A 57,671-nucleotide genomic window follows, 5' to 3' on the forward strand; every position below is an offset into this window, starting at 1 on the left:
TTCAGCCAATGTGTTGCATTGACCGGTTGAATCCGCCGCCCATACCCGACATCCGACATGCCACGGGTGGATGATGCAGCTCTGCCCAATTGGCGCCCATATTTGTCCAGAGTCTGTCCGACCATCACGACAGAGCCAAACTTACTCACCTAGCAGGTGCAGGTGGCGCTCCTATCAACATGGGCAGCGGATGTGGTTGACGCACTCTCGCCGTTCACTTAGGATACATGTATCCAATGTATCGAGGCATTCATTTGCTAGGAACTTCCAATGAAAAATGGTGAACATGAATTTACGGCGACCGTTCGTTGGTCTGGCAACAGGGGTCAGGGAACCCACACTTACCGTGGCTACGATCGCACTTGGGACATTGCTACGGACTCCAAGGTGATCGTGCATTGCTCAAACGACCCACTCCTCGGGGGTGATCCGACTAAACACAATCCAGAAGATCTCTTGCTGGCATCGCTTTCGTCATGCCACATGCTGTGGTACCTGCATCTCGCGAGCAGTGCGGGGATCGTCATTCACGGTTACTGTGACAACCCGATTGGAGTCGGCGAAACGTTGTCGAATGGAGCAGGTAGGTTTTTGCGCGCGACTTTGAGACCCAGCATTGTGGTTTCAAAAGGGAGTGATTTGAAGCTTGCTACCGAACTACACCATGAAGTTCACAAGTACTGCTTCATTGCTCGCTCTGTGAATTTCCCAGTGACCTATGAGGCCTCGTTCGAGGAGATTGAAAAATGATAAGTCGTACCTCCCATGATCGCGGCGCAAGCTTTAGACATGCGGCAAGCATCAATGTGTTGCGAGTTGTCTAAATCATGGCCACTACAGCGTCCGATATTGCCAATCGCATTCGCGTTGATCTAAACGCAGGTGCCTGGGCGCCAGGAGAAGCCTTGAGACAGGAGGAACTTGCCGACCGCTACGGTGCCAGTCGCATGCCTGTTAGAGAAGCCTTACTGCTGCTTGATGCTGAAGGGCTCGTTAGCATGCAGCCAAACAGAGGAGCTATCGTTGTCAAGCTGGACGAGCACGACGTGGCCGAGATATTCGACCTCAGGCGACAGGTCGAGACCTACCTTCTGACGCATGCTATCCCACGTCACGACGCAAAGAGCCTAGCGCGAGTTGAGGCGATTCAGCTTGAACTTGAAGCTGAAGACAGTCGTTCCGGATGGCTTGAAGGCGACAAGCAATTTCACGCCAGACTCTACGAACCGGCCGCAAGACCGCGAGCACTTGCTATTGCATCGACGCTGCGTGCTCAAGTAGAACGCTTTGGATTGCATACGCTGACTCCCCAGTCGCGAAGAATGGAATGGGCCAAAGAGCACCGCGACCTGATAGCAGCAGCTCACAGTAAGAACGTCGCTGCCTGCATTGAAGCTCTTATTGAGCACCTAAACCAAACGCAAGACGCAGTCCAAAGTCAAATACGAAACGCGACCTAGATGGCGACATGAGTAGAACTTAGAGCGTCAGACGAGACTCTGCTGCGGGGTTGTAAAGAAAATGGGGTCAAGTTCGTTCAAATGAACCAGAGCCAGCCATTTCCAATCCCTTATACGTGTTCGCCCGGAAAGTTTGGTCAACCGAAGGTCACCAAAGACGGTTCACTCAAATGTCGGCACGGTGGCTCAGTTCCGGACCGGCGCCAACAGGTAGCAGCAGTCGGTGTTTCAAATGCCGAAAAGCGGGCGCACGAAGCCTTGAGTGAGGAGTCAGGTGCTGCAGCGACCTCACTCGGACTTGGCCAGCTTCACCAGCTTGCGCCGCAGCAGGCGCTCATTCTCCATTTGCGCCTCGTAATCCGCGCGCACGCCGCGCCACAGCGCAATCGCCAGCAACACCAGCACCAAGGTGAAGGGCAGGGCGAAGACGATGGTGGCGGTTTGCAGCGCGCTGACGCCGCCCACGCTGATGAGGCTGGCGGCGATGGCGGCCACCAACAAGCCCCACATCAGCTTGCTGGCAGCATGCGGCTTGTCCTTGCCGCCGCTGCTCATCACGCTCAAGACCAAGGTGGCCGAGTCCCCCGAGGTGATGAAAAATACCACCACCAGCACGGTCGCGGCCAAGCTCATCAAGCCGCCCAGCGGCAAGGCGTCGAACATGCTGAACAGCGCGGTGGAAACGTCGGCCTGCACGGCTGCGCCGATCGGAACTCCCTCGAAAATCTGCAGATGCAGGGCGGTGCCGCCGAAGACCGAGAACCACAGGCAGGCTGCCAAGGTCGGCGCCAGCATGGTGCCCAGGATGAATTCCTTGATGCTGCGGCCGCGCGAGACTCGCGCGATGAACACGCCCACAAAGGGCGACCAAGATATCCACCAAGCCCAGTAGAAGACCGTCCAATCGCTGACCCAGCTGCTGTCGCGGAAGGGCGTCATGCGCAAGCTCATGCGCACAAACTCGCTGAAATAGCCGCCCAGATTATTAGTGAAGGCGTCAATGATGGCGACGCTGGGGCCAAGCACGAAGACCGTCAGCGCCAGTGCTGCTGCTAACACCAAGTTCCCACTGGATAGCCACTTCACGCCCCGGCCCAAGCCGCTCAGTGCCGAGGCCAGGAACAAAACGGTGGTCACCGCGATGATGATCAGCTGCACATGGAGCCCAATCGGCAGGCCAAAGAGCCGGGCCAAGCCCGCATTGATTTGCAAGGCGCCAACGCCCAGTGAGGCGGCCACGCCGAAAGCCGTCGCCACCACAGCCAGCACATTGATCACCGGCCCCAGGGCCTTGGCCCAGGCCCAGGGCAGCTCATCGGTGACCGAACTGATCAGCGCGGGCCGGCCGCGCCGGAATTGGAAGAAGCCGATGGCCAGACCCACCACGCTGTAGACGGCCCAGGGGTGCAGGCCCCAATGAAAAAAGCTGTAACGCATGGCGGCGTTGGCGGCCTCGGCGCTCTCGGGCGTAATGCCGGGCGGCGGTTTCAGAAAGTGCGAGACCGGCTCGGCAACTCCGTAAAACACCAGGCCTATGCCCATGCCGGCGGAGAACAACATGGCGAACCAGGCGGCGCGAGAAAATTCAGGCTTGTCGTCGTCGCCACCGAGCCGCAGCTGCCCGTAGCGGCCGAAGGCCAGGGTCAAGCAGCACAAGACCAGGCCCAGCACCACCCACAAATACAGCCAGCCGAAATTGCGTGTTAGCTGTTTGAGGGCGCCGTTAAAGAAAGCCCCCATCTCGGCCTGCGCGAGCAGGCCCCAGGCGACAACCAGTCCGATGATGAAAATTGAGATCCAACGTTGCATGGCGGTTTCTAGCGGTGGGCGCTTGCGTGTTTCACGGGCAGGCTGACGTTCTTGGGCCCGGAGCGGGCCGGGGTCTCAAGCTTGCAATGTAATTTGAAGACATGAATGTTCTTGCCACTGCATTTGAGTTCGGCTGAATATAGAACAGCTTTGAAATGCGGAAAACCCGACCGCAGAACGCGGGTTGGGCTTGAATGCAGGCGTTTCAACATTCCTTCTGCCGCCCGGGCTCCGGGGGGCCTGGGCGCGAAGACCTCTCGGTCAGGCGCGGCGGCGGCGCGCCGCGCCCAGGGCCAGCATGGCAATACCGGTCAACGCGTAGCTGGCCGGCTCGGGAATAGCGTTGCCGAGGGCTTGGACATTGATGTCGCTGGCCTTATCCCAGGTGTTGGCTTGGTTTGAAGTCCAGGAGCCACCAACGGTCAAGCCGCCGTCAGTAACTCGGTCCATGGCCGGGGCGGGTCAGTGAATGCTAAGAGGCCGACACCGTGAGTACGGCACTCAGCCACAAATGACGACAGCCACTGCATTGTTGATTTAGAGGTCGGCATTCTGGATGCCCGGTATGGGCACTGAGTTGATAGGCAGTGAGTGCCCTCGAAATGCCCCGGCCTGCACAAGGCCGACAGTTCGAACATGCGCCGCATAGTTGGCGTTCGGTTCGCCGGCCGTTTTGCTCAACGGCGGCTTACTGGCGGTGGCTCGACCCACCGCTGCCGACCAGTTTCAGTTTTCGATTTCGATTTCGACCCTGTTTCGCCCAAGTTTCTTGGCCCTGTAAAGCGCAGCATCTGCACGGGCGATCAGCCCATCGACGTCACTCGCGCCGTTAAAGGTAGACACTCCGAAACTCGCTGTCTTGTTGAGAACGACCGGAAAAACGAAGGCGGCAATAGCGCAGCGGAGTTTTTCGGCGAGCACGCAAGCACCCTCAAGCGGTGTGTTTCGACAAACTATCAAAAACTCTTCCCCGCCCCAGCGACCGACGAGGTCTACATCGCGCGATTGCGTTTTCAGAATATTCGCAATCCCCACAAGGACTTGATCACCCACCTGATGCCCATGGGTATCGTTCACTGCTTTGAAATGGTCGACATCGAGCAAGATGATCGATGTCGGCGCCTGCGTGCGTTCACCGAGGCGCGCCTGCTCCGCGAGCGCTTGGTCAAGTCGCAAGCGATTGAAAAGGCCTGTGAGCTTGTCTGAAACAGAAAGTGTCGCCAAGAGCTTGTTCTGTTCCATCAACAGAGCCTGTGTTTCGGCATTGGCCAGGGCAATGGCCCCATAGGCGCACAGGGAGCGGAAGATGGCGACCTCACGCTCGGCATAAGCCTTGGCTTTACTTGACTGGATGGTCATGACGCCCAGCAAGCGCTCGCCCACCAACAAGGGTGCAAACATCAAACTCAAAGTGGCCAGGGTGCCGGGCACCAACACTTCATGATCCCCCGCAATGTCGGCAATTACCTCCTGCCGCTCGCGCGCGCAGCGCGCGGCTTTGCTGATTGGGTCATCAAGTCGGGTGAGGTGCTGGGGCAGGGCTTGGCCGTCCTCGACACCAAACACCATCTTCAGCGCCTGGCCATCATCCTCAAGCCGGTAGATCACGAAGGCCGAGGCCTCCAGCAGCGTGTGCACATGCGTGTCCAGTGCGCTGAAGATCACCTCAGTGTTCAAATTTCCGGTGATGTCGCGGCCTACCGCCCCCAGTTTCTCCAGCGTGGCATTGGTTCGCTCCAAGGTGTTTGCCCGCTCCGCGTGGGCCAGCGCGAGTTGGCGCTGGTGCTCACCCTCAGCCCGGGCCTTTTCGATTTCGTGACTGACCTGCAGGGCGCTGGCGCGGTTACTGGCCTCGGTGCTGTGAATTTTTTCGCGCGCCTGGATGGCTTGCAACGCCATTTCATAGGCTTTGACATGGTTGCCGACCTTGGCGTATTCGCGCGCCATCGTCTCCAACAATTCGCTGGGCACGGTGTAATTCTCTACATTGGCAGCCGCATCGAGTGCCTGGTGCAGGTAATACAGCGGCGCATTGGCGGCGTGCATACCGATCGGAGTCGGCAATTCATGGCTTGTGTGAATATCGGCCAAGACTTGAAGGGCGCCAATCTTCCAGCCGGGATTCAACTTGGCCGCCGCCAGAGCGGCATTGGCTTGCTCCAAAGCCTTTTGTGGCTGCTTGAGCTGCAAAAGGGCACGGGCCTGGCCGCGCAGGGCAAGAGTCAGCAATTCTTCGGCACCCAAGGCCTGGGCGCGCTGCTCCAACAACTGAAAGGTGGACAGCGCGTCGCTGTAGTGCTGGAGGTCCATCTCCACTTTGCCCAGAATGGACAGCGCAACTGCATAGTGCTGGGAAGTGGTTGCATTCGCCATTAGCGCGATCGCCTCACGTAGCAACTCCTGGGCGACTTCATAGCGCCGCAATAGACGCAAGGTCTCGGCGGTTTGCATCAGTGCCATCCCGATGATGCTGGGCCAAGCACTGCGCCGCGCCAGTTCCAGTCCGCGCTGCATCCATTCAAGCGCGGCTTGATGGTCATTGAGGTTACTGAATTTGCCACCAGCGTTGGTTGCGGCAACGATAGCGCGCCGAATTTGTCCGCTTCCAAGTGCCAGCGTGTGGCATAGCCCGTAGTGCCGGATGGCCTCGACATATTCGCCGTCATGCCCGCCAGGAGCCCCAAAAAAGAATTCTGTTTGGGAAGCTGCTGCCGGGTGCATGGTGGCGCGTTGCGCAGCAAGGTGGCCGCCCCACTTTTTCCTGGCAGCGGCACCATCGCGGAACGCAGCGTCGGTTGCGAGCACCGCCTGAGCAAAGGTGCGTCGCACCGGATCACCGTCATTGGCGGAAGCGATCATCGCCTCCCATTCGGCATCCCGGCATGCAGTGTTGCCTTGGCTCTGCGCAATATAGGCTCGCAAGCCATGTGCATCGGCGCACCCGATGGCATCAGCGCAGGCGGTGAACTCCTGCAAGGCGTTCTCAGCCAAAACAACACCTGCATCCAACTCGTCGAACAACCACTTCGCCTCGCCGCGAATCAACATCAGCCGCGCTTGTATTGCGCGCCGCTTGCCGTCAGTCAGAGCAATACAACTGGCCGAGGCTAAACCAGCCTCAGCTTCATCGCTTAGCGCCAACGCACGCTTGGTGTCTCGTTGGCGCATTTGCCATGCCACAGCCACCAGTGCGTCCACGCGCTGCAGTCCCGTGGCCGACAACAGTTCCGCCTCCAGCTGCGCCACAGCCTCATCGGTCGCGAAGAGCTCAAGGGCGGTGCTCATGCCTTCAACTTTCGCAGCAAAAGCTTGTCTATAACCAAGGGGCAAACTATTGGATGCATGACCTCGCCTCGGAAGGATGTGACTCATCTTAGCGGCAGCAGCCGAAGGATTTGGACATCGAATTCGGGGCAATTGGCTGTTGGGATTGCATGCCGGCATGACTCAGTTCCGCCTATTCGAAGATTCGAGCAGCAGACATTTGGCCGCGTTTTACATGGGCAGGGTGAGCTGCCGGCCTGGATGGCCGTAGCTCACCCGAGACAGGACGTTGGCCTAGCCAACACTAGGGCGGGTTAGTGACGGCTTTTGGCCGGCACCGGGTGTCCGGCTCTCCACCACGATTGACTGCAGCCGCTGCTTTAGTGGCGACCGTCAACCCTGGAGTTGAACTTCGGCTTTGGGCACTGAATTGCCACGCGGTCTGTGCCCTCGAAATGTCCGGGCCTGCCCCAGGCCGACAGTTTGAACAGATGCCGCAAAGCTGACTTTCGGTTCGCCGACCGTTTTAGTCAACGTCGGCTTACGGGCGATGATGTGGCCTCCCGGTCCCGGCCAGTTCTTGTCATTCGGATTCGCACTGGCGGCGGCGGCAGGGTGAGGCCCCAACTGAGCTCTACACTACGCGCGAGTCTTGGCGACAGTTTGGCGATCTTGTGGAGGTCTATGAAAACTCATGTCCCGCAGATGAACAATCGAAAGCTTCCATGCTTATCGACCCATTAGCCTCCAAAGGGCCGCTGCGGGAGCGCGCTGAGCTCATCTATGAGGAGACGGCCGCCCGGTCTCTGCATGACCTCCAGGCCTCATCACCTGAACTGGCAATGCAGGCACTGCAAGAGTTGGGGGTACACCAGATCGAGTTGGAGTTACAAAATGAGGAATTGCGCCGGACTCAGGTCCAACTGTTCGTTTCCAACCAGCGGTATATCGGTCTCTACGATCTAGCTCCAGTCGGGTACTGCACCCTGAGCGAGGCTGGCTCCATATTGCAGGCGAACTTGACTTCGGGCACGCTCCTTGGCATGGCCAGGGACGCGATGGTCGATGTTCCACTTTCAAGGTTCATCTTCCGTGAAGATCAGGATATTTACTACCTGACGAGCCGAAAGCTAATGCGTGAGCGTCGGCCGCAATGCTGCGAGCTGCGGATGGTGAGGGTTGACGGGGCGCAAATCTGGGTTAATTTGGCGATCAAAGTCGAAGAGGACGAAGCCGCTCAAATCACATTTCTTGTCGCACTCAGCGATATCACCGAGCGCAAGCAGGCGGCGATCGCCAAGGCCGCCTCAGAGCGAGCCCTAGAGGCCAAGGAAGCCAATCAACGAATAGAGGGGTTGTCGCTCAAGGTGGCAATTGATGCCGCAGAAGCGAAGAAGCATGCCGGGCAGCTGGCAGATGAGCTGGAGGTGAATCGCGCCCTGATGACTTCAATAATTGATGAGTCACTTTCCCTCATCTACGCCACAGACCTGGAAGGGCGTTTCCTGATCGTCAACCGGGCATTTGAGAATCGGTTTGGGCGGTGTCGTTTAGAACTCTTGGGTAGGACAAGGGCTGACGCCCTTTCAGGAATCATGCCGGCCGAGGTTGCCGCTGAGCACTTCCGCAACGACCAGTTGGTCGTCGCCAAAGAGCACTCCTATGAGGTGGAGGAGACGAACGAAGAGCCGGACGGTACGCACTTCTACATCTCCCAAAAACATCCGCTTCGCGATCCCGGTGGCCGCATCTTTGGCGTCGCCGGAATTTCTACCGATCTGACGGGACGCAAGAATTTGGAGCTTGCCTTGCAAGGCTTGGTCAAGGACAAAGAATCGCTGCTTAAAGAAGTCCACCACCGGGTCAAGAACAACCTGCAAGTTATCTCAAGCTTGCTGAGTCTAGAAGCCCGTCGCAGCAAGTCAGCTACTACAGAAGCCGTGATCGATGACATGAAAAATCGTATCTTCGCTATGGCACAGCTGCACGAATCCTTGTACCGCTCTGGCACCTTTGCATCGGTGGACTTGGGCGCCTATCTTGGACAACTGGCCAAGCATTCATTCAGAGCCCTATCTGAGCACAATGGGTTGGTGCAGCTAAAGCTCAACATGGGTTCGGTGACAGTAGGAATGGATCAAGCTGGCTCAGCTGGATTGCTGCTCAACGAGTTGATCTCCAATTGTCTGAAACATGGGTTCCCCGAAGGATCATCTGGGGAAATTGGCGTGGAGCTGCAGCCATTCACGGACGCAGAGCTACTGTCTGATAACCGATGGTGTCTGCGTGTATCCGACACCGGGGTGGGATTCCCCTCCAACCTTGATGAGAAGCGGGCCGCCTCGCTTGGCCTGCAATTGGCCGGTGATCTTGGTCAACAGCTCGGCGGCACGCTAACAATTGGTTCGCCAGCCGGCGGCGGAACTCAATTCAGCATCGTGTTCACCGCCATGGAGCCCAAGGCATTGGTGATGCCATAACTACCGAATCCCGGATTCTTTCGACTTTATGGGGTCTACGTTTGGCCGGGAACGTGAGGCCACAACATCGCCAGTAAACCGCCGCTGACCATAACGGTCGGCGAACCAAACGTCAGCTATGCGGCACATGTTCGAACTGTCGGCCTTGTGCAGGCCGGGGCATTTCGAGGACCCTAACTGCTTGGCAACTCAGTGCCCTGAGTAGACGTTGGCCACGCTCCGCTTCAAGTCAGAGGCTACAAGCTCAACGAGTAGCTGCGTGAAATGGTTTCTTAGGGAGGTCTGACCATTGGCCCCGATCAGGTGCAGGCAATAGCGCGCCGGCAACTTCATTGGTGGCATGGGAGCAATAGGCTCCTACAAGGCCGAAAACACCTTGACCGCAGCCACCAAGCGCTGCGCCTGCACGCCCATGCTGATGGCAGAGGCACTGCTTTGCTCCACCATGGCGGCGTTTTGCTGTGTCATCTCGTCGAGCTGCGCGACCGCCAGCCCAACCTGCGAAATGCCCAGCGACTGCTCCTTGGAGGCTTGGGTAATTTCTGCCACCAGATCATTCACGCACCTCACCTGCCCCACAACATCGCCCATCGTGCGCCCGGCGTCTGTCACCAGGCGCGAGCCGTTCTCCACATTCTTGACCGACTCGTCAATCAGCGCCTTGATCTCCTTGGCTGCGGCGGCAGAGCGCCCTGCCAAGCTGCGCACTTCACTGGCGACCACGGCAAAACCACGCCCCTGCTCACCGGCGCGCGCCGCCTCCACCGCCGCATTCAAGGCCAGAATATTGGTCTGAAAAGCAATGCCGTCAATCACGCTGATGATGTCGGCAATCTTGCGGCTGGAGTTGGCAATCAATGTCATGGTGGATTCCACCTCGGCCATGGCCGCGCCGCCCTTGGCTGCCACTTCCGTGGCAGCGTGGGTCAACTTTGCGGCCTGCTGGGAAGTGTCTGAATTGAGGCGCACCGAAGCGGTTTGCTGTTCCATGGCGGCGGCAGTCTGCTCCAGGCTGGATGCAGTTTGCTCGGTGCGACTGGCCAGGTCATTGGTGGCGCTGGTGATTTCTTGGCTGGCCACTTCCACACCGCTTGCCTGCTCAAACACGTCGGCCACCAGTGACTGCAAATTCAACCCGGCCTGGTTGATGGCGCGGGCGATCAATCCGATCTCGTCACAACGATTGAGATTGAGGTCTTGACCCGCTTCACCGCTGGCGACTTGCTGTGCCACGCCGAGGATTTTGCCAAGCGGTGAAGACAGCTGGGCTTCGATAAACCCGTTGGCCAGCAAAAGGCTGGCAGCCACCGCTGCGCCGATGCTAGCCAGGGCCACCCCACCCACAGCAGAGAAAGACAGCGCCACCCCGGTGACCAGTGCCACAGCGAGCAGAGGCAGTCTCACGCGCCAGGCAGTGGGCAGTAGCTGCAAGGCGCTGGACGACCTCTAAATCAACGATGCAGCGGCTGCAGTCACTGGCCGCTTTGGGCCGGACTCACTGTGCCGGCCATACAGCGGTCACTTACCCGCAGCAGATTTTGCGGCGGTGATTTCGAGTCTCGAATGTGCAGCGGTCATTTGCGCAAGAAATCTGGCAAATTGCGCAGCTGTAGGCTAGGCACCCCCGAAGCGGGGGATGTAGACGGCGCCGAATCCCCGTATAAACCCGACCTCGCATTCGTACTCAAGCTAACTTTCCTAAAAAAACCATGAGAAATCGTTTCGCTGCCACGCTGATCCTCGCTAGCTTTCCCATGCTTGCATACGCCGATGCGTCGTTGAGCTTCAGCCTCGGCGTTGAGAGCAGCAGCACACAAGAATTCAAATACCTCAGTAGCTCGGACCTGCCGGTCAGCTTCAATAGCGGCCTGCAGACCATTTCAGTCGGCAATGCCAAGGCCTCGCTGCAGGCCTGGGCCAACCCGAGCACCGGTATGTTCAAGTCCATCGTCAGCGCTGAGGTCGGCCCCGGGCTGGCCCCGATCAACACCGCCAACGCCTATGCGAGTTTCAATCTTGGCGACACCCTGCGCTTCACCGGGCCCGGCGACAAGGTGCAGGTCAGTTTTTCGCTGTCGCACGACACCGTGATCAGCGGCATGGACGCGCAGCAGTTCAGCGCCTACGAGCAGATCGACCACATCATCCGCGCCGGCTCGCGCAACAGCCTGTCGCTCAACTACTCGGTAGCCAATCCAAACTATGACCCGGCTGCGACCTGCATCGATTACGGCAGCGACGGAATGTATTGCCCACCCGAGACGCAACAGACGCTGCATATCAGCGAGTACAAAGGCGGGGAAACCGGCGGCCAGTTTGAGTACCAGAGAAATTATTGGACGGGTGTGCGCCAAGTTGTGCGCTTTGGTGAGGGCGACGGCCATTACACCGCCACCCATACCTACACCTTTGAGCTGCCTACCAATGTCGACATCAGCTTGGGCTATAGCGCCTCCAACAACGCGGAGTGTTACCACATGGCCAATTGCAGCCTGCTGAGTGATGCCTCGCATTCGGAGTATTTCGGCATCAGCGTGCAGGGCGGTAGCTTCACTTCGGCGAGCCAGTACCAATACCTCGGCTTGGCCGCGGCGGTGCCGGAGCCCGAAAGCGCCTTGATGTTGTTGGCCGGTCTGCTGGGTCTGGCTGCTTGGCGCCGCAGCCAAGTCCGCGCCGACTGAATGATGGCTTGGGCGAAGTGGAGGTAGAAGAAACGGCGCCTAAGGCGCCGTTGTTCCTTAGCGGGCCTTCGTTGGGTCGCGTATGAAACTAGCTCCATACGATTTGACATGGATCGAGGAAGCGGATTTCGGGCACTCAGGATTTTGACGTCGAGACCAGCGAGATGCAGAAGGCGGTTACAGCTCTCCGGCGAGTTCGGTTGGAAAACTATTCACGCAGGAGCTTTCGCCACGACAACAAGCTCGTCGGCCGACGGTCGCCGTTGCCGGCCTTTCCGGCCGAGTGCGCCTATCCCAGTCAGCCCCACTAGCCAAAAGGCCCAAGTGGACGGTTCGGGTACCGCGCTGGCCAACAACAGGCCGGAACGGCTTGTCCAAGTGACGCCCGTTGGCACGTCGATGGTCACCAGCTTAGCAGTGTGCGAAGCGTCGAGCGAGTCGCCCGCGTCCATTGACTTGTACGTCTTGAGAAGCATGTCGAATGAGAAGTAAATGTCGTAGCCTGTTGGCGTGATGGTGGTGAATTGCGGGTACTGGGTGATCAACGTTTTCAGATAGCTGGGTTTGAGGTCGGCTACCAATGTGACCGTCCCGCCATTGCTGAGCCGGGTGTCCGTGCCGATGTAGATGTTGTCAAACGCACCTATGCCGCTGCCGTTACGGACCCCGATGCTGGCCTGGCCCAGGGTCTTGTTTGTGATCGTGGGCCCGGCGTTCGGGTCATGGAGCCAGCCGGCATGCACATCCATCTTCAATAGGATGGAACTGGGCAGCAGGTTGCCGTAAGGGATATGGAAGCTCAGAGTGTCGTGCAGGGTCGACAGTGCACCCGAAGTGGCCCAGCTGCCATCAGACAATGGGAGCGACCCGTTGGCGCTGATGCTCAGACTGGCCGATGCCATGTCGGCACTAGCAGTGGACGTGGCGGTACGAAGCATCTGACCGTTTCGCAGATCCTGTATCCCGCCGACTGCAGTGCCGCCGGACGTGAGCGGGTCATAAATGCCGCCTCCGCTTCCGGTCACCGCGCTGTAATAGGAGCTGAACGTCCTCGCGCCGGCGCCCGAGCTGCCGTACACCTCTGATTTGTCGACCGGAATCCAGTCGGCGCGGGCAGCGTTGCAGGCGGCACCGATCAGCGCTGCGGCAATCCAGAATCGTTTGGCATTCATCAACACTCCCTGAGGGTGGTTTGCAGTTTGTACTGCGGATCACGGCGGGCCGCTCCCAAGACCGTCGCCACTCCAAGAGAACGGAATGAGGGTCGGCGTAGTCGGGCGCGTTCGCAGTCGAGCTTAAGTTTGCCGACGAGCCGCTGCTTCGTCGACCCGGTGCTGTACCGCCTTCTCGGTACAAGGCTTCGACCTAGGGGGGCGCTGGCCGGCGCCGATGCTGTCGATTGCCGAAATTGAATCTTCCTGGGCGATTCGCAGCTGCCATGGGCCCTCACTCATCGTCGAAGAACCAAACGTCAGCTAAGCGGCGCTTGTTCGAACTTTCGGCCTAGCGCAGGCCGGGACATTTCGAGGGCACCGGCTGCTCGGCAACTCCGTGCCCAGTGCACTCGCCCACTTAAGCTTCTTGAAATCGGATCCTCAGCAGTAAGCAGCCGTTGCAAAGCGTCAGCCTTCAGGACGTCCGAGTCCTTTCGATCAAAGTGTATCGACTCGACAAGACTTTTTGTCGCGCCGCCACCAAGGTTCAACAGGTGGGTGCAGTTCATGTTCGTGGCCAGGTCAGAATGGCCGAGCAAGTCCTGAACTGTTGGGATGCCCGAGGCCAAATGACGCCCAATGGCGCCGAAAACACTGTATGGCGCAGCCAGCAACAGGCCATGCAATGCAAGGTTGAAGTGTGCTGCACAATCACGCTCCTATGTCCGACCCAACCCATTCCACTGCCCAAATTGCCGAGCAGCGGCGCCTTCAGATGGCCGACATCGCGCGCCTTGCTGGTGTCTCGGTGTCGACTGTTTCACGCGCACTCAACGGCAGCAGCCTCGTCAACGCTGAGACACGCGAACGTGTGGCTGAGCTGGCGCGCTCGCTCAACTATTCGATCAACCTCAGCGCCCAGAACTTGCGCCTGCAGAAAAATCGCACGGTAGCTGTTGTTTTGCCATTTGAGGCCGAATCGCGCCAGCACATCTCCGATCCCTTCTTCCTTGCCCTGATTGGCAGCATCGCCGACGCGCTGACCGATCAGGGCTACGACATGCTGCTGTCCCGGGTCGATGCGGAGCACTTGGATCTGGCCGCGCAGTTCTACGACTCGGGCAAGGCGATCGGTGTGCTGATGATTGGCCAGTGGCGCCACCATGACCAACTGAACGCGCTGGCAGCGCGCCAACTGCCGCTGGTCGTGTGGGGCGGCGCGCTGCCCCGGCAGCTGTACTGCAGCATTGGCGGGGACAACATCGCCGGCGGTCAACTGGCCACGACGCATCTGCTCGCCCGGGGCTGCCGGCGCATCGCGTTTCTGGGCGATGCGCAACTGCCCGAGGTCTGGCTGCGTCGTGAGGGCTATAGCCAGGCCTTGCGCCAAGCCGGATTGCAAGCTGATCCGGCGCTGGAGCTCGCCCTGTCGTTCGAACCGGCGGCGGCACGCGCGGCGATTGCTCGGTGGTTGCCTGCTGCGCCGGGTTTCGACGCGATCTTTGCTTGCAGCGACCTGCTGGCTCTGCAGGCGATCCAGTTGCTGCGCGCGAGCGGCCAGCGGGTGCCCGAGGACATTGCCGTCGTCGGCTTCGACGACATGCCGCTGGCTGCCTACTGCGACCCACCGCTGACGACGGTGCACCAACCGGTGGCCGAGGCAGGCGCCGAGTTGGTCGCCTCGCTGATGGCGCAACTGAGCGGTGAAAAAGCGCTGCCGCGCACGCTGGACGTGCAGTTGGTGGTCCGCGCCAGTGCGCCCTAACAATTGATCCAGCGATTGATCTGGCGATTGAGTTGACGATCGATTGCAACGCTGATCTCTAACTTGCCTCAGCGTCTCGGTGAGCATGCCGAGAGTTCCGATGAAATCTAAGTTTTTTGCAATACACCTCCTCGTTTTCCCTAGTTTGCAATCGATTGCAATAACAGCCAAAATGGTGCCAACGAGACGGTGTTGGTGCGGCTTGCCCCAAGATGTTGCAGACAGCACGGTCTCGAACTACAGCCAGGCAGCGGTTTCCCGATCTGCCGGCAACACCAGGAGACTCTGATGCCCGCCTTGACGACCCACATTCGCCGTTGCCCGACCGCGCTCGCCGCCATCAGCCTCGCGCTGCTGCAGCTGAGCGCTCAAGCTCAATCCACCACCAGGGATACATCACCGCCATCTCCTGCTGCAGAGAAGGATGGTCTGAAGCTCGACCTGGTTGTCATGACCGGCACCTCGACGCGCAGCTCGAAGATGAAGCAAAGCGTCTCGGTCAGCACGGTCGACAGCGAGCAGATCGCCAAGACAGGTGCCACCAGTGCGACCGAGCTGCTTCGCTCGGTGCCGGGCTTGCGCTCAGAGTCGACCGGCGGTGAGGGCAATGCCAATGTGACCGTGCGCGGCGTGCCGCTGTCGGCTGGCGGCTCGCGCTATGTGCAGATGCAGGAAGACGGCTTGCCCTTGCTGATGTTCGGTGACATCGCCTTCGGCACCGCCGACCAGTTTCTGCGCGTGGACTACAGCACCGACCGGCTCGAAGTCATACGCGGCGGTTCGGCCTCTACCCTGGCTTCGAACTCGCCCGGCGGCATCGTCAACTTCATCAGCAAGACCGGCGCAGAAAAGGGCGGCAGCATCGGCCTGACCGCCGGCCTCGGCAACGAGCTGTTCCGTCTCGATGCCAACTATGGTGCGAGCCTCGGCAACGGCACGAGCTTTCATATCGGCGGCTTTCAGCGCATCGGCGAAGGGGGGCGGCCGACCGGGCAGAACGTCGAGAACGGCGGTCAGATCAAGGCCAACCTGACGCAAAAGTTCGACAAGGGCTATGTGCGCCTGAGTCTGAAGCTGCTGGACGACAAGACGCCTTCGCTGCTGCCGGTGCCGGTCACCGTCAGCAACGGCAATATCCACACCATCCCCGGCATTGACCCGCGCACTGCCTTCTTCCTGACGCCAAGCTTGGCCAAGGACACCAGCTTCAACAAGGACGGCGGCACCACAACCTCGTCTACACGCGATGGCCTTCACGTGAAGAGCCAGGCAGTCGGCTTCGAGGCTGGCGTCGACCTGGGCAACGAATACAGCATCGACGAGAAGTTCCGCCGCAGCAGCAATTCAGGCCGCTTCATCGCCTTGTTCCCAGGTGATAACGGCAACAACGGCAGCGCCAAGTCATTCACCGGGGTGCTCTTCAATACCTCGCTGGACAACTTCGACAACACCTTCAACGACATCAAGCTGAGCAAGGTGATCAAAACCAGCGGCGGCGTCAAGACGACGCTGGTCGGCGGCCTCTTCTACGGCGTGCAAAACGTCGCCCAGACCTGGTTCTGGAATCGCTACAACCTGACGCTGGACGGCGAGAACGCCAAGGTCGTCGATGCCGCCGGCAATCCGACTTCGGCCCCGGCCGGCCTGGGCTGGACCACCTTTGGCGGCTGCTGCACCCGCACCTGGGACGTGCAGTACACCGAGACCTCGCCTTATGTTGCCAGCACGGTTGAATTCGGCGCGTTGATCGTCGACGGCAGCCTGCGTCGGGACCAGCAAAAGGCCCGCGGCTACACGCTCAACGGCGACAACACCGCGCAGACCTGGGATACCGCCAGCCAGAAGACGGTCAACTACGACGTCAAGCACACCTCCTATTCGCTGGGCGCCAACTACGCGTTCAACCCCAATCTGGCCGCTTTTGCCCGCGCCAGCAACGGCGTGGCCTTCAGCGCCGACCGCCTGCTCTACGGCAATCCGCTTGACGGTTCGGTGCCTATCAGTACCAACGAGATCGACCAGGTCGAAGCCGGCGTGAAGTGGCGCGCCAAGGGCCTGAGCGTTTTCGCGACGCTGTTCAATGCCCGCACCAATGAAAGCAATTACGAGGTGACGACGCAGAAGTTCAGCGCCACCAAGTACGAGGCCAGCGGTATCGAGCTCGAAGCGGCCTACGCCATCGGCGACTTCCGCCTCAGCGGGGGTGCCACCTTCACCGACGCCGAGATCAGGTCGTCCAACAACGCGGCCATCGTCGGCAAGAAGCCGCGCCGTCAGGCCGACTTCATCTATCAGATCGCACCCAGCTACGCCTGGGGTGATCTGGAGCTGGGCGCCGCCTTGGTCGGTTCGGGCAAGTCTTACGGCGACGACGACAACACCATCCGCATGAAGGGCTACACCCTCGTCAACGCCTTCGTGAACTACCAGCTGAGCCCGCAGGCGATGCTGTCCGTGTCGGCCAATAACCTGTTCAATACCTTGGCTTACACCGAGATCGAAGGCGACGGTCATGCGGCACGCGCCTTCAACGGCCGCACCGTGCGGGCGACCTTGAAGTACAGCTTCTGAGCGTGATGATGAACGTCGCTCCCCAAGCCTTGGTGCCCTCGGTCTTGCTTGTCGGCGAGGCGCTTGTCGACGAGTTCCGCGAGCGGCGTGTGGCCGGCGGCGCGCCCTTCAATGTCGCGCGTTCGCTGGCGGCGCTGAGGCCCGGTCTGCCGGTGTGCTTGGTCACCCGGCTGCACCCGGCGGATGAGGGCGGGGCGGCACTGCTCGCCAGCAGCCGGCGCTTCAATCTGAGCCTGGCGGGCATCCAGCACGAGCCGGTCCATGCTACGGGTCGGGTGGCGGTGCTGGAGGAGGGTGGCGGCCATCACTTCGAAATCCATGCGCCATCGGCCTGGGACTTCATCGAACTGGCGCCCGCGCAGGCCTTGCTGGCTGCGGCACCGCCGGCCTTCTTCTACTTCGGCAGCCTGGCCCAGCGCGGTGCGGTGTCGCGCGCCAGCATTCGTGCGTTGGCGCAGCAAGCCGGCGAGCTCGGCAGCACGCGTTATCTGGACCTGAACTTGCGCGACGGCAGCTCTGAGGCGCTGCTGGCCGCTGAGTCTCTGGCGCTGAGCGATTGGCTCAAGGTCAATGAACATGAGCTGGCGCAGCTGTTCGCTTGGTTCGGCACGGCGGATGATGCGCAGGCCGACATGCTGGGCGATGCATCCGCACTCGCAGCGCCGGTGCAGCGCTTGATGCAATGCTTCAGCTTGCAGCGCCTGATCCTCACGCGCGGCGCCGCAGGCTACGTGGCGTTTGACGCGCAGGGCAGGGTGCTGGCGCAAGCGGCTGGCCTTGTCGTTTCTCCAATGGTCGACACGGTCGGCGCCGGCGACGCTTTCTCGGCCATGCTGCTCAGCGCCTGTCTGGCTGGTTTGGAGCTGGCGCAGGCGCTGGCTCTGGCCAACCGCTATGCCGCGGCGCTGTGCGGCGAGCGCGGGCCGCTGCCGGACGATGATGCCTTCTTTGCGCCGTGGCGGGCGCTGTTGCTGAAGGAATCAACGCGATGAGCACTCTCAAGCCCAGACTCACGTTCTGGCAGATCGTCAGCATGAATGTCGGTTTCTTCGGCATCCAATTCAGCTTCGGTCTGCAGCAGAGCAATATGAGCCCGATTTATCAATACCTCGGCGCGGACGAGGCCAGCTTGCCGCTGCTATGGCTGGCCGGACCGATGACGGGCCTGCTGGTGCAGCCGCTGATCGGCGCGATGAGTGACCGCACGGTCTCGCGCTGGGGGCGGCGCACGCCGTACTTTCTGATCGGCGCGATCCTGTGCAGCCTGGGGCTGCTGCTGATGCCATTCAGCCCCACGCTGTGGTTCGCCGCCGGCCTGCTGTGGATACTTGACGCGGCCAACAATGTGACGATGGAGCCGTACCGGGCCTATGTGTCCGATCGGCTCGACAGCAGCCAGCACTCGCTCGGCTTCCTGACGCAAGCCGCCTTCACCGGCCTGGCGCAGACCTTAGCCTACCTGGCGCCGAGCTTGCTGGTCTGGTTCGGTATGAACAAGGACGCGCTGGCCGGCAACCAGATTCCGCAGATCACCGTAACGGCCTTCCTGATCGGTGCTTTCTTCTCGATCACCACCGTCTGGTGGTCGGTGCGCCAGGTGCCGGAGCTGCCGCTGACCGCGGCCGAGCTGCAGCATATCCAGGCCCAGCCGCGCGGCCTGCGCGCCACGCTCACCGAAATCTGGGATGCCTTGCGCGATATGCCGACGACGATGCGTCAGCTCTGGTGGATGAAGCTGTTCCAGTGGTACGCGATGATGTGCTACTGGATCTACATCGTGCCCTCGCTGGCCAGCACGGTCTTCCACACCAGCGACGCCACGTCCGAAGGTTTCCGCGATGCCGGCCTGCTGAACGGCCAGATCGGCGGTTTCTACAACTTCGTCGCCTTTTTGTCGGCCTTTGCGATGGTGCCGTTCACGCGCCGCTTCGGCGCCAAGTATGTGCACGCGCTGTGCTTGTGTCTGGCGGGCGCCGGCATGTGGGCGATCCCCGAGATCCAGAACCGTTGGCTGCTGTTGCTGCCGATGCTTGGTGTCGGTATGGCCTGGGCCAGCATCATGGGCAACCCCTATGTGCTGCTGGCCGGCAGCATCCCGCCGGAGCGCGCGGGCGTCTATATGGGCATCTTCAATATGTTCATCGTGATCCCGATGCTGATCCAGATGGTGACGCTGCCGCTGATCTACCACCGCCTGCTCGACGGCCACCCCGACAACGTCATCCGCCTGGCCGGCGCCTTGCTCGTCTGCGCCGCGCTGGCCGTGCTGCGCGTGCAGACCCGGCCGGCCGCCTCCGCCGTACCCACCGCCTAAGCCCCATGAAAAACCAAGTTCAACTGATTACCTATGTCGACCGCCTCGGCGGCCGGCTCGATGGCCAAGACCTGCAGCGCCTGCGTGCCTTGCTCGCACCCGGCGGCGCGCTCGCGGGCCTGTTCGGCGGCGTGCACTTGCTGCCTTTCTTCCACGCAATCGACGGAGCCGACGCCGGCTTTGACCCGATCGACCACACGCAAGTCGATCCGCGCCTGGGCGACTGGGCCGACGTGAAGGCGCTGTCCGAAACCGTGGAGGTCATGGGTGACGTGATCGTCAACCACATGTCCAGCGCCTCGCCGCAGTTCCTCGACTACTCCGCGCGTGGCGATGATTCGCCCTATGCCGGCTTGTTCCTGACACTCGATGCGGTGTTCCCGCAAGGGGCGTCTGAACGTGATCTGATGACCGTCTACCGCCCGCGGCCGGGCCTGCCGCTGCAGCCGGTGACTCTGAAGAACGGCCAGAAGAAGATCCTCTGGACCACCTTCACCCCGACCCAGATCGACATCGCCATCGACCATCCCCAGGGGCGCGCCTATCTGGACAGCATCCTGCAGACCTTCGCAGCGCAAGGCATCGCGATGGTGCGGCTAGACGCGGTGGGCTACGCGATCAAGAAGGCCGGCAGCAGCTGCTTCATGATGGCCGAGACCTTCGAGTTCATCGACGAGTTCGCCGCCCGTGCCAAGGCGCTGGGCATCGAGGTGCTGGTCGAGATCCATGCCTACTACCGGCGCCAGATCGAGATCGCCGCTCGGGTCGACTGGGTTTATGACTTCGCGCTGCCGCCCTTGGTGCTGCACGCGTTCGTCTTTGCCACCGCCGCGCCGTTGAAGGCCTGGATCGCCGAGCGGCCGAGCAATGCGCTGACGGTGCTTGATACGCACGACGGCATCGGCATCATCGACATCGGAGCCGACTCGGCCGACCGCGTTGGTCAGCCCGGCCTCGTGCCGCCGGCCGAGCTCGACGCGCTGGTTGAACGCATCCACGCGAACAGCGGCGGCAGCAGTCGCCAGGCCACCGGTGCTGCGGCCTCCAACCTCGACCTCTACCAGGTCAACTGCACTTTTTACGAGGCACTCGGCCGTGACGACACGCGCTATCTGCTGTCACGAGCGGTGCAGTTCTTCTTGCCCGGCGTGCCGCAGGTCTATTACGTCGGCCTGCTGGCCGGCCACAACGACATGACGTTGCTCGCGCGCAGCGGCGTTGGCCGCGACATCAACCGGCACTACTACGACGAGGCCGAGATCGCGGCTGAGCTTCAGCGCCCGGTCGTGGCCGAGTTGCTGAAGTTGATCCGACTCCGTAGCACCCACCCGGCCTTCAATGGCAGCTTCGAGCGGCTGGACAGCGCGCCCAGCGTGCTGCAGCTGCGATGGCGTCTGCAAGACGGCGGGCATGAGGCGCAACTCAGCGTTGACTTCGCCACGCTTGCTCACGAACTGCGCTTCAGCGATGCCGCAGCAAGCGATGGCTGGCAGTGTCTGCGCTGGGTCTACTGACAGGGCGTTGAAAAACCCAGCGAGGACGGTTTTCTATGTTGACGGCGATGCTGAACCTGCTGGCGACGAGGATGTCGCGGTGCTCGTTAGAAAGACGGTTCGACTCGGCGGGACGTTGATACTGAACCGCCACCATTTTCGTTGGGTTTAGTTGGTGTGAGTCAGCCCGGTATTACCTGACTGGCGAATTGCTGGTGGTGGTTGGCCTCGGCTTCGACCGACTGGATGTAGTCGCATCACTCCATTAACCGGTGATGGTTGACATGCTCTCCGAGGGTGCGCCTGCAGTGCCAGCGGTCGTTGACTACTACACGCAACGTCGCAATCTCGTTCGTAGGAACTCGATGGCATACCTCGTGGGCGTCTCGAAGGTTCTTGATGATGAGCGTTCATAGAGCAACGACGGCGAATCGGGTAGCCAGGGGTATCTAACCCACAGCCCCAACACCACCCACCATGCGGGTCCGCAGTGGGCGGTTCAACAAGTCGGCGCGCTCGACGAAGCCTTCAGGCGGCGTACCCCTGTGCTTTGATCCACAGGTCTTTCACGCTGGCCATCCAGCGTTACTGAATGCCCGGCGTGGGCACAGAGTTGCCGCGCAGTCAGTGCTCTCGAAATGCCCCAGCCTGCACCAGGCGGACAGTTCGAACAAGCGCCGCATAGCTGACGTTCAGTTCAGTTATCCCAACGGACGGATGGGCGAGATGTCCGCTGGTTGCTGACTGGAGTGGGTGAGGTAGTCTTCGTCATCGTCGCGCGCAAGTACCAAGCTACTGAAAGGCAAACTCTATGATCAATCGTCCGCCTGATGACCTACCCATCTATCGCCTTCTGACTGGCAAAGACGACGCTGCGTTTTGCCGACGGGTGAGCGAAGCGCTCGCGCTGGGTTACCGGCTGTACGGGTCGCCTTCCGCCACCTACAACAGTGAACACGTCGTCGTTGCTCAAGCAATCGTCTGGCCTTGTCCGGAGACCGACCGGTTGCAGTCAGACTCTACGCGCTGATTCGCAGCCCGCGCTACGAAATATACGTAGACTGGCATGTTGCAGGTCTGCCCTGAGCTGGCCGCTCCGGGCTCTGAGTTACCACGCAGCCAGAGACCCTGAAATGCGCTTGCATGCGTCAGGCCAGCTTAGAACAAGAAGCGCGCCTAGCTGACGTTTGGTTCTCTAAACGTTCTAACCAATGGCGGTTTGCTGGCGATGGTGTGATCCTGAAAGATATCGGTCTCGATCGCATCGAAGTCCTGCTCGAACTGGGCGACGACCGGTTGGTAGTTGTCGGCCACGAAGTCCAGGATCGCGTAGAGGGCGAAGCCCGGACCCTTGGGCAGGTCCTTCGTGCTGTCTTCGCAGCGCTGCAGCACCTGCGCGAAGCTCGATGACGCGCCGTGGCGCACCGATACCAAAAAATGGGTTCCGACAAAGAGGTGCGTTTCTCCGTAGTCCACATGGCCCGCGTGCAGTTGTGCCGTCTTCAGCACGATGAACAACGAGTTGCTGTACGCCTCGATCTTGGGCCGCTGGTGGGCGTGGTGAGCGTCCTCAATGGCCAATTCATGCAGACCGAAGGCCTGCTGAATCTCTCGCAGCACGGCGTCATCGGGCTCATGCAGTCCGAGCCACACGAAGGTGGCAGGCTGTTTGATGGCTTCGCCGATGTCGGCGATGGGTATGTCGCCGATCCGCTTGCCATCTCGGTACACCACGCTGTCAACGAGAAATGTCATTGCCTTGCCCCCTTCACCTCGTGCGCCGCCCGCCCGCCTCGGCAATTGGCGCACGAGGACCCGATGCTGTCGGTGCGATGCCGAACTGTGCAGCCTGCTAGCGGTTAGGGATGAGCTCTCCCGATGCCGCACGTCAGGGTGGCGCACGTCATCCTTTGCTGAGGCGACTTAAGGAGCAGTGTTCGCTCTCGCACAGACCGCGAGCCGGTTGGCGCCTACCTTGCTGACTCCCTCACACAAGGAACGAACATGGAAACCAACTACGTCACGCGTGACAACTTCGGCATGTACGCCAACAGCGACTCTGGCCCAGGTCCTGCGCTGATGGGTGCCGACACGCTGCTGGGCAACGATGTCTACAACAAGGACGGCGAGGATCTGGGTGACATCAAGGAATTCATGATCGACATGGCCTCCGGCAAGGTCGCCTATGCGGTTTTGTCGTTCGGTGGCTTGCTCGGCATGGGCGACAAGCTCTTCGCGGTGCCCTGGTCGGCACTCGTATTGGATACAACGAACAAGCGTTTCACGCTCGACGTCTTGAAGGACGCCCTGAAAGACGCGCCAGGCTTCAACAAGGATCACTGGCCATCAATGTCGGACCGGACATGGGCCAGCGGCGTGCACAAGTTCTACGGTACGCCTTACGCGGCGGAATGAGCCCTTGCGTCACGCATCGGTCCCGCTGATTTCCCCACTTCAACTCAAGGTCAAACCATGAACAAAGATCAAGTCAAAGGCACCCTCAAGGACGCCGCTGGCCACATGCAGGAAACCACCGGCAAGGTGATCGGCAGCCACGAACAGCAGCTCAAAGGCATCAAGAAACAAGTGGACGGTCACGCTCAGAAGGCTGTCGGCGACATCAAGGAAGCCGTCAAGGACGCCAGCAAGAAGTAGGCGCCACCGGCACTACGGAGAGGGATTCGGGTCTTGGTGCCGTGCCCCTCCGGCTTGATGCCGGCGGCCAGGCGTGCGGCGTCGGTTCCCCCACACGACATATGGACAAGGGCATGGGTCCGCGTCAATTGCTGGAGCAAGTATGAAGGGTTACGTTCAAGACATTGAGTCTGTTGCCATCGGCAACGACGACTTCCGCAAGGTCCTCTACACCGCGAAGAACTGCCAACTCGTCGTCATGTCCCTGAATCCTCAGGAAGACATCGGCGCGGAGGTCCACAAGCTCGACCAATTCTTTCGGGTCGAGCAGGGGCACGGCGAGGTGGTGCTCGACGGCGTCAAGACCCCGATCAAGCCCGGGTATGCCGTGATCGTTCCGGCGGGCGCCAGGCACAACATCATCAACACCGGCACCGAGCCGCTGAAGCTGTACACGATTTACTCGCCGCCTAACCATCGCGACGGCGTGGTCCATCACACGCGGGCGGCCGCCGAGGCCGATACCGAACACTTCGACGGCAAGACGTCGGAAGAGTTCTGAGAACCCACATGAGCGATACGAACTTCGATGGCTTGTAAGGCGCCTTCTAAGCCTCCCGCCACATCGCGCAGTGCCTGTGGTGGGTTTGCTTCAATCGGCAGCGCTTGCACCGCCGCGTCAAGTGCCAGGGACTCGATAGCGGCCCACTGCTTCGCCTGTGTCGATAGCCCTTGATGCCGCCTCTGCTGCTGGCCATATGCGCGCTGGCGCTGTGCTGGATCCTGCTGCCCTTCTATGGCGCGATCCTGTGGGCGCTCATCATTGCGGTATTGTTTACGCCCATCTACCGGCCCCTGCTGACAAAGCTGAGGCAGCGCCGCAATCTCGCGGCCGGACTGGTGATGCTGCTGGTCCTGGTGGTCGGCGTGCTGCCTTTCGCACTGGTGACCGCATCGCTGGCACGCGAAGCCTCAGCCGTCTACCAACTGATCAATTCGGGCGAATGGAATCCCGCGCGCTACTTGCGTGGCCTGTTCGATGCGCTGCCTGCTTGGCTTGCTGCGCTGCTGAAAAGCGCGGGCGTCGCGGATTTCGACCATCTGCAAGCGCAGCTGACATCCGCGCTGGCACAGGGCAGCCAATTTGTCGCCACCCAGGCCTTTGGCATCGGGATCGACACGTTTGGCTTTATTGCCAGCCTGGGCGTCACCTTGTACCTGGCTTTCTTCTTGATTCGGGACGAGGGCGAATTGGCGCGCACCGCCGAATTGGCGCTGCCGGTTCCGCCGCAGTTCAAGCCGGAGTTGATCACCAAGTTCATGGCTGTCGTGCGCGCCACGGTGAAGGGCAGCCTGCTCATCGCAGGCATTCAGGGCATGCTGGGGGGCATCGCCTTCTGGTTCCTGGGCATCAAGGGGGCGCTGCTCTGGGCGGTCGTGATGGCCTTCTTGTCACTGTTGCCGATGATCGGTGCGGCGCTTGTGTGGTTGCCGGTGGCGGCCTACTTCTTCATCACCGGCGGGGTTTGGCAAGCCTTGGCGCTGGTCGCCTATGGCATCTTCGTGATCGGTCTGGCCGACAACCTGCTGCGTCCAATGCTAGTCGGCAAGGACGCCGGGATGCCGGACTACGTGGTGATGATCACCACGCTCGGCGGCATGGCGGTATTCGGCATCAACGGCTTCATCATCGGTCCGACGGTCGCTGCGATGTTCATCGCCGTTTGGCACCTCTCGATCACGGCAGCTCCGCGCCTCCAGTAGTCGCGCCCCACGCCCCACGATCGACCGACCTGCTGGTCATCGGTGAAACTCCCCGCTCATGGCCGTCACTCACCTACTCGCCTACATCTCGGTGGCCCTGCTGTTGCAACTGGTAGCGGGCGCAGCATTCACGATGTGGCGACGCCCCACAGCTGCAGCGCCGGCACCTCGCCCCGGCCTGCGGCGACTAGGACCTGGTGCACGAACGCGAGCTTCAAGAGCACCTTATCCGTAAGCACGAAGGGGTAGCTGTCGCTGGAGCCCAGGCTTCGATCCATCGCGTTGACAAACTGCGAAACCGGCAGCCACTGCTCGATCAAGTCGGCTCGCACGTCTGCGGCGGCGGGGTCAAGGCCCCTCGCGTTCAGCACAGGCATCCCGGGCACATCGTTGGCCAGCTGGAGGCCCCAAGCGGCGGCGGTATCGAGGCCGTCTTGAATGTGCAGGTAGTGGGCCCAGCATTCCGCCCAATCTTCCCAGGGATGCGAGCTCGCATAGGCACTGACGAAGCTCAGGGGCCAGTCAAGCTTTGGCGCGGCGTAGTGCGCCTGCAGCGCCTGACCGTAGTCGGCCCTTTCGTCGCCAAACAATGCACGGAATTCAGCGAGCCAGGGCGTGTCGCGCACCAGTCGATCCCAGTAGTAATGGCCAATCTCGTGGCGGAAGTGGCCGAGCAAGGTCCGGTAGGGCTCATGCATCTGCATGCGCACCTGCTCCCGGCGCGCGTCGTCGGCTTCCGCAATATTGAGCGTGATGACGCCGTTGTCATGGCCAGTCAGTACCTTCACCTTGGGCTGCACCTCTTCAAGGAAATGGAAGGACAACCCATGCGCCGGATCGTCCGTCTTGCTTGGTGCAGGCAGCTTCAGTGCAATCAAGCTGTAAAGCAGCCGGCGCTTCGCGCGTTCGAGCAGGACCCAGTAGCTGCGGTTCTCGGCCTTGTTCAAGGCAGGGATTACCTGTGTCGTGCGACAGGACCGGCACAAGCTCTGCGTTTCCTGCATCGGGATCATCCAGTTGCAAACGACAGTTGCGGCCGACTCGGCGCCCTTGGAGTCTTGGGCTTGGTTGACGCTATCGGCGTAATTCGCACAAGGCCGCTGCGGCGCAGCCCCCCCGCTGCCCAAGCGTTGCCAGGCGCCCTGCGCGTCAAGCTCGAAAGCTGCGAAAGCAAGTTCATCCGGTACGAAGCCGAGCAAGGCGCCGCAGCGCTCGCACCAAGTGTTCTCGAAGAAGACGCGCAGGCCGCAACGTCCACAACTCAGGGATCTCATGCGTTGGGCCCGGCTGCTCAGTTCGCCGCGTCGCGCGGCGTTCGGGCCAACCGGGCCGCGATCACGCCGAAAACCCCCTTATTCCAGCCGAGGCCGCAATGGCTGCCCTCGACCTCGACATTGTCAACATGCTCGTAAGGGCCTTGCTGCAAGCAGGTTTGCCAAGCGACGATGCCGTCGGAACGGCTATAGATCGACGTTGTGGGCACTGTGGGCGGCGTACGCAGACGGGCTAGCATGGCCGCGTCGACTTGAGGCTTGTTGCCGTTGAGCAGGCGATAGACCAGGCCCACATTGCTTTGCTCTGCGGTGCCCGCAAAGGGCGAGCCGATAGTGATCACTTGCCGGACGCGCGCGCCAAGCAGTTTGGCGACCTCGCGCGCATAGATGCCGCCCAAGCTCCAGCCGATCAGGCTGATGCTGCCGGCGTGTTGATCGGTGATTCGGTTTGTGTCTGCCGCCAGGTGATCAAGCCACGCGTCGACATTGCCTTCGGGGCCGGTGTTGAAGCCGCGGCCCCAGTCATACGCAGCGTAGCCGAGATCCTCACAGAAGGAGCGCAGCGGCGCGACGGCATGTCGATCGCCGGCCAGGCCAGGAAAGATCACGACGGCATGCCCGTCGCCCTTGGGCAGGGGCGCACGATCCATCAGCTTCATGCTGGCATATTCAAAGGCAGCACGGAGCGGCTCAAGCCCCAGCAATGCAAGCGATGGAGCGGGTGACGGGAAAGCCTGGGCGACTGTGCTTGAGGTCATGACTGAGGCTCTATGTTGCGATGCACCATTATTGTTTGGGTGCAGCCTGAGCCGAGGGTCACAAGCGCTCGAATTGACGTCGGAAAGCGCCTACAAACTCAATGAGCGATCAAACACACGCTCACGGCCAGTTCGCGTCATTCGGATGCGCGATGGAGGCAGCGACAGGGTGCTCGGAGCGGAAATTCAAGTTCAGGATTTGAGCCAGACACCGGTGAGATTTGCTGTCGATCAATCGATCACACTGAACTCGCAGTCTCGGCTGCATTGCGAACGGCCGAGTTGGTCGTCAGGGCAATGCGGTCGAAGTGAGGTCTTTTGACTGGGCGCCGCGAAATGGCCCTTGCGACCAAGGGAGCCGGCAAAGGCTGTCAGACCAAGCGCCGCCGAAAACCACATCGCCTCAATGCCATAGCGCATCAGCAGCAAACCGCGGCGTCAGGGAGTAAGTGCCGGTGCGATCCGCGCCGACGCCATCAGCAGCACCTGCCCATGCCTATGCCCCGGCCGGTGCCCGTGCCCGTAAGCCTGACCATAAGTACAAAGCGCTCATGTCCCGTCGTCTGTGCACTATCGAACGCAGATTGTGCGGCCCAAAACTCGTTTGACTTCGTCAAAATGAACTGATTCCGGACATTGCATAACCACTGAATCGCGCGCCTCAAAATGCACGTTTTGGCACCACTCAAGGCCGCGGAGCATCAGTCTCGCGCTCAGGATGGCGATGCCGGGCGATGGCGGCGATGAAGGCGGTGCTGGCATCCTTGCTCAATTCCTTCACCAACAGCAGTCCGGGATCGCCATCTCCATTGGCTAGGGCAAGCGGCACGCCCGCGAGGCCCAGCAGCTCGCGGCCCAGGCCCAGCGCCAAGATGGTCTTGCCGTGGCGATACTGATCCTTGATGAACTCGAAGGTATGGGCGTCGGCGGCCAAACCGGCGACAGCGGCAGCGCCATCGGGCAAAACCAGCGCGTCGAACAAGAAGCCGGGCTCGTTCTCCAGCGAGGCCTGCGCCACAAGTTCCGTGCCGTCCTCACTGCTGACCGGCCCGATGCGCGGCGCCAGGAACTTTGGGCTAGCACCTGCGCTCAGCAAGGCGGCGTGCACCGCTGCGGCGCTTTGCCCGACGACGCCCTCCGCCAGCAGGATGGCGATCTTGCGGCCCTTGACCGAGCCGTCTCCGGGCCGGGCCATCAAGGACAGCGCCGGCGAATGGCTGATTTCGGGCTGTATGGCTTTGTCTATAGCCAGCGGCATCGCCTCGGGCAGCGGCTTCATATTGAGCCCCTCGGCCACCTCGGCGGCCAGGGTCTCGGACGCATTCCTGAGCATGGACACCACCCGCTGTCGGATCGCCGGCACCGTCACCTTGCTGAGTTCGAAGCGAAAGGCCGCCGCAATATGCGCTTGCTCGACTGGCGTCTGGCTGTCGAAGAACAAGCGGGCCTGGTTGTAATGCTCGGCAAACAGCTGCGGCTTGGCGCGCACCTTGCCCTGCTCATCGCGGGCCCGCAGCTTGACCGCGACCGAGTTGAAACCCTGCACGGCCCCGGCCTGGAAAGGGCAGCCGCCGCCCAGCGAATTGGGCTCGTAAGACACCCGGCCGCGCGGGATCGCCTGGCGGTGCATGCCGTCGCGCTGGTTGTTGTGCACCGGCACCAGCGGCGCGTTGATCGGCAGTTCATGGAAGTTGGGCCCACCGAGCCGGCTGATCTGCGTGTCCACATAGGAATGGATGCGCCCGGCCAGCAGTGGGTCGTTGGAGAAGTCCAGGCCGGGGATGATGTTGGCGGTGCAAAAAGCGACCTGCTCGGTCTCGGCAAAGAAGTTGTCCGGGTTGCGGTTCAGCACCATGCGGCCGATAGCGCGTACCGGCACCAGTTCCTCCGGCACCAGCTTGGTCGCGTCGAGGATGTCGAAGCTGAACTGCTCGGCCTGCGCCTCGGTGAAGGTCTGCACGCCCAACTCCCACTCGGGGTAGGCGCCGCTTTCGATGCGCTCCCACAAATCGCGCCGGTGGTAATCGGGGTCGGCGCCGGAGATCTTGACCGCTTCGTCCCAGACCAGCGAATGCGTGCCGTATTTGGGCGTCCAGTGGAACTTCACGAACACCGATTCGCCGGCGGCGTTGACCAACCGGTAGCTGTGCACCCCGAAGCCCTGCATGGTGGCGTAGCTGCGCGGCAGCCCCCGGTCGCTCATCACCCACATCAACATATGGGTGGACTCGGGCATCAGCGAGACGAAATCCCAAAAGGTGTCGTGGGCGCTGGCCGCTTGCGGCATCTGGTTGTGCGGTTCGGGCTTGACCGCATGGACCAGGTCGGGGAACTTCATCGCGTCTTGGATGAAGAACACCGGCATATTGTTGCCGACCAGATCCCAGTTGCCCGCGTCGGTATAGAACTTGACGGCGAAGCCGCGCACGTCGCGCGCAGTGTCTTTGGAGCCGCGCTCGCCGGCCACGGTCGAGAACCGAGCGAACACCGGCGTGATCTTGCCGGCCTCCTTGAACGGCGCCGCCTCGGTCAGCGCGGTCAGCGGCTCGTAGCATTCGAAAAAGCCATGCGCGGCCGAGCCGCGTGCGTGGACGATGCGCTCGGGAATGCGCTCATGGTCGAAGTGGGTGATCTTCTCGCGCAGGATGAAGTCCTCCAGCAGCACCGAACCGCGCGTGCCGGATTTGAGCGAGTTCTGGTTGTCGGCCACGGCCACGCCTTGGTTGGTGGTCAAGGCCTGGCCTGCGGAGTCCACCCGCACGCGGTCGAGTGAGCCGGTCGCCGCGTTGCCGCCCAGTGGCGCTACGCTGCCTAGCTTGGCGCTGCTATTGACTTCGCTTAACGTGCTGGCCGCGGGCAAGCGAGATTCCGGCTCGGCCGTCGCACCGGCCGGCGGCATCAAACCCCGTTCGAAACCATGTTCAGCGGCCTTGTTCGGGTTGAAGGGCATGGCGGCGACCAGGGCCTGCGTTTGCGCCAGTTGCTGGGCCATGGGGTCAGGCGGCAGAGCAGCCAGCGCGCGCTTCTTTTTAGGCTCCGGAAAGGTGGCGGGCGCCGCCGAGGAGGCCAGGGTGGGGGCTGAAGTTGCAGCAGCGGATTTTGGAGTCTTGGGCATGATGATCAATCAGTGGGTTGAGGACGCTAAACCTGCGCGTAACAAGCCGCAGGAAGATGAGGCCAAGGGGCTGGTCGGCTGCCCCGAAGCTAGGCCAGGGCAAGGGCCTAGTGCGCTGCCGGTCTTGCTGGGCGGGGTCTGTACCGCAACCTGCCGGGCCGACACGTGGCGGAAGGAGCCAAAGCTGTGCGCATAGGCCCAAGTGAATTCGGCGCCGAACAGAAAGATCTGGGCCGAGTAGTAAACCCAAAGCAAGAGCACGGCCAGCGAGCCGGCGGCGCCGAAGGCCGAGGCCACACCGCTCTTGCCGATGTAAAGGCCAATCAAGAGCTTGCCGATATTGAACAGCAGCGCCGTCACCCAAGCGCCTATCCACACATCGCGCCAAGCGATGCGCACGCGCGGCATGATTTTGTAGATCAACGCAAACATCGCCGCCACCAAGACATAGCTGATGACGAAGTTGACGAAGCCGGCCAAGACCGCCCAGCCGGCCAGCCGCGCCCCGCTCCAGGCACTGAAGGCCGCGATCGCTGCGCTCAGCAGCAGTGAGGTCGTCAGCAAGAAGCCTATGCCCAGAATCATCCCGAAAGACAGCAGGCGCGAGCGCAGCAAACCCCAGAGACCTTGCGGCTTGTTGCGCTGCGGCGCGCGCCAGATGCGATCCAGCGCGTCCTGTAGCTCGCCGAACACCGTGGTCGCACCCAGCAGCAGCAAGGCCCCACCGATCAGCGCAGCGGTCCAGCTTTCGGCCGGCCGCGCGGCACTCTCCAACATCGCCTGCACAGCCAGCGCGCCGCTCTCGCCCATCAAGCCGCGCAGCTGCATCAGCACTTCGCCGCTGGCTGCCTCGCGCCCGAACACCAGGCCGGCCACCGAAATTGCGATCAGCAAAAGCGGCGCTATCGAGAACATCGTGTAGTAGGCCAAGGCGGCGCCCATGCTCGGCGCGTAATCATCAATCCAGGCGGTACCGGCCTGCTTGCAAAGCCGCCAGAGTTGCGCCGGCCTCATCGCGCGGTGCGGCTGACCAGGGTGCCATACAAGGCTTGCCCGGCGCCGCTGCTGGGCCGCATCGAAGACCGGTACGCTGAGCGCAGCGCGGCCCGCAGTTCGGCCCAAAGACCAGCCCACAACTTAGTCCATAGAGCCCGGCGCGCTGCGACTGCGCGCTGCGTTGCTTCTTGTTTTTTCTCGCCCATCTTGACCTCTGCCTACTTGAGCAGCTAAGGCTACCCGCGCAAGAGCTTCTGCTGCAGCAGCCGAGAGGCCGTTGCTTTGTCGGACAAGTCCTTCACAAGGCAGCGCCATTGGCCGGCTGCGGTCTTGGCCCTTGTCGGCGACGATCGGTGATCAAGCTTGTCCGGCCCTAAACATGGGCCCGCCGCATCTTCCCGAACCGGAACCCCGCATGAAGAACCTTTTCTCAGCAAGAACGAAGGCCTTCAACGCCGACGCCATCAATGCCACGATTGAGCGGGCGCTGACCAGCGCCGGCTTGAATACGGCCATCGGCCCGATGCGCCATGTCACCGAAACCATCCGGTGCGCCCTAGCCGCCGGGCGGACATCGGACTCTCACTCTGCCGCTGCCGTTGACGTTGACGCTGCCGTTGACGCCAAACTTGATCGAGGCAGACTGCGCAAGCCCGCCTCGAGCAAACAGGCGCTCAAGCCAGGCAGCTTCGAAACTCATCAATTCAGCAACGCGGCCGGCAGCCGCGCTTACAAGGTCTATAGCCCCAAGGCAGCGTCAGCCACGCCGCGCGCCATGGTCGTGATGCTGCATGGCTGCACGCAGACGGTTGACGATTTCGCGGCCGGCACCCAGATGAACCGCCTGGCCGATATCCACGGCTTTCTTGTCCTCTACCCCGAGCAGGCCGCGCAGGCGAATGCCTCCAAATGCTGGAACTGGTTCCAGCCCCAAGACCAGCTGCGAGGCGATGGTGAGCCTTCGCTGATCGCCGGCATCGCCCGCGAAGTGGCGGACAAGCATGGCGCCGACCCGCAGCGCATCTTTGTGGCCGGCCTGTCGGCCGGCGCTGCGATGGCTGTCGTGCTGGGCGAAACTTATCCGGAGTTGTTTGCCGGCGTTGGCGCTCACTCGGGCCTGCCTTACGGCAGCGCGCACGATATCCCGTCGGCTTTGCTGGCCATGAAAGGGGGGCGCAGCGGCATCGCTGGCCTGCGCAATTTTGGCCAGACGGCCGTAAGCCAGGGCCGCAGCGCCACGCAGGCCGTGCCGACTATCGTGTTCCACGGCGATAGAGACCATACCGTGCAGCAGTCCAATAGCAAGCTGATCGTCCAGCAGGCCCGCGACGCGTATGGCTCGGGGCCAAGCCAGGATGCCTTGCATGTCGGCACCCGATTCGGCGTTGCAGAAGGCGGGCGCCGCTTCAGCCGGGAGATCCACACCGACGCCCTTGGGCAAGCTCGAATTGAAAGTTGGACTCTGCACGGTGGCGGCCATGCTTGGTCGGGTGGCCATCCGAGTGGCTCCTACACCGACGGCGCCGGCCCCGATGCTTCGGCGGAAATGGTGCGGTTCTTCTTGGATCTAGCCCCTGCCGGTTCGGCATGAGGCGTGCTCACACCGAGAGGTCTCGGCGAGTCGATCCCAAGCGACGCACTTGTCAGGAACCGTCGATTGCTGGGTCAGCGACAACGGCCAAGGCATTGCCGCCGAATTGATAGAAAAGGTCTTCGACAAGGGCGAATCCGGCGGCGAGGCCGGCGCCGCGTCGAGCCTTGGACTGGGCTTGGCCATCGTCAAGTCCTTCATTGAAGCGCACGACGGCAGCATTGCTTTGCACAGTGTGCTTGGCGAGGGCTCCAAGTTCTACTTCACCTTACCCGTGCAAGCGAGGCCGGACGCGTCATGCTCAGCCTGGCGATCTAGACGGGTTGATCGAGGCCACCGGTGCCTCGAAAAATACGCAGGTGCCGGGCAACGATTTCGCTCGGTACATTGCAGTGTCGGCATTGGCGATCAAAATATCACCGCTCTGGCCATCATGCGGGTAGAGCGCAATGCCGATGCTTGGTGTGATGACCAACTGCAGATCGCCATGGCTGATTGGGGCAGCGATCGCCGCCTGTACCAGGCCTGCGATACGTGCAACGTCGTCGCGACTTGTCGGATTGATCAGCAAGTACAGGAATTCGTCACCGCCGTTGCGGCAGACCGTGTCCTCGTCGCGCGCTTGACTCAGCAAACGCTGCGCGACCACCGTCAGCACTGAATCACCGGCAGCATGGCCATGGCTGTCATTGATCAGCTTGAAGCGGTCGAGGTCCAGAAACATCACCGCGAGCATCCAGCCGTGACGGTCGGCGCCAGCGATGGCTTGAGCCAGGCGGTCATCGAACAAGGTGCGGTTGGGCAAGCCTGTCTTCTGATCATGCATGGCAAGGGTACTTGCAGCACGTTCGGCATGGCGTGACGCGGCGAGTGCAGTTTCGGATTCAGCCAGGGCTTCGCGTGACTGGCTCAACGCCTGTTCGACATCCTTAACCTCAGCAAGGCCATGGGCCAAGGTGTCCGCCACCTCCTGCAGATCGTCGGCGCAATCCTGTACCTTGATACCGATGGCCTTGCTGTTCTGCAGAACTTGGTCGGCCGGCAGCATTTTCTCCCCCCGCGCGATGCGCACTGTGGCGAGATCACTGGCTACAGCCAAGTCGTCGGCACAGTCCTCCACCTTGACCTTGACCTCTTGGCTCTTATCGAGCGCCGCCTCTAATGCGTTCAATGTGTCTGACGGCGTGGGTGCGTTGGGCGGCAGTGTCATTTTTTAGAAGTCATTGGTGCCTCTGGAGTGTGAGCGCCGTCCGCCGGGGCGTCTGTAGGACAAGGAGATGTTCCTGAGCGCTGCAACGGCAGCGGCGCGGTGGGGGTGCTGAATCCCGACCCGAGTACGCCCGGCATGCGCGAGAAATTCATCCTCGGCATTCAGCATGCCTTCAGCCCGGACCTCCAGATACGTGCCTCAGGCGAACGCTACCGCGTTGACGACGCGGTCGGCAAGCTTGGCGGCGTCACCGTGCTCTCGGCGAGGCGGGCTCTCTCAAGCGGACGCGACACCCGACAGACTCGACCCGACCCGAATCGATCCTCACTTCGCTGGAACTTATTGGTCGAATCGCAGCCCTGAGCCCTCCGCCACGCTTCTATGTGCTTCAACGCACAGTTCTCACCAAGCCCGGCGCGCAGACTCGACCGTTCTAAACCTTCACGTCCGGCACCAGTTCGCGCCCCTTTTGGCGCCCTGCAGGTTTGACCTCTCCCAGGAGTCCCACCCTTGCTTTTCGACAACTTTTCGTTCCGCTCGCTCCAACTCGCCAATCACATGGTCATGGCGCCCTTGACACGCAGTCGGGCCACGCTCCAGCACACGCCAAATGCATTGATGGCAACCTACTATGGCCAGCGCGCGACCGCCGGCCTGATCATCACCGAAGGCACCTCGCCCAGCCCCAACGGCCTGGGCTACCCGCGCATCCCGGGGATGTACGACAAAGCACAAGCGCAGGCCTGGAAGGCCACCACGACGGCCGTGCACGAACAGGGCGGCACGATCTTCGTGCAGTTCATGCACTGCGGTCGGGTGGCACATGTGGCCAACCTTCCGCCCGGCGCCGAGGTTCTCGGGCCCGGCAGCGCTGTGTGCCCGGGCGAGATGTACACCGACACCCTGGGCATGCAGCCGCACAGCCCGCCTCGGGCCATGAGCGAAGCCGACATCGCACAGGCCGTCGAGGAGTACGCGACCGCCGCGAGGCTTGCCATCGAAGCGGGTTTCGATGGTGTCGAAATTCATGGCGCCAACGGCTATCTGGTCGAACAGTTTCTGAACCCGCTCGTCAACCTTCGTACCGATGGCTATGGCGTCAGCATCGAAGGCCGCAATCGTTTTGCGCTCGAGATCGCGAGTGCCACCGTCGCTGCAATTGGCCCCGACCGGGTCGGCATCCGGGTCGCGCCCTTTGGCGTTTTCAACGGCACCGGTGCGTTCCCCGAAGTGCAGGCTCAAACCCTGGCACTGGCCGGGTCACTGTCCGCGCTGGGCCTGCTGTACCTGCACCTGGTCGACCATTCGTCCATGGGTGCGCCGCCGGTGCCCGCCGATTTCAAGCTCAAGCTGCGTGCCGGCTTCGACGGGCTGTTGATCCTGTCCGGCGGCTTTGACCACGCCAGCGCCGAACAGGCCTTGCTCGAAAAACGCGGCGACCTGATCGCCTTCGGGCGGCCGTTTCTGGCCAATCCCGACCTGGTGGCGCGCATGCGCAAGGGTGCGCCACTCAACGCTCCGGACGAGGCCACCTTCTATGTACCCGGCTCCAAGGGCTACACGGACTATCCGGCCATGGCGACCTGACCCACACACCAGCCCGAGGACACATCTTCATGACTTACCAAAGCATCAACCCCAACGACGGCAAGTTGCTGACAAGCTTCGAGCACCTGAGCAATGCCCAACTCGACAAGGCGCTGGCGGCGTCTGAGAGCTGTTTCCAGACCTGGAAGCACAAGAGCTACGCCGAGCGCGCCGTCATCCTGAACCGAGCGGCGGAGCTGCTACACACCCATGGCGACGACTTCGCCCGATTGGCGACACTGGAGATGGGCAAGCGCCTTGGTGAGGCGCGCAGCGAAGTCAGGTTCAGCGGCGACATCCTGGCCTACTACGCAGAGCACGCTGAGTCTTTTCTGGCACCGGCCAAGCTGCATCCCCATCACGGCCAAGCACATATGGAAAGCTCGCCACTTGGCGTGCTGTTCTGCATCGAACCCTGGAACTTTCCCTACTACCAGCTCGCCCGCGTCGCAGGGCCGCAGCTGATGGCCGGCAATGTCCTGGTCGTGAAGCACGCCGGATGCGTGCCGCAATGCGCGATCGCGTTCGAGCAGCTGATGCTCGATGCCGGCGCACCGCTCGGTGCATACACCAACCTGCTGATTTCCTATGAACAGTCGGACCGCGTGATCGACGACCCACGCATCAAGGGCGTGGCGCTGACTGGCAGCCTCGGCGCCGGCCGCAGCGTGGCGGCCCGTGCCGGACAGAATCTGAAGAAGTCGACCATGGAGCTCGGCGGCAGCGACGCTTTCATCGTGCTCGATGACGCCGATCTGGACCAGGTGATTCCATGGGCCGTCTGGGGTCGCATGTTCAATGCCGGCCAGACTTGCTGCGCCGCCAAGCGTTTCATCGTGCTGGACGCCGTCGCCGACAAGTTCTTGGCCCGCTTCAAGTCAGCATTGGAGGACTTGAAGCCCGGCGACCCGATGATTGAAGCGACCACGCTCGGGCCGCTGTCCACCGAAGCCGCACTGGTGCAACTGTTGGCGCAGGTCGACGCCGCCGTCAAAGGCGGCGCCAAGCTGCTGCTCGGGGGCGCGCGAATCGCCCGCCCAGGCTGGTTCATGCAGGCCACCATCCTCACCGACATCGCCCCCGGCAATCCGGCGTTCCGCGACGAGTTCTTCGGCCCGGTGGCGTCGTTCTTCCGCGTCAAGAGTGAGGACGACGCTATCGCGCTGGCCAACGATTCCGATTACGGTCTCGCCGGCTCGGTGTGGACCCGGGACGAAGCGCGCGGCAAGCGCGTGGCCAGTCGTATTGAGGCCGGGATGCTGTTCGTCAACAACCTCGACTGGACCGATGCCGAACTGCCTTTCGGCGGCATCAAGCACTCGGGCTATGGCCGCGAGTTGGGCCGCATGGGCATCCAGGAGTTCGTCAACAAAAAGCTCGTGCGCAGTGGCGATATCGCCGCACCGGTCTGACTACCAAAGAATTCAAATGCACACATCGTCCATGCCATCCCAGATCACCCAGGCGCCGGTCTGGTTCATGACCCGCTACTCCACCGGCTTCGGCCCGGAATTCGCTAGGCAGCCCATTGAGCGAGGCTGCCGCACTGCGATGCGGAAGCAAACTTTCCCCCATTATTTTTAAGCAAGGAGCAAGCAGCAATGGACACAAACAACGGCAGAAACAATTTGCACGAGGTGGTAGATGAGTTCGACGTGGCGATGCTGGTGACGCACACCGCCACTACTATTCATGCCCGGCCGATGGCCATCGCGTGCCTGGACGATGGCATGGGCGCTTACCTCGTGACCGATATCAACTCGATCAAAGTCGACGAAATCAGCGTCAATCCCCGGGCGCTACTCACTTTTCAGAGCGCCAGAAAATTTGCCTCGGTGAGCGGCGAGTTGACCGTATTGCACGAGCGGCAGCTGATTGAAAAATTGTGGAAAGAAGCCTGGAAACTGTGGTTCCCGCAGGGCAAGTCCGACCCGGACATCGCCCTGCTGAAATTTACTGCATACGAAGGCGAATACTGGGACAACGCCGGCATGCAGGGACTCAAGTACGTCTACGACGCCGCGAAGGCCTATTTGGTCGGAGAAACGCCTAAGACTGACGCCGCGCAGCACGCCAAAGTGAGTTTGTAGGCCGCAGGTGTGTGAGCCGCGAACGTCGTTCGCAGCTCGGACCGGGGTGGCCTCAGAGCTCGCGGCGCCCTGGAATTTCTCGAACTGAATCAATTGCCGCCCGATGGACACGTACAACTGGTATTCACAACTGATCAAGCCGTCATGGGCACCCCCAAGCTGGCTTTTCGGGCCCGTGTGGACGGCTCTATACGCAATCATCGCGGTGACCTATGGCACCGTGTTTTACAAAACGTTTTCGGGCAAGGTTCCGCGGTGGGTGGCGCTGCCTTTTGCGCTGAATCTCATATTCAATCTGGCTTTCACGCCAATTCAGTTCGGCCTAAAGAACAATCTGCTCGCAACGCTGGATATTCTGCTGGTCGTGGGCACACTCACCTGGGCGCTTTTCGCCGTCTGGCGCGCATCGCCTGACTTGCGCTGGGTGGTCTATGCAAACAGTCCTTATCTATTGTGGGGACTGTTTGCGACCGTATTGCAAATCTCTATCACGGTTCTCAACGCCTGAGAAAATCAGCGACATCCTCCATGTTCATCAAGCTCTACGCCATCGCACTCCCCATTTTCTTGGCGATCGACATAGTCTGGCTGGGGTTTGTGGCCAAGAATTTCTATCGCGATCAAATTGGCTTTTTGATGAAAGATGAGTTCAATTGGGCGGCCGCACTGGTTTTCTATTTGTTGTTTGTCCTTGGCCTCGTGATTTTCGTCATTGCTCCGGCCATCGAAAAGAGCTCCTGGATGTACGCGCTCGTGTTCGGGGCGATCTTCGGACTGATCACCTACGCCACCTACGATCTGAGCAACCTCGCCACGCTCAAGGATTGGCCGCTTCTGGTGACGGTTGTGGATTTGGCATGGGGCGCTACGCTGGCTGCTTCGGTCTCGTTCGTCACCTACTTCATTGCACGCCGAGTTGGCCTTTGATCAAGGCCACCCCGAAGCGTGCTCGTTTCCCCATCGGCAGGTCGATTTGGACTTCATCCGTTTCAGTAGACACCTGATAAGGTCGAATTTGAAACGGAGAAGAGGAAATGAGTCGAGCAAGATATGCCCCGGAGTTCAAAGCCGAGGCGGTGAAACAGGTGACCGAGCGCGGGCATGGCGTCGTCGAAGTGGCCAAGCGCCTTGGGATTTCGGATAAAAGCTTGTACCTGTGGGTTAGGCAGGCCAAGGATCAGGATAGCGGTCCGGCGGCCACTGAGGCGGCATCCCTGCGGAGCGAAATGGCCAAGCTCAAGGCAGAGCTCAAGCGCACGACCGAGGAGCGCGACATCTTAAAAAAGGCCGCCGCGTACTTTGCCAGGGAGTCCGGTTGAAGTACGCATTCATGCAGCAGCATGTCCATGAGTTCCGCCTGAGCAGCATGTGTCGCGTGCTCAAGGTCAATCGCAGCGGCTACTACGCATGGCGGGCCCAGCCACAATCAGAGCGGGCCCGTGCCGATGAAGTGTTGCTCACCAGCATTCGCCAGTCGTACGAAGACAGCGGCAGCGTGTATGGCAGTCCGCGCGTGCTCCATGACCTCAAGGAGGCCGGCGTTCGTTGCAGCGTCAAGCGGGTAGCGCGCCTGATGCGCCAGGCCAAGCTGCGCTCCTTGCGAGGCTGCAAGCGCCCTCGCTGGCGACGCGGGGAAACGGCCGTGGTCGCGCCCAATCGCTTGGAGCGGGAGTTCACGCAAGACAAGCCAGATCAAGCCTGGGTCACTGACATCACCTACATTCGGACCCATGAGGGCTGGCTCTACTTGGCAGTAGTAATAGATCTGTACTCGCGTGCAGTAGTGGGTTGGTCGATGAAGGCGACCATGGCGACCGAGCTGGCCTTGGATGCGCTGATGATGGCCGTTTGGCGTCGCCGCCCAGTTGCTCCTGTGATCATCCACTCAGACCAGGGCAGCCAGTTTGGAAGCGATGCATTCACGCGCTGGTGCCGAGCTCATCAACTCGTTCCAAGCATGAGCAGGCGTGGCAACTGCTGGGACAATGCAGTCGCAGAATCGTTCTTCAGCAGCCTCAAAAAAGAGCGAATCAAGCGCCACATTTATGCGACACGCAGTGAAGCCAAGTCAGATGTGTTTGACTACATTGAGGGCTTCTAGGGTTAATGAGTGTGCTCATGTGTCGAGGCCTGAAAAGTGACGCGCCAGTATCTCTGGGCACTGACTGGAGTGCAGCGGTGTTGCGATGGATCGCCAGCCCGGTGCGCGAACCGACCGCCCGGTGCCGCGAGGGGGAATCGACTGCCTTGGGCTGCGAGTTTTTGTGGCAGAGGTTGGCTCCATGCTCGAACGCCATCGGCTGGCCTAATTCCCAAGAGAGGGATACGAAGACCAAGAAAGCAGAGCCGAGGTTGAGGCTGAGGCTGAGGCTGAGGCTTAGTTAACTGTTTGGGTCAACGGCAGCTTACTGGAGATGATGGGGGGCTCCCGGCCCTTGCCTTGAATGTCTAAACCGTTTTTACTTAAAACTTAGGCAACTGGTTAATCCCATTCTTCTAATGAAGTGATGCCGCCATCAACCCACGTCAATTCTATTTTTTTGGTAGGTAAAATCCACTTCCTCATATTCATTGAGTTTCATGAGGTCGGGATGTTTTTTATTGGGCATGTGGAAATCGATGGAGGCGATATTGGCTTTGGTCAACTTAATAGTTGTAGTGCTGCTTCTCGGAACCGGTAACGCCCAGCGCCCAGAACTGAAGCTCCCATTCCGTAATATTCTCATTATGGGTGAGGAGGTTGTAGAGAAGGGGGAGGATTTGTCCAATTCCTTGGTACTGACAAAAGGCTTTTGCATGCATTTGCCGGTAGGTAGACCAGAAGCAGTATCCCGCGGCGAGATGATTTCATGCGAAGCAGCGATAACCATGATCTTGCCTTCGCGGCCATTTTGGGTCACGGAGTCTTTGATTTCTCCGGACTTTTGTCACTTTATTTTCAGATAACAGTTTAATGCCATGAGAGTTCTCCTTCTATATGTGAAATGTTTGTTTGTTAGTCAAAATATAACTAATATATTTTTCTCTCTCATTAAGAATGTGCCGCCGTTGACCAAAACGGTCGCCGAACCGAACGTCAGCTATGCGCTGCTTGCTCGAAGAGTTGGCCTGGAGCAGGCTGGAATATTTCCGGGGTACCGACTGCATGGCAAGTCATTGCCCATAGCTGCAATTCAGCGCTATGTCTCTTTCATCAAGTAGCGACCCATTGCGGTACTTGGAGCGAAAGAGCTCGGTTTCCCGTAGCAGTCGTTCAACGACAGAAAGGGGCACCCCCCCCAATTCAAGGGACGCTCGCCTGCTGAGCTTAGACGCTGGTGAGCTACGATCGCGAGCATGCGCTGACGCATGCTTGACGGAGTTCTAGATGCACCGCTTTCTCAAGGCCTGTACCGGATTTTCACTCGCAGCCCTTTTGCTGGCTGCCGGCTCAGCCCAGGCAGAGGACTTCCAGTTCTCGTACCGTTTCAACACGGGTGAGCTGGTTACTGGCTCATTTGCCGGCACGCTCAGCGGCGATATGGTGAGCGACATCTCGCAACTGGCGGTGAGCATCAACGGCGTGGCCTTCGGCGGCACGCTGAACGCGTTCAGCTATACCAGCCCGGGCAACCAATGCCCCAGTTGCTTTGCTGCTACCGGCGCTATGGCCTCGTTCAACCCGCTGAAGAACAATTTCTACTTCTCAGACGGCAACGCCGTCTCCGGCACCGGCATCACCAACTATTTCTACGTGATTCCCTGGCCGAATGGCAGCGACAACCCAGTGGCCTCCCAGGCGTACATCAACAATACCGCGATCAACGCTTACAACGGCCAATACGTGCCGCAGAACTGGATACTGTCGGCGGTTCCTGAGCCGGCGTCCATTCCTATGATGCTGCTGGGCCTGGCCGGTATCGCCGGGCTCGCCGGCCAACGCTTACGCGGTCAGCGCAAACCCGCCGCCTCAGCGCAGGCCTAGCGCTGGGATTCGGCAGCGCTCTTCACCGTGCGTGCCCTTGAGGGCCTGCTTGACGCTGAAGGAGGGGCTGAAGCTGACAAATCTGAAGAACTGTTGATGGTCGGGAGCGTAAGGCCAAATCATCGACAGTAAGCCGCCGTTGGCCAAAACGGTCGGCAAACGAGCGCCAGCTGTGAGGCGCTTGTTCGAACTGTTGACCTAGAACAGGCTCGGACCTTTCGCGGGTCCTGACTGCGTGGCAACTCCGCGCCCATAGCTGTCGCCCATCGGCAGACGCTTGCAGCCTGATTGCTGCCGCTCAGTTTTAGATTCTCAATGACCGCTTCCTTCCAGTTATGCGATTGAGCGGCTCATCGGCTGGATGTCCGAGCTAGCTCCGGAAGCGGCCGCTCGGCGAATTCAAGGCAAAGCATTTCTAAGGATAAGGGCTAGCAAGGCTCGCAGGATGTAGTCACTATTGGTGCCCGTCCTGGCTTCTAATTGCTGGATGAATATGTCTGCAAAAACCAGCCCGCCGGAGCTTCCGAATTTTCGCGACCCCGCCACCTTGCGCGCCCATGTGCGACATACCTTGAGTTTTTACGATCCAGTGTGCGTCGATCCAAGTGGCGGTTTCTTTCACTTCTACCGCGATGACGGGCGGGTCTATGACTCACAGACCCGCCACCTGGTCAGCAGCACTCGCTTTGTCTTCAACTATGCAATGGCCTATCGCAATTTCGGGAGCGAGCAGTACCGGCAGATGATGCGCCACGGCCTGCGCTTCCTGCGCGACGTCCATCGCCAACCCGACACAGGCGGCTACCTTTGGTGCTTGCGCTGGCAAGACGGCGCTGCCCTGTCCATAGACGCCGACAACCATTGTTACGGTCTTGCCTTCGTGCTGCTGGCTTATGCCCATGCCGCCTTGGCCGGCGAGCCGGAAGCCGTGGATTGGATTGACGAAACTTGGTGCTTGATGGAGGCTCAATTTTGGAGTCCTGAGCATGGCCTCTACGCCGACGTGGCCAGCGCCGATTGGGCAAGACTTGACCCTTACCGAGGTCAGAACGCCAATATGCATGCCTGCGAAGCGCTGCTGGCGGCCTTTGACGCGACCGCCAATCAGCGCTATTTGCTGCGCGCCGAAACCCTGGCGCGCAATATCACCATGCGTCAAGCAGCGCTTGCAGACGGCCTGATCTGGGAGCATTACAAATCCGACTGGCTGCCCGATTGGGACTACAACCGCGAAGACAAGACAAACATCTTCCGTCCTTGGGGCATTCAGCCGGGTCATTTGAGCGAATGGGCCAAGCTCTTGCTGACGCTGGAGCGCCACCGCGCTTTGCTGCCTGGAGATGGCGAATGGTTGCTGCCGCGTGCGCAGGCCCTGTTCAGCCAGGCGATGCGCCACGCCTGGGACCGCGAGCATGGCGGCCTGGTCTACGGCTTTGCGCCAGACGGCGAAGTATGCGATGCCGACAAATATTTCTGGGTGCAGGCCGAAAGCCTGGCCGCTGCCGGCCTCTTGGCCCTGCGCACCGGCGAGGCCCAGTATTGGGCCTGGTACGACTTGATTTGGTCTTACGCCTGGGACCATATGATCGATCACAGGCATGGCGCATGGTTTCGCATCCTCAAGCCGGACAACAGCGCCTATAGCGACGAGAAGAGCCCGGCCGGCAAGACGGATTACCACACCATGGGCGCCTGCTACGAGATGATGGCCGCGCTGGAGCGGGCGCAATGATGGCCGATCAGGTCGGTATGCCCGCCGTGGTTTCCTTCGGCGAGGCGCTGACCGACATGATTCGCAGCGGCCCCGAGCAATGGGTTTCGATCTGTGGCGGGGCGCCTTGGAATTTGGCGCGGGCGCTGGCGGGGCTGGGCGTGCCGACGGCCTTTGGAGGCGCGATCAGTGCCGATGTGTTTGGTCAGGCCATCTGGGTGGCCAGCCAAGCGGCCGGCCTGGATATGCGCTTCACCCAGCAATTGCCCGGTCGCTCGCCGCTGTTGGCGATCGTCCATGAGACCTCACCGCCGCAATACTTCTTTGTCGGCGACGACAGTGCCGATCTGCACTTTGATGCAGAAGCATTGCCGGCCGGTTGGACAGAGGCTTTGCAATGGGCGCACTTCGGCGGCATCAGTTTGACGCGTGAGCCCTTGGCGGCGCGACTGCTTGGCCTGGCCGAGTCGCTCAAGCACAAGGGCAAGCGCATCAGCTATGACCCGAACTTCCGCGCCATGGCCATGGACGCGAGCTATGACACCACGCTCGAACGCATGTGTCGCATCGCCGACGTGATCAAAGTCTGGGATGAAGACCTCTGCGGCCTGTTCCGCTGCGCGGACCCTGGGCTCGGGCTGGCGCAGATCAGCGAGTGGAATCCCCATGCTTTGCTGCTGCTAACGCGAGGCGCAGACGGCGCCAGTCTTTTCCAACCTCAGCTGCAAGTGCATGCGCGCCCGCCGCTGATTGAGGTGAAGGACACGGTCGGCGCCGGGGATGCCGCGATGGCCGGCCTCTTGTTCAGTTTGATGCGCGCGCCCGCTGCCGAGGCGCAGCAGCATCTGCGTTGGGCGGTGGCCGCCGGCGCCGCAGCCTGCCAAGTGGCGGGGGCGGCGGCGCTGAGCGCCGCGCAGCTTGAGCTGTTGGCGGCGCAGGTGCAAACACAATAGAACGCGGTTCTAGCGCTCAATATCCACGTACTGCCACCAATCTGCCCAAAACACCGGCCTGCGATAGCCCTGCACCCAGGGCTGGGTCAGGTCATTGCTGAGCAAATGCGCGGTGATCTTGTAGGGCGCGTAGGCAACGGCCAATCGCTTGACCTCCAGGAACAGGGCTTCGCGCTCGGGGCCGTCCGGCAGCGCTTGCAGGCGGTCGAACAGCGCGTCGAAGGCCGGCAGCGCGAAGCGGGCGACGTTTTGCGAACCGGCCTGCGGGCCGTGATAGCGCGCCAGCGCGGCGATACCGTCCGGCACGTCTGCCGCGACGCTGAAGCCCCAGATCATCAATTTGCCGGCACGCGCAGCCTTCAGGTGCTCGGGGAACTTGGCGGTATTGAACTTCACCCGCAGCATGCCCAACAGTATTGGTTAACCCAGCTTGGCGCCGGGCGCGCCTGGCAGAAAACTAAGCGATGCGTCCAACCTTACGCCAAATTTAGACGGTCTTCGATCAGGAGCACAGTGCAGCCGCGCAGTAGCGCCGCGCCAGCAACTACAACGATTCAATTCGGTTAGAAAAGGCGCTTGGCTCACGTTGTCGCTTGACGTTATCCCGATCGCCCCCTGTGTCGAACTGAGAGGTCTATTTAGCGTATGGGTTCGCCTCGCACTTTGAGCTGCAGCGCGATGCGGCCTAACCCAGCGCTCGAGTGGACCTCCACCAGCTGGCCACGCTATGCTGTCTGTATATTTTCACCTCCGAGCCCAACTGGCTGCGGCCCTTCAGCTCGAACGTTAAAAGTCGCAACAAGCAAAGGCTACCGATGGATTTGACTGATTACCGGGCTTCTTCTTCGGAGCAGCAGCGGACCGCAGACCTTCTTCGCCTTATGCCGACGGGGGGGCGATATTCGTTGGACATCGGCGCTCGAGATGGACATTTCTCGCTGTTGATGGCTGACCGCTTTGAAAGGGTGACGGCTCTTGATCTAACCCAGCCGAACATTTCCCACCCAAGGATTCAGTGCATCAAGGGAAACGCTGCGGAAATGCAGTTTCCCGACAATGCATTCGATTTTGTACTTTGCGCCGAAGTTCTAGAGCATGTGCCCACCGCAATTTTGCAAAACGTGTGCCAAGAAATTCAAAGAGTTGCCAGTCACCAAATTTTGATTGGCGTTCCCTACAAGCAAGACATTAGAGTGGGGCGTACAACCTGCTATAGCTGTGGAAGGTCGAACCCTCCTTGGGGCCATGTAAATTCGTTTGATGAGCAGCGCATCATGAAGTTGTTCAGCTCTTGCAAGGTTGACGCCATCTCTTTTGTTGGATCGAGTACTTCTCAGACGAATTCGCTCTCGACCAAACTGATGGACTTTGCCGGGAATCCGTATGGCACCTACAGTCAGGAAGAACCATGCGTACATTGCGGGCGTAGCTTACTTCCTCCACCAAGACGAAATCCGGCTCAACTGGTCGCCACAAAGCTTGCATTCTGGTCGTGCAAGGCAACTAAGCTGCTGGCGAAGCCGCGAGGAAACTGGATACACGTAGTTCTTCGCAAGATCGACGACGCATAACCGCTCGTTCCAGCCGACTACCTACGGCGGCTGAACTCGAACGCTAGGCGTCATGAAGACGGCCCCCGCTCATCACGCTGCTCGCCTTGTTGGTCATGACCGCCTCACCGGTCGCAGCAAACAAGGGAAATATGGACCCCGACCAGGAGGGGGTCAGCAATCGCCGAAGCTCTGAGGCGTCCATCCTCTGGAAGACCAAGCAGAACGATGGCTTCACGTCGTCGTCGATCGTTGCCTTGGACTTTGTGTGCTTCTCGGATGAGAAGGAAGATGCCGAGCGCCTGGCGAAAGTACTTTCCGAGAACTGCACAGTAGGCATCAATCCCAATGTTGATTCAGGGTATTGGCTATTCAAAGGCTCTGGCGGGACTCTCAATGCCGGCCTTACAACGTGCACTGATATGCAACAGTTTTTAGGTGTCGATGTCGGGGCGCAATTGTGCAACGGCCGTTCAGGCGAGCGACTCACAAAAGCCCCGGTCTGTCATTTGGGGGGGGGGCGGTGCCGTTTGATCCGCCAAAGATTTTGCGACCAATCAATTGTATGAATTCGACTTGGTCAACCGGCAAGCGGCGCCAGGCTCTGACCTCAAAGCGACCGCGCAACGCCGCGCAGGGCGGGGGACTCCTGGGTTTGGATCAGGTAAACGGGGATGGCCTGCAGGTAGTCGCTGAAGCGACCTTTTCCGACAAAACGTGATTGAAACGCAGAGCAAGCCAAGCGATCCGCCAGCCTTGGCAAGATGCCTCCGCCGAGATAGAGGCCGCCTCTGGCTCCAAGGGTGAGGGCCAAGTTGCCCGCCATTGCGCCCAAGAAGGCGAAAAAGAGTTCCAGCGCCTCTCCGGCCCGACTGTCGCTGTGTGCCAGGGCCGCTGCGCTGATTTGGGCGGCGGTCAAGGGGCCGGCGTTCGGTTGGGCGGGTGTGGGCGCGCCGTCCAGGCTGGACAAGGCTTCATAGACCCAGACCAAACCTTGGCCCGACACCGCTCGCTCGGCCGAGGCATGCCCGAAGCGCGTTTGCAAATGTTGCAAGACCGCCCATTCGCGCGGCGTGCTGGCGCACAAGCTGCCGTGGCCACCTTCACTGTCCAGCACTTGGTATCTGAAGTCTTTGCCAGTGCCAGCAGGAATCAGCCCCGACACCCCCAGGCCGGTGCCGGGGCCAATCAGGGCCAGGGCCGCACCGGGTACCGGCGCCCCACCACAAATCAACCGCTTCTCGTCGTCCGCCAAGTCGGGCAAGGCAAGCGCCAGAGCGGTGAAATCGTTCATCACCACTAGCCGTTGCAGCCCCAGTGCTTGGCGCATTTGCTCAATCGAAAAAGACCAGTGGTGATTGGTCATGCTGACCCGGTCACCGGACACCGGGTTGGCAATGCCGATGGCAGCTTGGTCGGGGTGGCCGCGACCGAGCTCAAGCAGATAAGCTTCGATCGCCATTTGAAGGCTGGCAAATTCGGCACAGGGGTAGCTGCGCACCGTTTCTATAGGCCCACCGACCTCGCTTTGCCAGGCAAAGCGGGCATTGGTGCCGCCGATATCGGCCAAAAGAATGGCGTTTGATTTTGGGGTCATGCGAGACGGGGTTTTCTGGGCTGAGTGAAAAAATTGGGCGCCTGTGCTGCTCAATCCAAGCGCTGAGTCGTTCGGGCTCCTAGCGGGCTTTGGCGGCGCTGACCATCTTTTGCATTGCCTCGGCCGGCGTCATCCTGTCGCTGTTCCAGAATTGGCTGACCACCTCTTTGATGGCGCCTTCGACAGCCGAGCTGACCGCCATGCCGTTTGCCACCGAGGGCAGCAGGGCGGCCGACTTGGCGGCGGCGGTGAAGTCCAGAGCCGAGGCCTTGGCGCAGTCGTCGAACTTGTCCATCTTCTGTCCCATGCGGACCGGGATGCTGCCTTTGTTGAGATTGAAGACTTCCTGGAATTCCGGCGACATGACGGCGCTGGCCAGGTCTTTCTGCGCCACCGTGTTGGCCGGATTCTTGAGCTTGAACATCGCGAAGGAGTCGATCACGTATATAAAAGCTTTGGCCGAGCCCGGTGCGGGCGTGCAGATGAAACCCTTGCCGGGCAAGCTGCCCGCGGCCAGAAACTCTCCTTTGGCCCAGTCCCCCATGAACTGCATGCCAGCCTCACCCTTGATCACCATTGCCGTGGCCAAATTCCAGTCGCGCCCGGGCGAGTTTTTGTCGGTATAGGGCTTGATGCGCTTGAAGGTGCTCAAGACCGCCTCCATCGTCGCTCCGCTCAACTCGGCTGGATTCAATTGCACCAAGGCCTTTCGATAGAACTCGGGGCCACCGACTCCCAGTGCGACGGTTTCAAACAGGGTCAGGTCTTGCCAGGTCTGGCCGCCATGGGCAAGGGCGATTACGCCGGCCTTCTTCAGCGTTTCTGCTGCGATAAAGAACTCGTCCCAGTTGGATGGAGGTTTGGCGCCCGTGCGTGCGAACACTGCCGGGTTCAGCCACAGCCAGTTGACGCGATGCACATTGACAGGCACGGCGATGTAGTCGCCTTTGAACTTCATTTGCTCGCTGACCACCTTGGGCAGGAGTTCATCCCAATGTTCGGCCTTGGCGACATCATTGATGCTGGCGAGCACACCCGTGCTTGCCCAGGCCTGCAGGGAAGGGCCTTTGATTTGCGCGGCCGCTGGTGCATTGCCGGACAACACGCGCGACTTCAGCACGGTGATGGCGGAATCGCCGCCGCCACCGGCCACGACAAAGTCTTTCCATGTATGACCCTTGGCCTGCATGCTGGCTTTCAAGGCTTGCGCTGCTCTGGCCTCGCCGCCGCTGATCCACCAATGCAAGACTTCTATTTCTCCGGCTCGTGCAGGAGCCGCCAGTGCTTGCAGGCAGACTACCGCCAGCATCGCCAAATGATGGACCTTCATCGAATTCGTCCTCCCTATGTGTTGCTGGCTGAACGCCGCGTGCACCTCAGTTTGAATTATTATTAACGAAATATTAATATCATAGACAGGGGCTATCCCTGACCGGCCGCCGGAAGTTCGACTCTGGCCAAGGCGCCATGCGGCTGAACCGGCAGCAACTGCACCCGGCCTGCGTGGCGTTCGACGATCTCGCGCACGATGGCCAAACCCAGTCCGCAACCGGTGCCGTCATGCGTGGCGCGAACGAAGCGCTCGAATACATGGGCCAGCTCACTCTCCGGTAGGCCAGGCCCGTTATCCTCGACTTCGAGCAAGATCTGGTTCGCTTGAGCGTAAACGCGTACGGTGACGCTGGCGCCTCGGCCGGCATAGCGGATAGCGTTGTCAATCAAATTGACCAGCGCTTCGCGCAGCAAGGATTCGAAGCCGCGCACGGGTTTGCTGGCCCCCAGGTCGGGCGATTCAAACCCCAGGTCGACGCCTGCCGCCAAGGCGCGCGGCACCATTTCAGTCGTGATTTCGCGCGCCATCTGGGACAGGTCAAACTTTTGCCTCGCCTGTTGGCTGGCAGATTCCGGCTCCGCGCGGGCTAGGCTGAGCAGCTGATTGACCAGATGTGCACTTCGCGTAGCGCTGCTATGTACCAGTTGCAGCCGCGCGCGCAGCTCAGGGTCTTTGGCGTCTAGCAGGGCCAGTTCGGTTTGGCTTTTGAGCCCCGCCAACGGTGTGCGCAACTGGTGTGCAGCGTCGCTGATGAAGCGTTTTTGCGCCACGACATTGTGGTTGACCTCGACCAGCAGGCTGTTCATGGCCAAGGCCAGCGAGCGCACCTCGGGCGGCGCGGCATCGATCTTGATGGGGGTCAGGTCGTTCGCCGCGCGTCCTTCGACCTGGCGTTGCAGCAAGGCCAGCGGTTTCAGGCCAGTGCGAACGCCGCCCCAAACAATGATGGTCATCAAGGCCATCAAGGCCGACAGCGGCAGCACGGTGTCGAGCAGGATCTGGCCCGCCAGCGCTTCCCTGTTGGTGCTGGAACGCGCCACTTGCACCAGCATGCTCTGGCCCGGCGAGTCCGGCGAATGTGCTGTGCCATAGCGCAGCAGAAGTGCGGCAACGCGCAGGCGGACCGGCTGCGATCTGCTTGCCGACTTCTTCCCCATACTATGGGGCTCAGCATCCGTGTCGCTGGCCGCATCGACGGCTGCCAGGGTGCCGTCGTAGAAGTAGGGCTCGCCGTAAACCGGCTTGGCATTCTTCGGCAGGGCCGGCAGGTTGCGATTGCCGAGGATGAACTGACCCGGTGGCATGCTGACGGTATAGAGCACGCGGTCACTCGGGTCCGCCTCCAGGATGTCTTGTGCCGCGCGCGGAAAATCGATGAACAAGCCGTTGTCCAGCGGCTTGACCTGGCGCGCCAATGTGCGCGATGTTTGCGACAAACTGGCATCAATCGCCGCATTGGTGTAATGCTCGGCCAGCTTGTAGGTGAACAGGGCCGCCGCCAGCCAAAGCACCACTTGCGGCATCAGCAGCCAGATAAACAGCTGCCGGTGCAGAGAGGGTGCCGCATTGCTCATGGCGATGTCGGGCTGCTGCCCAAGCCGCTTGCGCTCCCACTGCTGGATTCGGCTTCCAACAGATAGCCCAGCCCCCGCACGGTGCGAATTTGCAGTCCTGTCCCTTCGAGCTTGCGGCGCAGACGGTGGATATAGACCTCGACCGAATTGCCGCCGCTGCTTTCGCCACGGTCCTGCGCCCAGGCCGCAATGATTTGCTCCTTGGTGACAACCCGGTCGCGCTCCAACAAGAGCAGGTCCAGCAGCAGCCATTCGCGCGGGCTCAAATCGAGCGATTCGCCGAGCACGCTGGCGCGCCGCGCTCCGCGGTCGAAGTTCAACTTGCCCAATTCCTGTCCGGCCATCAAGGGGCGCCCGCGCCTCAGTAGCGCGTGCAGCCGAGCTTCCAGCTCCGGGAAATCAAAAGGCTTGGTGAGGTAGTCATCGGCCCCGGCGTTGAGGCCTGCGACGCGGTCATCCAAGCTGTCCAGCGCCGTCAACACCAAGACCGGCAAATGGCGTTTGGCCGCTCGAAGCCGCTTCAACACTGTCAGGCCATCCACCATCGGCAAGCCCAGGTCGAGGATGGCGATATCAAACGGCGTCTTGAGCAGCAAATACTCGGCCACCGCCCCATTGGGCGCGTGCTCGACCTCGAAGCCGGCCCGTCGCAGTTGCACGTTCAAGGCGTCGGCCAAGATGGCATCGTCTTCGGCAAGCAATAGATTCATGGCGGGGGACCTGTGGGTTTTGGCTCTAAAAACACAAATTCGAGGGTTAACACCAAATTAATGAAACATTAACATGGTTAAGAATGTGCGCAAGCTTCAGCGCTTTATGACAGGGCAGTGTAATGTCCGATCGCTGACGCCGATGCTTTGCACCAGGACCGTCACAGGAGACACCCCCACATGAATAAGTTGAATTCACCCCGCGATGCGCAGCAAAGCGCTGTCCGACAGCGCGGCTTGGCCTTGCAGATCAGCCCAGTTGCTGCGGCTTGCGCCGTGCTCTTGTTTACGGCCCATTCGGCACAGGCGCAGGTGGCGCCGGCGCCGGCCGGTGCTTCAGAACAGCTTGAGACGGTCGTGGTCACCGGTCTGCGCCACAGCATTCAGACCTCGATCGCCAGCAAACGCAATTCGGACAATGTGATTGAGGTCGTTTCAGCCGAAGACATCGGCAAACTGCCAGACGTCAGCATCGCCGAGTCGCTGGCGCGTTTGCCCGGCTTGGCCGGTCAACGTGTCGCCGGGCGGGTGCAAACAATTCAGATTCGAGGCCTGTCGGGTGACTTCGCCGGCACTTTGTTGAACGGCCGCCAACAAGTCACCACCGGGGACAATCGCGGCGTCGAGTTTGATCAGTTTCCCTCTGAGCTGATCAATAGCGCGACAGTCTATAAGACGCCGGACGCGGGCTTGATCGGGCAGGGCCTCTCCGGCACGATTGACATGCGCACGCTGCGCCCACTCGACGTCAGCGGGCGAAAAATCGTGCTGAATGCAAGGCTGGAGCGCAACTCCAACGGCGCCGTCAACGCCAATACCGACGGCGACGGCAAGCGTTTCAGTTTTTCCTATGTGGATCAATTTGCCGACCGCACCATCGGCGTGGCGCTGGGCTTTGCCCACCTCGACTCGCCCGGCCAGGAACTGCATTACAAGGCCTGGGGCTTTGCGGTCAATGACCCGACGCGCGACTGCATTACCCACCCAGAATGGGGCTGCGGCCCGGTGACCGGCCTGCCAGTGGGGGCCACTTTTTTGAGTGGTTTCGAGACCACGGCCACCTCGCGCAAGCAAACTCGCGACGGCGTGATGGGCGTGTTCGAATTCAAGCCCAGCAAGGATCTGCACAGCACACTGGACCTCTACTATTCCAAGTTCAAGAAGAACGAAAGTGCGCGCGCGCTGATGGGCAGCACGGGCGACGCCTGGAACGGCATCCCCGGCGCAGACTTCAGCAATGTCACCAGCACGGCGGTGGGCAGCAACACCAGTTTGGTGACGGCGGCCACGGTCGGCAAGGTGGCGAACATGGTCGTGATGAACTCACTCAACGAGCGCGTCGACGATCTGAAGTCAATGGGCTGGAATACCGAACTCAAGTTGGCCGGCGGCTGGGCTGCCGTGGCGGATTTAAGTTACTCCAAGGCCGCGCGTGAAGAAAACGTCATCGAGACCTATGCCGGTATTGGCAAGGCCTTGACAACTTTCAAGACCGTCGTGCCCAGCGGCGCGGGCTATCCAAGTCTGGTGCCGGACAGCAACTTTGCCGACGCGGGCAAGGTCTTGCTGAGCGATCCCGGTGGCTGGGGCCATGACGGTTTGTGGAAAAAACCCAAGGTGAAGGACGAGATCAAAGCCTTGCGCCTGGAAGGCAGGAAGGATTTTGATGGCTTGATCAGCGCCTTGAATTTCGGTATCAACTATGAGACTCGCGACAAAGATCGTGAGATGAACGAGCTGGCAGCCGACTTGCTGAACGGACGGGCGCCGGTGGCCGTGCCAGCAGCCTTGTTGCAGCCCAATACTTCGCTGAGCTTTGCCGGAATTCCGGGCGTTTTGGCCTATGACGTGATGGGCGCCATCAATTCGCTCTACTCGCTCAAAGCCCAGGCGCTCGACAAGGTGCAGGACCGCAACTACCAGTCGATGGAGAAGGTCGCTACCGGTTTCGTGAAGCTGGGTCTTGATGGTAATTTGGGCTCGGTGCCGGTGCGAGGCAATGTTGGCTTGCAGGTGGTCCATACCGACCAAAGCTCGCATGGCTACTCCAGGCTCAGCGGCGTTTTGTCCGAGGTGACACGCGGCACGACCTACACCGATGTACTGCCAAGTCTGAATTTGAATTTTGAGCTCGGCGCTGATCGCTATTTGCGCCTGGGTTTGGCCAAGACGATGGCGCGAGGGCGGATCGATGACATGCGGGCCGGTGCGGATGTTTCAATCTCCAAGAGCAGCACCTCGGGGCTGACCAGTTGGGGTGGCAGTGGCGGCAACCCGGAACTGCAGCCCTGGCGGGCCAAGTCTTTCGATCTGTCCTTTGAGCAATACATAGGCAAGCGGAGTTATGCCGCTGCGGCCGTGTTCTACAAGCAGCTCGACAGCTATATCTACACACAAAAGCTTGAAGGCAGCTTCGCTAGCTTCCCCAACACCAGCAACCCACCGCTGCCAACACCGCTCAGCCCGTTTGGAATCTTTGAGCGGCCCATGAACGGCGAGGGCGGCTATGTCAAGGGGGTCGAGCTGAGCACGACCTTGGATGCCGGGCATTGGGTCAAAGCATTGGATGGCTTTGGTCTGACCGCCAACGCGAGTTACACCGAAAGCAGCGTGCACCCCAATGGACCGGATAAGCCGGAGAAGCTGCCCGGGCTGTCTGGCGTAACGGCCGGCCTGACCGCCTACTTCGAGAAAGAAGGCTTCGCTGTGCGACTCAGTCAGCGCTATCGCTCGGCATTCAGGGGTGAAATCAACGGCCTGCACAACGCCCGCGAGTTCACAGAAATTCTGGCCGATCGTCAACTTGATGCGCAGGTGTCGTATGAGTTCGAGCATGGCAGTTTCAAGGGCATGTCCTTGCTCTTGCAGGTCAATAACTTGACCAACGCACCCTATGCCACCAAGCAAGGCAATGGCTTCGGCGAGTCGATCGCGCCGCTTGAGTACAACCGCTATGGTCGCCAGTTGCTTTTGGGTGTCAGCTACCGGATGTAGGCCTGAGCCTCCGAGCCCCTGTCCGCCCGGGATGCCGGTCGGACAGGGGCTCGCTGAGCACCAAGAAAAAAATTGAGGGATGGATATTGAGAATGCAAAAGCTTCTATTCGGCATCAGCGTCAAGTGCCCGCATGCTGCCGCTGTTGGACTGCTGTTTTTGGCGACTATGTCCCACGCGGCGGCGGCATTGACCGACTGGCCCCGGGTACAAAGCGCTTTCTCCTCCGATCCGGCGCTAGAAGCACGTATTCAGAAGATCGTGGCGGGCATGACCCTGGCGCAAAAAATTGGCCAGATGACCCAGCCCGAAATCAAGTTCATCACGCCTGCCGAGGCGGGGCGTTACTACATCGGCTCGGTCTTGAATGGCGGCGGCGGCTGGCCGGGCAACAACAAACAGGCGACGGCCGCCGATTGGCTGGCGCTGGCAGAGGCCTATCACGCAGCCTCTTTGGCTACCGGCGTGGCCACACCCATCCCCTTGATCTGGGGCACTGACGCGGTGCACGGCCACGGCAATGTGCAGGGCGCGACGCTGTTTCCGCACAATATCGGCCTGGGGGCGGCCGGCGATGCGGGCCTGGTGGAAGAGATCGGTGCGGCCACCGCCAAGGCGGTGCGCGCCACCGGCATCCAATGGGTGTTTGCGCCGACGCTGGCCGTGGCGCAAGACGCCCGCTGGGGCCGCATTTATGAGAGTTTTTCGGCCGATCCGCAGGTGGTGGCACGCCTGGGTGCCGCCGCTGTACGCGGCCTGCAAGCGAATCTCAAAGACGACGCGAATGTGGTCGCCACCGCCAAGCATTTCATCGGCGACGGCAGCACCGAATTCGGCCGCGACCAGGGCCACAGCAAGATCAGCCGCGCTGACATGATCAATGTCCACGGCCAGGGCTACTACGCGACGCAAGCCGCCGGTGTGCAAACGGTGATGGCCTCCTTCCACAGTTGGACCGATGTCAAGGCCGGCGTGGACTACGGCAAGATGCATGGCAGCCAGCAGCTCCTGACCGAGGTGCTGAAGCACAAGATCGGATTTGACGGCTTCGTCGTGTCGGACTGGAACGGCATCGGTCAGGTGCCCGGCTGCAGCGATTCGAGCTGCGCTCAGGCCATCAATGCCGGCGTCGACATGGTGATGGTGCCCGAGGACTGGCGCGCCTTCATCGTCAATACCAGCGCCCAAGTCGAGCGCGGCGAGATTCCGCTGGCACGCATCGACGACGCTGTCACCCGTATCTTGCGCGTCAAGCTGCGCGCCGGTTTGTTCGACAAGTCGCCCGCGCAAAACGCTTGGGCCGGCAAGGCCGAAGCCTTGCAAGCGCGCGACTTGGCGCGGCGAGCCGTGCGTCAGAGCCTGGTGCTGTTGAAGAACAATCACGCCAGCTTGCCGCTGGGCCAGGGCAAGCGCATTCTGGTGGTGGGCAAGAGCGCCGACAGTCTCGCCAATCAAGCCGGCGGCTGGAGCCTGACCTGGCAGGGCACGGACAATCAGAACCAAGAATTTCCCGCCGCGCAGTCGGTGCTGGCAGGCATTCGTGAGAAGGCAGCTGCCGCCGAGCTGACCTTCAGCATCGACGGGCAGGGCGTTGACCTGCGGCGTTTCGATGCCGTCATCGCAGTGATTGGCGAGACCCCTTATGCCGAAGGCGTCGGCGATATCGCCCCCTCATCCAGCCTGCGCCACAGCAACCGTTACCCCGAGGACTTGGCGCTGCTGCAAAGAGTCTGCGGCCACGGCGTGCCCGTCATCAGCATCTTGATCGCCGGCCGCACGCTCTATACCCATGATTTGTTGAATCTGTCCGATGCCTTTGTGATGGCCTGGCTGCCGGGCAGCGAGGGTGGTGGCGTGGCCGACGTTTTGTTCAAGGACGCAGCGGGCCGCAAGCCGCACGACTTCGGCGCGAAGCTGCCCTTTGCTTGGCCGGCCGGTGCCTGTGTGTCGGCCAACAGCAAGCCCTTGTTCAAGCCGGGCTACGGCTTGAGCTATGCCAAGCCAGGCCGCGTGGCCGCGCTCAGCATGGCTGACGGCCGCGCTGCTTGTGACGCGTCGAACGAGCTCTTGATCTTCCGCCAAAGCGGCCAGAACGCCTATCAGCTGCAGGTCGCGAGCCCGAGCAATGCCTGGCCCAGCCGAGGCTTGGGCGCCGATCTGAACGCCGTCCTTGAAGTGCCCAGCGAGCAGCCGGCGGTTCGTATCTCCAGCGTGCAGGTCAACACCCAGCAGGATGCCAAACGGCTGATCTGGACGGGCCCGGCCAAGTTCCACATCTGGTCGGCACAAAAGGCCAACCTCTTGGCCTACCGGGACGCCGCCTTGATGTTCGATCTGGTGCAGGAGCGGGCCGCTGAAGCGCCGGTCGGCCTGACGATGGAATGCGGCAGCGGCTGCGCGGGGACGTTGGAATTGAACCGCGTGCTGGCCGGTTTTGCGCTTAACAAACGCCAGACTCTCAGTATTCCCTTGGCCTGCTTTGCCGCTCAAGGCGTCGATCTGAGTCGCGTCGATGTGCCCTTCAGCCTCGCCGCCGACACACCGTTTTCCGCGGCTTTTGCCAACATTCGCATCGTCGCTGGCGCCGCACGCGGCTCCGACGCGCTAGCTTGCCAGCAATTTTCCTCTGTTCTTAAACCATGAAACCTAACGACCCTACACCCTTGATCTTGCGCAGTGATTTTCCGGCCGACTTCCGTTGGGGTTGTTCCACCTCGTCTTATCAAATCGAAGGCGCGGTGCTTGAGGATGGCCGCGGCGAGTCGATCTGGGATCGCTTTTGCAGCCAGCCCGGCCGTATCCGTGACGCCAGCAGCGGCGCGGTCGCCTGCGACCATTACCACCACTGGCCCGAGGACCTGGATCTGGCGCGTTCGCTGGGCGTCAATGCCTACCGTTTCTCGATCGCCTGGCCGCGCATCTTGCCGCTGGGTCGGGGCGCGGTGAATGAGAAAGGACTGGACTTCTATTCGCGCCTGGTTGACGGCATGCTGGAGCGCGGCCTGCAGCCCTGGGCCACGCTCTACCACTGGGATCTGCCGCAGGTCTTGCAGGAGCAGGGCGGTTGGGCCAATCGTGCCACCGTCGACGCCTTCCTGGAGTACACCGAGGTGGTCACGCGCCGCTTGGGTGACCGTGTCAAGCATTGGATCACTCACAACGAGCCGTTTTGCACCGCCTTTCTGGGCAACCATGAGGGCAATCATGCGCCGGGTCTGACCGACCACAAGACCGCCTTGCTGGTCTGCCATCATCTACTGCTTTCCCATGGCCGCG

At 60.9% G+C, this 57,671-nt stretch carries 46 protein-coding genes and 2 pseudogenes (1 of these 48 running past the window's edge); 31 read left to right on the plus strand and 17 right to left on the minus strand.

The window, feature by feature from the left end; all coding sequences use genetic code 11:
• Positions 1-270: 270 nt before the first annotated feature.
• Positions 271-750 carry an OsmC family protein gene (locus tag LNV09_RS17655; RefSeq protein WP_263558387.1) on the plus strand — a complete coding sequence of 160 codons (480 nt, stop codon included), beginning with the start codon at positions 271-273 and terminating at the stop codon, positions 748-750.
• 77 nt (positions 751-827) lie between these two features.
• Positions 828-1,460: a GntR family transcriptional regulator gene (locus LNV09_RS17660; RefSeq protein WP_263558388.1), complete on the plus strand. Its 633-nt coding sequence runs from the start codon at positions 828-830 to the stop codon at positions 1,458-1,460.
• A 288-nt stretch (positions 1,461-1,748) separates the two neighbouring features.
• Here LNV09_RS17660 and LNV09_RS17665 read toward each other — a convergent pair whose 3' ends face one another.
• From LNV09_RS17665 to LNV09_RS17675, 3 genes are all read right to left on the minus strand, one after another.
• Positions 1,749-3,269 carry a BCCT family transporter gene (locus LNV09_RS17665; protein WP_263558389.1) on the minus strand — a complete coding sequence of 507 codons (1,521 nt, stop codon included), beginning with the start codon at positions 3,267-3,269 and terminating at the stop codon, positions 1,749-1,751.
• A gap of 261 nt (positions 3,270-3,530) precedes the next feature.
• Positions 3,531-3,719: a PEP-CTERM sorting domain-containing protein gene (locus LNV09_RS17670; RefSeq protein WP_263558390.1), complete on the minus strand. Its 189-nt coding sequence runs from the start codon at positions 3,717-3,719 to the stop codon at positions 3,531-3,533.
• Positions 3,720-3,995: 276 nt separating this feature from the next.
• Entirely contained in the window at positions 3,996-6,554 is a 2,559-nt protein-coding gene (locus LNV09_RS17675; RefSeq protein ID WP_263558391.1) for a GGDEF domain-containing protein, read from the minus strand.
• Positions 6,555-7,258: 704 nt separating this feature from the next.
• Between LNV09_RS17675 and LNV09_RS17680 the strand changes: the two genes are divergently transcribed.
• The gene (locus LNV09_RS17680; protein ID WP_263558392.1) at positions 7,259-9,013 is read left to right on the plus strand and encodes a sensor histidine kinase; all 1,755 of its coding nucleotides are present in this window, start codon (positions 7,259-7,261) and stop codon (positions 9,011-9,013) included.
• 357 nt (positions 9,014-9,370) lie between these two features.
• Here the strand turns inward: LNV09_RS17680 and LNV09_RS17685 are convergent, their stop codons facing one another.
• Positions 9,371-10,417 carry a methyl-accepting chemotaxis protein gene (locus LNV09_RS17685; protein ID WP_318023305.1) on the minus strand — a complete coding sequence of 349 codons (1,047 nt, stop codon included), beginning with the start codon at positions 10,415-10,417 and terminating at the stop codon, positions 9,371-9,373.
• Between the two features lie 350 nt (positions 10,418-10,767).
• Here LNV09_RS17685 and LNV09_RS17695 point away from each other — a divergent pair, with 350 nt between their 5' ends.
• Positions 10,768-11,694, plus strand: a complete 927-nt coding sequence (locus LNV09_RS17695; protein WP_263558393.1) for a PEP-CTERM sorting domain-containing protein — start codon at positions 10,768-10,770, stop codon at positions 11,692-11,694.
• Between the two features lie 212 nt (positions 11,695-11,906).
• Here the strand turns inward: LNV09_RS17695 and LNV09_RS17700 are convergent, their stop codons facing one another.
• A complete protein-coding gene (locus tag LNV09_RS17700) occupies positions 11,907-12,866 on the minus strand; it encodes a PEP-CTERM sorting domain-containing protein (protein ID WP_263558394.1) in 960 nt (319 codons plus the stop codon).
• A gap of 703 nt (positions 12,867-13,569) precedes the next feature.
• On the opposite strand from LNV09_RS17700, the gene LNV09_RS17705 reads away from it, so the two are divergent.
• The 6 genes from LNV09_RS17705 to LNV09_RS17730 all read left to right on the plus strand — a co-directional run bounded on the left by LNV09_RS17705 (position 13,570) and on the right by LNV09_RS17730 (position 22,021).
• On the plus strand, positions 13,570-14,613 hold the full coding sequence (locus LNV09_RS17705; RefSeq protein WP_263558395.1) for a LacI family DNA-binding transcriptional regulator: 1,044 nt from the start codon (positions 13,570-13,572) through the stop codon (positions 14,611-14,613).
• A 288-nt stretch (positions 14,614-14,901) separates the two neighbouring features.
• Positions 14,902-17,184, plus strand: a complete 2,283-nt coding sequence (locus LNV09_RS17710; RefSeq protein ID WP_263558396.1) for a TonB-dependent receptor — start codon at positions 14,902-14,904, stop codon at positions 17,182-17,184.
• 8 nt (positions 17,185-17,192) lie between these two features.
• The gene (locus LNV09_RS17715) at positions 17,193-18,176 is read left to right on the plus strand and encodes a PfkB family carbohydrate kinase (protein ID WP_263558397.1); all 984 of its coding nucleotides are present in this window, start codon (positions 17,193-17,195) and stop codon (positions 18,174-18,176) included.
• Positions 18,173-19,498, plus strand: coding sequence for an MFS transporter (locus LNV09_RS17720; protein ID WP_263558398.1), 1,326 nt, complete (start codon positions 18,173-18,175; stop codon positions 19,496-19,498). Before LNV09_RS17715 ends, LNV09_RS17720 begins: the two co-directional genes overlap by 4 nt.
• A 5-nt stretch (positions 19,499-19,503) precedes the next feature.
• Positions 19,504-21,012: a sucrose phosphorylase gene (gtfA, locus tag LNV09_RS17725; protein ID WP_263558399.1), complete on the plus strand. Its 1,509-nt coding sequence runs from the start codon at positions 19,504-19,506 to the stop codon at positions 21,010-21,012.
• Positions 21,013-21,802: 790 nt separating this feature from the next.
• Positions 21,803-22,021 carry a DUF1737 domain-containing protein gene (locus LNV09_RS17730; RefSeq protein ID WP_263558400.1) on the plus strand — a complete coding sequence of 73 codons (219 nt, stop codon included), beginning with the start codon at positions 21,803-21,805 and terminating at the stop codon, positions 22,019-22,021.
• A 146-nt stretch (positions 22,022-22,167) separates the two neighbouring features.
• Here LNV09_RS17730 and LNV09_RS17735 read toward each other — a convergent pair whose 3' ends face one another.
• On the minus strand, positions 22,168-22,746 hold the full coding sequence (locus tag LNV09_RS17735) for a CorA family divalent cation transporter (RefSeq protein WP_263558401.1): 579 nt from the start codon (positions 22,744-22,746) through the stop codon (positions 22,168-22,170).
• 249 nt (positions 22,747-22,995) lie between these two features.
• Between LNV09_RS17735 and LNV09_RS17740 the strand changes: the two genes are divergently transcribed.
• From LNV09_RS17740 to LNV09_RS17755, 4 genes are all read left to right on the plus strand, one after another.
• A complete protein-coding gene (locus LNV09_RS17740) occupies positions 22,996-23,406 on the plus strand; it encodes a PRC-barrel domain-containing protein (protein WP_263558402.1) in 411 nt (136 codons plus the stop codon).
• A 57-nt stretch (positions 23,407-23,463) separates the two neighbouring features.
• On the plus strand, positions 23,464-23,646 hold the full coding sequence (locus LNV09_RS17745; protein ID WP_263558403.1) for a CsbD family protein: 183 nt from the start codon (positions 23,464-23,466) through the stop codon (positions 23,644-23,646).
• A gap of 142 nt (positions 23,647-23,788) precedes the next feature.
• Entirely contained in the window at positions 23,789-24,187 is a 399-nt protein-coding gene (locus LNV09_RS17750) for a cupin domain-containing protein (RefSeq protein WP_263558404.1), read from the plus strand.
• A gap of 173 nt (positions 24,188-24,360) precedes the next feature.
• Positions 24,361-25,389 (plus strand): AI-2E family transporter, encoded by a 1,029-nt coding sequence (locus LNV09_RS17755; protein WP_263558405.1) that lies wholly within the window; start codon positions 24,361-24,363, stop codon positions 25,387-25,389.
• A 128-nt stretch (positions 25,390-25,517) separates the two neighbouring features.
• Here the strand turns inward: LNV09_RS17755 and LNV09_RS17760 are convergent, their stop codons facing one another.
• The 4 genes from LNV09_RS17760 to LNV09_RS17775 form a co-directional block, all read right to left on the minus strand.
• Positions 25,518-26,663: a zinc-binding metallopeptidase family protein gene (locus LNV09_RS17760; protein ID WP_263558406.1), complete on the minus strand. Its 1,146-nt coding sequence runs from the start codon at positions 26,661-26,663 to the stop codon at positions 25,518-25,520.
• A gap of 17 nt (positions 26,664-26,680) precedes the next feature.
• Positions 26,681-27,421: an alpha/beta fold hydrolase gene (locus tag LNV09_RS17765; protein WP_263558407.1), complete on the minus strand. Its 741-nt coding sequence runs from the start codon at positions 27,419-27,421 to the stop codon at positions 26,681-26,683.
• Positions 27,422-28,106: 685 nt separating this feature from the next.
• A complete protein-coding gene (locus LNV09_RS17770) occupies positions 28,107-30,536 on the minus strand; it encodes a catalase (protein WP_263558408.1) in 2,430 nt (809 codons plus the stop codon).
• A 9-nt stretch (positions 30,537-30,545) separates the two neighbouring features.
• Positions 30,546-31,550 carry a YihY/virulence factor BrkB family protein gene (locus LNV09_RS17775; protein WP_263558409.1) on the minus strand — a complete coding sequence of 335 codons (1,005 nt, stop codon included), beginning with the start codon at positions 31,548-31,550 and terminating at the stop codon, positions 30,546-30,548.
• Positions 31,551-31,947: 397 nt separating this feature from the next.
• Here LNV09_RS17775 and LNV09_RS17780 point away from each other — a divergent pair, with 397 nt between their 5' ends.
• Together LNV09_RS17780 and LNV09_RS24835 are read left to right on the plus strand one after the other, a co-directional pair.
• Positions 31,948-33,123 (plus strand): extracellular catalytic domain type 1 short-chain-length polyhydroxyalkanoate depolymerase, encoded by a 1,176-nt coding sequence (locus LNV09_RS17780; protein ID WP_263558410.1) that lies wholly within the window; start codon positions 31,948-31,950, stop codon positions 33,121-33,123.
• A 49-nt stretch (positions 33,124-33,172) separates the two neighbouring features.
• Positions 33,173-33,343 (plus strand): annotated as a pseudogene (locus LNV09_RS24835) (ATP-binding protein); the annotation flags it as partial.
• 81 nt (positions 33,344-33,424) lie between these two features.
• Here LNV09_RS24835 and LNV09_RS17790 read toward each other — a convergent pair.
• Positions 33,425-34,333, minus strand: a complete 909-nt coding sequence (locus LNV09_RS17790) for a GGDEF domain-containing protein (protein WP_263558412.1) — start codon at positions 34,331-34,333, stop codon at positions 33,425-33,427.
• Between the two features lie 135 nt (positions 34,334-34,468).
• Here LNV09_RS17790 and LNV09_RS17795 point away from each other — a divergent pair, with 135 nt between their 5' ends.
• The 7 genes and pseudogenes from LNV09_RS17795 to LNV09_RS17830 form a co-directional block, all read left to right on the plus strand.
• On the plus strand, positions 34,469-34,696 hold the full coding sequence (locus LNV09_RS17795; RefSeq protein ID WP_263558413.1) for a hypothetical protein: 228 nt from the start codon (positions 34,469-34,471) through the stop codon (positions 34,694-34,696).
• A 147-nt stretch (positions 34,697-34,843) separates the two neighbouring features.
• Positions 34,844-35,920, plus strand: a complete 1,077-nt coding sequence (locus tag LNV09_RS17800) for an alkene reductase (RefSeq protein ID WP_263558414.1) — start codon at positions 34,844-34,846, stop codon at positions 35,918-35,920.
• A gap of 29 nt (positions 35,921-35,949) precedes the next feature.
• A complete protein-coding gene (locus LNV09_RS17805) occupies positions 35,950-37,332 on the plus strand; it encodes an NAD-dependent succinate-semialdehyde dehydrogenase (RefSeq protein ID WP_263558415.1) in 1,383 nt (460 codons plus the stop codon).
• Positions 37,333-37,521: 189 nt separating this feature from the next.
• Positions 37,522-38,010, plus strand: a complete 489-nt coding sequence (locus LNV09_RS17810; RefSeq protein WP_263558416.1) for a pyridoxamine 5'-phosphate oxidase family protein — start codon at positions 37,522-37,524, stop codon at positions 38,008-38,010.
• Between the two features lie 103 nt (positions 38,011-38,113).
• Complete coding sequence (locus LNV09_RS17815; protein WP_263558417.1) at positions 38,114-38,518, plus strand: TspO/MBR family protein; 405 nt, start codon at positions 38,114-38,116, stop codon at positions 38,516-38,518.
• A 20-nt stretch (positions 38,519-38,538) separates the two neighbouring features.
• On the plus strand, positions 38,539-38,937 hold the full coding sequence (locus LNV09_RS17820; protein ID WP_263558418.1) for a DUF2177 family protein: 399 nt from the start codon (positions 38,539-38,541) through the stop codon (positions 38,935-38,937).
• 107 nt (positions 38,938-39,044) lie between these two features.
• Positions 39,045-40,108: pseudogene (locus LNV09_RS17830) on the plus strand (IS3 family transposase); the annotation flags it as partial.
• Between the two features lie 418 nt (positions 40,109-40,526).
• Here LNV09_RS17830 and tssD read toward each other — a convergent pair.
• The gene (gene tssD / locus LNV09_RS17835) at positions 40,527-40,922 is read right to left on the minus strand and encodes a type VI secretion system tube protein TssD (protein WP_411969321.1); all 396 of its coding nucleotides are present in this window, start codon (positions 40,920-40,922) and stop codon (positions 40,527-40,529) included.
• A 455-nt stretch (positions 40,923-41,377) separates the two neighbouring features.
• Between tssD and LNV09_RS17840 the strand changes: the two genes are divergently transcribed.
• From LNV09_RS17840 to LNV09_RS17850, 3 genes are all read left to right on the plus strand, one after another.
• Positions 41,378-41,974 (plus strand): PEP-CTERM sorting domain-containing protein, encoded by a 597-nt coding sequence (locus LNV09_RS17840; protein ID WP_263558422.1) that lies wholly within the window; start codon positions 41,378-41,380, stop codon positions 41,972-41,974.
• Between the two features lie 487 nt (positions 41,975-42,461).
• On the plus strand, positions 42,462-43,706 hold the full coding sequence (locus tag LNV09_RS17845; RefSeq protein ID WP_411969312.1) for an AGE family epimerase/isomerase: 1,245 nt from the start codon (positions 42,462-42,464) through the stop codon (positions 43,704-43,706).
• Positions 43,706-44,638, plus strand: coding sequence for a carbohydrate kinase family protein (locus tag LNV09_RS17850; RefSeq protein ID WP_263558629.1), 933 nt, complete (start codon positions 43,706-43,708; stop codon positions 44,636-44,638). The genes LNV09_RS17845 and LNV09_RS17850 overlap by 1 nt, the downstream gene beginning before the upstream one ends.
• Before the next feature lie 9 nt (positions 44,639-44,647).
• Here LNV09_RS17850 and LNV09_RS17855 read toward each other — a convergent pair whose 3' ends face one another.
• Complete coding sequence (locus LNV09_RS17855; protein ID WP_263558424.1) at positions 44,648-45,043, minus strand: periplasmic substrate-binding domain-containing protein; 396 nt, start codon at positions 45,041-45,043, stop codon at positions 44,648-44,650.
• A gap of 410 nt (positions 45,044-45,453) precedes the next feature.
• Between LNV09_RS17855 and LNV09_RS17860 the strand changes: the two genes are divergently transcribed.
• Complete coding sequence (locus LNV09_RS17860) at positions 45,454-46,209, plus strand: class I SAM-dependent methyltransferase (RefSeq protein ID WP_263558425.1); 756 nt, start codon at positions 45,454-45,456, stop codon at positions 46,207-46,209.
• Positions 46,210-46,295: 86 nt separating this feature from the next.
• The gene (locus tag LNV09_RS17865; RefSeq protein ID WP_263558426.1) at positions 46,296-46,757 is read left to right on the plus strand and encodes a hypothetical protein; all 462 of its coding nucleotides are present in this window, start codon (positions 46,296-46,298) and stop codon (positions 46,755-46,757) included.
• Positions 46,758-46,798: 41 nt separating this feature from the next.
• Here LNV09_RS17865 and glk read toward each other — a convergent pair whose 3' ends face one another.
• The 4 genes from glk to LNV09_RS17885 all read right to left on the minus strand — a co-directional run bounded on the left by glk (position 46,799) and on the right by LNV09_RS17885 (position 51,402).
• Positions 46,799-47,785 (minus strand): glucokinase, encoded by a 987-nt coding sequence (gene glk, locus LNV09_RS17870; protein ID WP_263558427.1) that lies wholly within the window; start codon positions 47,783-47,785, stop codon positions 46,799-46,801.
• 79 nt (positions 47,786-47,864) lie between these two features.
• The gene (locus tag LNV09_RS17875) at positions 47,865-49,115 is read right to left on the minus strand and encodes an ABC transporter substrate-binding protein (protein ID WP_263558428.1); all 1,251 of its coding nucleotides are present in this window, start codon (positions 49,113-49,115) and stop codon (positions 47,865-47,867) included.
• 92 nt (positions 49,116-49,207) lie between these two features.
• A complete protein-coding gene (locus LNV09_RS17880) occupies positions 49,208-50,692 on the minus strand; it encodes a sensor histidine kinase (protein WP_263558429.1) in 1,485 nt (494 codons plus the stop codon).
• Positions 50,689-51,402 (minus strand): response regulator transcription factor, encoded by a 714-nt coding sequence (locus LNV09_RS17885; protein WP_263558430.1) that lies wholly within the window; start codon positions 51,400-51,402, stop codon positions 50,689-50,691. The genes LNV09_RS17880 and LNV09_RS17885 overlap by 4 nt, the downstream gene beginning before the upstream one ends.
• A gap of 180 nt (positions 51,403-51,582) precedes the next feature.
• Between LNV09_RS17885 and LNV09_RS17890 the strand changes: the two genes are divergently transcribed.
• From LNV09_RS17890 to LNV09_RS17900, 3 genes are all read left to right on the plus strand, one after another.
• Positions 51,583-54,396 carry a TonB-dependent receptor gene (locus LNV09_RS17890; RefSeq protein ID WP_263558431.1) on the plus strand — a complete coding sequence of 938 codons (2,814 nt, stop codon included), beginning with the start codon at positions 51,583-51,585 and terminating at the stop codon, positions 54,394-54,396.
• A gap of 92 nt (positions 54,397-54,488) precedes the next feature.
• Positions 54,489-57,038 carry a glycoside hydrolase family 3 protein gene (locus tag LNV09_RS17895; RefSeq protein ID WP_263558432.1) on the plus strand — a complete coding sequence of 850 codons (2,550 nt, stop codon included), beginning with the start codon at positions 54,489-54,491 and terminating at the stop codon, positions 57,036-57,038.
• Positions 57,035-57,671 carry the 5' portion of a GH1 family beta-glucosidase gene (locus tag LNV09_RS17900; RefSeq protein ID WP_263558433.1) on the plus strand. 734 nt of this gene lie beyond the right edge of the window, so only the first 637 of its 1,371 coding nucleotides appear in the window; its start codon is at positions 57,035-57,037; the stop codon falls past the right edge of the window. Before LNV09_RS17895 ends, LNV09_RS17900 begins: the two co-directional genes overlap by 4 nt.

Source organism: Paucibacter sp. B2R-40, from assembly GCF_025717555.1.
GTDB lineage: Bacteria > Pseudomonadota > Gammaproteobacteria > Burkholderiales > Burkholderiaceae_C > Paucibacter_A.

What these genes read in the sequence shown, in the direction of transcription:
- LNV09_RS17855 (WP_263558424.1), bottom strand. Translation starts at nt 45,043, where the DNA reads ATGCTGCGGGTGAAGTTCAATACCGCCAAGTTCCCCGAGCACCTGAAG.
- LNV09_RS17860 (WP_263558425.1), top strand. Translation starts at nt 45,454, where the DNA reads ATGGATTTGACTGATTACCGGGCTTCTTCTTCGGAGCAGCAGCGGACC.
- LNV09_RS17885 (WP_263558430.1), bottom strand. Translation starts at nt 51,402, where the DNA reads ATGAATCTATTGCTTGCCGAAGACGATGCCATCTTGGCCGACGCCTTG.
- LNV09_RS17710 (WP_263558396.1), top strand. Translation starts at nt 14,902, where the DNA reads ATGCCCGCCTTGACGACCCACATTCGCCGTTGCCCGACCGCGCTCGCC.
- LNV09_RS17850 (WP_263558629.1), top strand. Translation starts at nt 43,706, where the DNA reads ATGGCCGATCAGGTCGGTATGCCCGCCGTGGTTTCCTTCGGCGAGGCG.
- glk (WP_263558427.1), bottom strand. Translation starts at nt 47,785, where the DNA reads ATGACCCCAAAATCAAACGCCATTCTTTTGGCCGATATCGGCGGCACC.
- LNV09_RS17735 (WP_263558401.1), bottom strand. Translation starts at nt 22,746, where the DNA reads ATGACATTTCTCGTTGACAGCGTGGTGTACCGAGATGGCAAGCGGATC.
- LNV09_RS17675 (WP_263558391.1), bottom strand. Translation starts at nt 6,554, where the DNA reads ATGAGCACCGCCCTTGAGCTCTTCGCGACCGATGAGGCTGTGGCGCAG.
- LNV09_RS17880 (WP_263558429.1), bottom strand. Translation starts at nt 50,692, where the DNA reads ATGAGCAATGCGGCACCCTCTCTGCACCGGCAGCTGTTTATCTGGCTG.
- LNV09_RS17755 (WP_263558405.1), top strand. Translation starts at nt 24,361, where the DNA reads ATGCCGCCTCTGCTGCTGGCCATATGCGCGCTGGCGCTGTGCTGGATC.
- LNV09_RS17740 (WP_263558402.1), top strand. Translation starts at nt 22,996, where the DNA reads ATGGAAACCAACTACGTCACGCGTGACAACTTCGGCATGTACGCCAAC.
- LNV09_RS17745 (WP_263558403.1), top strand. Translation starts at nt 23,464, where the DNA reads ATGAACAAAGATCAAGTCAAAGGCACCCTCAAGGACGCCGCTGGCCAC.
- LNV09_RS17720 (WP_263558398.1), top strand. Translation starts at nt 18,173, where the DNA reads ATGAGCACTCTCAAGCCCAGACTCACGTTCTGGCAGATCGTCAGCATG.
- LNV09_RS17795 (WP_263558413.1), top strand. Translation starts at nt 34,469, where the DNA reads ATGCGCGAGAAATTCATCCTCGGCATTCAGCATGCCTTCAGCCCGGAC.
- LNV09_RS17670 (WP_263558390.1), bottom strand. Translation starts at nt 3,719, where the DNA reads ATGGACCGAGTTACTGACGGCGGCTTGACCGTTGGTGGCTCCTGGACT.
- LNV09_RS17750 (WP_263558404.1), top strand. Translation starts at nt 23,789, where the DNA reads ATGAAGGGTTACGTTCAAGACATTGAGTCTGTTGCCATCGGCAACGAC.
- LNV09_RS17695 (WP_263558393.1), top strand. Translation starts at nt 10,768, where the DNA reads ATGCTTGCATACGCCGATGCGTCGTTGAGCTTCAGCCTCGGCGTTGAG.
- LNV09_RS17660 (WP_263558388.1), top strand. Translation starts at nt 828, where the DNA reads ATGGCCACTACAGCGTCCGATATTGCCAATCGCATTCGCGTTGATCTA.
- LNV09_RS17815 (WP_263558417.1), top strand. Translation starts at nt 38,114, where the DNA reads ATGGACACGTACAACTGGTATTCACAACTGATCAAGCCGTCATGGGCA.
- LNV09_RS17700 (WP_263558394.1), bottom strand. Translation starts at nt 12,866, where the DNA reads ATGAATGCCAAACGATTCTGGATTGCCGCAGCGCTGATCGGTGCCGCC.
- LNV09_RS17655 (WP_263558387.1), top strand. Translation starts at nt 271, where the DNA reads ATGAAAAATGGTGAACATGAATTTACGGCGACCGTTCGTTGGTCTGGC.
- gtfA (WP_263558399.1), top strand. Translation starts at nt 19,504, where the DNA reads ATGAAAAACCAAGTTCAACTGATTACCTATGTCGACCGCCTCGGCGGC.
- LNV09_RS17895 (WP_263558432.1), top strand. Translation starts at nt 54,489, where the DNA reads ATGCAAAAGCTTCTATTCGGCATCAGCGTCAAGTGCCCGCATGCTGCC.
- LNV09_RS17760 (WP_263558406.1), bottom strand. Translation starts at nt 26,663, where the DNA reads ATGAGATCCCTGAGTTGTGGACGTTGCGGCCTGCGCGTCTTCTTCGAG.
- LNV09_RS17705 (WP_263558395.1), top strand. Translation starts at nt 13,570, where the DNA reads ATGTCCGACCCAACCCATTCCACTGCCCAAATTGCCGAGCAGCGGCGC.
- LNV09_RS17665 (WP_263558389.1), bottom strand. Translation starts at nt 3,269, where the DNA reads ATGCAACGTTGGATCTCAATTTTCATCATCGGACTGGTTGTCGCCTGG.
- LNV09_RS17770 (WP_263558408.1), bottom strand. Translation starts at nt 30,536, where the DNA reads ATGCCCAAGACTCCAAAATCCGCTGCTGCAACTTCAGCCCCCACCCTG.
- LNV09_RS17780 (WP_263558410.1), top strand. Translation starts at nt 31,948, where the DNA reads ATGAAGAACCTTTTCTCAGCAAGAACGAAGGCCTTCAACGCCGACGCC.
- LNV09_RS17790 (WP_263558412.1), bottom strand. Translation starts at nt 34,333, where the DNA reads ATGACACTGCCGCCCAACGCACCCACGCCGTCAGACACATTGAACGCA.
- LNV09_RS17680 (WP_263558392.1), top strand. Translation starts at nt 7,259, where the DNA reads ATGCTTATCGACCCATTAGCCTCCAAAGGGCCGCTGCGGGAGCGCGCT.
- LNV09_RS17810 (WP_263558416.1), top strand. Translation starts at nt 37,522, where the DNA reads ATGGACACAAACAACGGCAGAAACAATTTGCACGAGGTGGTAGATGAG.
- LNV09_RS17840 (WP_263558422.1), top strand. Translation starts at nt 41,378, where the DNA reads ATGCACCGCTTTCTCAAGGCCTGTACCGGATTTTCACTCGCAGCCCTT.
- LNV09_RS17820 (WP_263558418.1), top strand. Translation starts at nt 38,539, where the DNA reads ATGTTCATCAAGCTCTACGCCATCGCACTCCCCATTTTCTTGGCGATC.
- LNV09_RS17890 (WP_263558431.1), top strand. Translation starts at nt 51,583, where the DNA reads ATGAATAAGTTGAATTCACCCCGCGATGCGCAGCAAAGCGCTGTCCGA.
- LNV09_RS17715 (WP_263558397.1), top strand. Translation starts at nt 17,193, where the DNA reads ATGAACGTCGCTCCCCAAGCCTTGGTGCCCTCGGTCTTGCTTGTCGGC.
- LNV09_RS17765 (WP_263558407.1), bottom strand. Translation starts at nt 27,421, where the DNA reads ATGACCTCAAGCACAGTCGCCCAGGCTTTCCCGTCACCCGCTCCATCG.
- LNV09_RS17775 (WP_263558409.1), bottom strand. Translation starts at nt 31,550, where the DNA reads ATGAGGCCGGCGCAACTCTGGCGGCTTTGCAAGCAGGCCGGTACCGCC.
- LNV09_RS17875 (WP_263558428.1), bottom strand. Translation starts at nt 49,115, where the DNA reads ATGAAGGTCCATCATTTGGCGATGCTGGCGGTAGTCTGCCTGCAAGCA.
- LNV09_RS17805 (WP_263558415.1), top strand. Translation starts at nt 35,950, where the DNA reads ATGACTTACCAAAGCATCAACCCCAACGACGGCAAGTTGCTGACAAGC.
- LNV09_RS17845 (WP_411969312.1), top strand. Translation starts at nt 42,462, where the DNA reads ATGAATATGTCTGCAAAAACCAGCCCGCCGGAGCTTCCGAATTTTCGC.
- LNV09_RS17730 (WP_263558400.1), top strand. Translation starts at nt 21,803, where the DNA reads ATGATCAATCGTCCGCCTGATGACCTACCCATCTATCGCCTTCTGACT.